Source organism: Caballeronia sordidicola (assembly GCF_001544455.2).
Lineage (GTDB): Bacteria > Pseudomonadota > Gammaproteobacteria > Burkholderiales > Burkholderiaceae > Caballeronia > Caballeronia sordidicola.
The window spans coordinates 1-56021 of the sequence record NZ_FCOC02000018.1 but is presented as its reverse complement, the minus strand read 5'-3'; the positions used below and the strand labels follow the sequence as shown (position 1 = coordinate 56021).

At 62.6% G+C, this 56021-nt stretch carries 55 protein-coding genes and 3 pseudogenes; 21 read left to right on the top strand and 37 right to left on the bottom strand.

Features of this window, described 5'->3' with window-relative positions; translation table 11 throughout:
• Positions 1-94 precede the first annotated feature (94 nt).
• Positions 95-781, bottom strand: a complete 687-nt coding sequence (locus tag AWB64_RS23510) for a 4'-phosphopantetheinyl transferase family protein (RefSeq protein ID WP_157766688.1) — start codon at positions 779-781, stop codon at positions 95-97.
• A gap of 176 nt (positions 782-957) precedes the next feature.
• Between AWB64_RS23510 and AWB64_RS23505 the strand changes: the two genes are divergently transcribed.
• From AWB64_RS23505 to AWB64_RS23490, 4 genes are all read left to right on the top strand, one after another.
• On the top strand, positions 958-1599 hold the full coding sequence (locus tag AWB64_RS23505) for a nitroreductase family protein (RefSeq protein ID WP_060857851.1): 642 nt from the start codon (positions 958-960) through the stop codon (positions 1597-1599).
• An 84-nt stretch (positions 1600-1683) separates the two neighbouring features.
• Positions 1684-2163, top strand: a complete 480-nt coding sequence (locus AWB64_RS23500; RefSeq protein WP_060857850.1) for a hypothetical protein — start codon at positions 1684-1686, stop codon at positions 2161-2163.
• A gap of 169 nt (positions 2164-2332) precedes the next feature.
• The gene (locus tag AWB64_RS23495; RefSeq protein WP_060857849.1) at positions 2333-2986 is read left to right on the top strand and encodes a hypothetical protein; all 654 of its coding nucleotides are present in this window, start codon (positions 2333-2335) and stop codon (positions 2984-2986) included.
• A gap of 132 nt (positions 2987-3118) precedes the next feature.
• Positions 3119-3547, top strand: coding sequence for a hypothetical protein (locus AWB64_RS23490; protein WP_060857848.1), 429 nt, complete (start codon positions 3119-3121; stop codon positions 3545-3547).
• Between the two features lie 1006 nt (positions 3548-4553).
• Here the strand turns inward: AWB64_RS23490 and AWB64_RS23485 are convergent.
• Positions 4554-5171: pseudogene (locus AWB64_RS23485) on the bottom strand (alpha-hydroxy acid oxidase); the annotation flags it as partial.
• 538 nt (positions 5172-5709) lie between these two features.
• Here AWB64_RS23485 and AWB64_RS23480 point away from each other — a divergent pair.
• Positions 5710-6141, top strand: a complete 432-nt coding sequence (locus tag AWB64_RS23480; RefSeq protein WP_341845247.1) for a hypothetical protein — start codon at positions 5710-5712, stop codon at positions 6139-6141.
• 78 nt (positions 6142-6219) lie between these two features.
• On the opposite strand, the pseudogene AWB64_RS23475 reads toward AWB64_RS23480, so the two are convergent.
• The 29 genes and pseudogenes from AWB64_RS23475 to urtB all read right to left on the bottom strand — a co-directional run bounded on the left by AWB64_RS23475 (position 6220) and on the right by urtB (position 35309).
• Positions 6220-7011: pseudogene (locus tag AWB64_RS23475) on the bottom strand (DNA adenine methylase).
• Between the two features lie 15 nt (positions 7012-7026).
• Positions 7027-8076 (bottom strand): relaxase/mobilization nuclease domain-containing protein, encoded by a 1050-nt coding sequence (locus AWB64_RS23470; protein WP_060857845.1) that lies wholly within the window; start codon positions 8074-8076, stop codon positions 7027-7029.
• 1 nt (position 8077) lies between these two features.
• Complete coding sequence (locus tag AWB64_RS23465) at positions 8078-8599, bottom strand: hypothetical protein (protein ID WP_060857844.1); 522 nt, start codon at positions 8597-8599, stop codon at positions 8078-8080.
• 10 nt (positions 8600-8609) lie between these two features.
• Positions 8610-10160: an LPD7 domain-containing protein gene (locus AWB64_RS23460; protein ID WP_060857843.1), complete on the bottom strand. Its 1551-nt coding sequence runs from the start codon at positions 10158-10160 to the stop codon at positions 8610-8612.
• A gap of 45 nt (positions 10161-10205) precedes the next feature.
• The gene (locus AWB64_RS23455) at positions 10206-12125 is read right to left on the bottom strand and encodes a PriCT-2 domain-containing protein (RefSeq protein WP_060857842.1); all 1920 of its coding nucleotides are present in this window, start codon (positions 12123-12125) and stop codon (positions 10206-10208) included.
• 36 nt (positions 12126-12161) lie between these two features.
• Complete coding sequence (locus tag AWB64_RS23450) at positions 12162-13913, bottom strand: type IV secretory system conjugative DNA transfer family protein (protein ID WP_060857841.1); 1752 nt, start codon at positions 13911-13913, stop codon at positions 12162-12164.
• Positions 13910-14311, bottom strand: coding sequence for a hypothetical protein (locus AWB64_RS23445; RefSeq protein ID WP_060857840.1), 402 nt, complete (start codon positions 14309-14311; stop codon positions 13910-13912). Before AWB64_RS23445 ends, AWB64_RS23450 begins: the two co-directional genes overlap by 4 nt.
• 14 nt (positions 14312-14325) lie before the next feature.
• Entirely contained in the window at positions 14326-15465 is a 1140-nt protein-coding gene (gene virB11, locus AWB64_RS23440; RefSeq protein ID WP_060857839.1) for a P-type DNA transfer ATPase VirB11, read from the bottom strand.
• Positions 15462-16664 carry a type IV secretion system protein VirB10 gene (gene virB10, locus AWB64_RS23435; protein ID WP_060857838.1) on the bottom strand — a complete coding sequence of 401 codons (1203 nt, stop codon included), beginning with the start codon at positions 16662-16664 and terminating at the stop codon, positions 15462-15464. Before virB10 ends, virB11 begins: the two co-directional genes overlap by 4 nt.
• The gene (locus tag AWB64_RS23430) at positions 16657-17493 is read right to left on the bottom strand and encodes a TrbG/VirB9 family P-type conjugative transfer protein (RefSeq protein WP_208603304.1); all 837 of its coding nucleotides are present in this window, start codon (positions 17491-17493) and stop codon (positions 16657-16659) included. Before AWB64_RS23430 ends, virB10 begins: the two co-directional genes overlap by 8 nt.
• Positions 17490-18236, bottom strand: a complete 747-nt coding sequence (locus AWB64_RS23425; RefSeq protein ID WP_060857837.1) for a VirB8 family type IV secretion system protein — start codon at positions 18234-18236, stop codon at positions 17490-17492. Before AWB64_RS23425 ends, AWB64_RS23430 begins: the two co-directional genes overlap by 4 nt.
• 203 nt (positions 18237-18439) lie before the next feature.
• Positions 18440-19132 carry a P-type DNA transfer protein VirB5 gene (gene virB5, locus AWB64_RS23420; RefSeq protein ID WP_374728646.1) on the bottom strand — a complete coding sequence of 231 codons (693 nt, stop codon included), beginning with the start codon at positions 19130-19132 and terminating at the stop codon, positions 18440-18442.
• Positions 19133-19143: 11 nt separating this feature from the next.
• Positions 19144-20328: a TrbL/VirB6 family protein gene (locus AWB64_RS23415; RefSeq protein ID WP_060857835.1), complete on the bottom strand. Its 1185-nt coding sequence runs from the start codon at positions 20326-20328 to the stop codon at positions 19144-19146.
• Positions 20325-22796 carry a VirB4 family type IV secretion/conjugal transfer ATPase gene (locus tag AWB64_RS23410; RefSeq protein ID WP_060857834.1) on the bottom strand — a complete coding sequence of 824 codons (2472 nt, stop codon included), beginning with the start codon at positions 22794-22796 and terminating at the stop codon, positions 20325-20327. Before AWB64_RS23410 ends, AWB64_RS23415 begins: the two co-directional genes overlap by 4 nt.
• A 1-nt stretch (position 22797) precedes the next feature.
• Positions 22798-23118, bottom strand: coding sequence for a VirB3 family type IV secretion system protein (locus AWB64_RS23405; RefSeq protein WP_060857874.1), 321 nt, complete (start codon positions 23116-23118; stop codon positions 22798-22800).
• Positions 23119-23143: 25 nt separating this feature from the next.
• Positions 23144-23485, bottom strand: a complete 342-nt coding sequence (locus AWB64_RS23400) for a TrbC/VirB2 family protein (RefSeq protein WP_082850605.1) — start codon at positions 23483-23485, stop codon at positions 23144-23146.
• Positions 23486-23520: 35 nt separating this feature from the next.
• Positions 23521-24264 (bottom strand): lytic transglycosylase domain-containing protein, encoded by a 744-nt coding sequence (locus AWB64_RS23395; protein ID WP_060857833.1) that lies wholly within the window; start codon positions 24262-24264, stop codon positions 23521-23523.
• Positions 24261-24839 carry a hypothetical protein gene (locus AWB64_RS23390; RefSeq protein WP_060857832.1) on the bottom strand — a complete coding sequence of 193 codons (579 nt, stop codon included), beginning with the start codon at positions 24837-24839 and terminating at the stop codon, positions 24261-24263. The genes AWB64_RS23395 and AWB64_RS23390 overlap by 4 nt, the downstream gene beginning before the upstream one ends.
• On the bottom strand, positions 24832-25692 hold the full coding sequence (locus AWB64_RS23385; RefSeq protein ID WP_060857831.1) for a ParA family protein: 861 nt from the start codon (positions 25690-25692) through the stop codon (positions 24832-24834). Before AWB64_RS23385 ends, AWB64_RS23390 begins: the two co-directional genes overlap by 8 nt.
• A 460-nt stretch (positions 25693-26152) precedes the next feature.
• Positions 26153-26479 carry a hypothetical protein gene (locus tag AWB64_RS23380; RefSeq protein ID WP_060857830.1) on the bottom strand — a complete coding sequence of 109 codons (327 nt, stop codon included), beginning with the start codon at positions 26477-26479 and terminating at the stop codon, positions 26153-26155.
• Positions 26476-26715 carry a helix-turn-helix transcriptional regulator gene (locus tag AWB64_RS23375; RefSeq protein WP_060857829.1) on the bottom strand — a complete coding sequence of 80 codons (240 nt, stop codon included), beginning with the start codon at positions 26713-26715 and terminating at the stop codon, positions 26476-26478. Before AWB64_RS23375 ends, AWB64_RS23380 begins: the two co-directional genes overlap by 4 nt.
• 859 nt (positions 26716-27574) lie before the next feature.
• A complete protein-coding gene (locus AWB64_RS23370; RefSeq protein WP_060857828.1) occupies positions 27575-28609 on the bottom strand; it encodes a porin in 1035 nt (344 codons plus the stop codon).
• Positions 28610-28682: 73 nt separating this feature from the next.
• Complete coding sequence (locus AWB64_RS23365; protein WP_060857827.1) at positions 28683-29228, bottom strand: amino acid synthesis family protein; 546 nt, start codon at positions 29226-29228, stop codon at positions 28683-28685.
• On the bottom strand, positions 29225-30640 hold the full coding sequence (locus tag AWB64_RS23360; RefSeq protein WP_060857826.1) for an amidase family protein: 1416 nt from the start codon (positions 30638-30640) through the stop codon (positions 29225-29227). The genes AWB64_RS23365 and AWB64_RS23360 overlap by 4 nt, the downstream gene beginning before the upstream one ends.
• Before the next feature lie 54 nt (positions 30641-30694).
• Entirely contained in the window at positions 30695-31873 is a 1179-nt protein-coding gene (locus AWB64_RS23355; protein ID WP_060857825.1) for an ABC transporter substrate-binding protein, read from the bottom strand.
• A gap of 17 nt (positions 31874-31890) precedes the next feature.
• A complete protein-coding gene (locus AWB64_RS23350; protein ID WP_060857824.1) occupies positions 31891-32634 on the bottom strand; it encodes an ABC transporter ATP-binding protein in 744 nt (247 codons plus the stop codon).
• Positions 32621-33355: an ABC transporter ATP-binding protein gene (locus AWB64_RS23345; RefSeq protein WP_060857823.1), complete on the bottom strand. Its 735-nt coding sequence runs from the start codon at positions 33353-33355 to the stop codon at positions 32621-32623. Before AWB64_RS23345 ends, AWB64_RS23350 begins: the two co-directional genes overlap by 14 nt.
• Positions 33355-34428 (bottom strand): branched-chain amino acid ABC transporter permease, encoded by a 1074-nt coding sequence (locus tag AWB64_RS23340; protein WP_060857822.1) that lies wholly within the window; start codon positions 34426-34428, stop codon positions 33355-33357. The genes AWB64_RS23345 and AWB64_RS23340 overlap by 1 nt, the downstream gene beginning before the upstream one ends.
• Before the next feature lie 5 nt (positions 34429-34433).
• Positions 34434-35309: an urea ABC transporter permease subunit UrtB gene (gene urtB, locus AWB64_RS23335; RefSeq protein ID WP_060857821.1), complete on the bottom strand. Its 876-nt coding sequence runs from the start codon at positions 35307-35309 to the stop codon at positions 34434-34436.
• A 161-nt stretch (positions 35310-35470) separates the two neighbouring features.
• Here urtB and AWB64_RS23330 point away from each other — a divergent pair, with 161 nt between their 5' ends.
• From AWB64_RS23330 to AWB64_RS23320, 3 genes are all read left to right on the top strand, one after another.
• Positions 35471-35830 (top strand): helix-turn-helix transcriptional regulator, encoded by a 360-nt coding sequence (locus AWB64_RS23330; protein ID WP_060857820.1) that lies wholly within the window; start codon positions 35471-35473, stop codon positions 35828-35830.
• A gap of 57 nt (positions 35831-35887) precedes the next feature.
• Positions 35888-36217: a helix-turn-helix domain-containing protein gene (locus tag AWB64_RS23325; protein WP_060857819.1), complete on the top strand. Its 330-nt coding sequence runs from the start codon at positions 35888-35890 to the stop codon at positions 36215-36217.
• A gap of 341 nt (positions 36218-36558) precedes the next feature.
• Positions 36559-37983, top strand: coding sequence for an amidase family protein (locus AWB64_RS23320; protein WP_060857818.1), 1425 nt, complete (start codon positions 36559-36561; stop codon positions 37981-37983).
• Positions 37984-38038: 55 nt separating this feature from the next.
• Here AWB64_RS23320 and AWB64_RS23315 read toward each other — a convergent pair whose 3' ends face one another.
• Positions 38039-38875: a FadR/GntR family transcriptional regulator gene (locus AWB64_RS23315; protein WP_060857817.1), complete on the bottom strand. Its 837-nt coding sequence runs from the start codon at positions 38873-38875 to the stop codon at positions 38039-38041.
• 240 nt (positions 38876-39115) lie between these two features.
• Between AWB64_RS23315 and AWB64_RS23310 the strand changes: the two genes are divergently transcribed.
• The 12 genes from AWB64_RS23310 to AWB64_RS23255 all read left to right on the top strand — a co-directional run bounded on the left by AWB64_RS23310 (position 39116) and on the right by AWB64_RS23255 (position 51111).
• Positions 39116-40426, top strand: coding sequence for an acyl-CoA dehydrogenase family protein (locus tag AWB64_RS23310; protein WP_060857816.1), 1311 nt, complete (start codon positions 39116-39118; stop codon positions 40424-40426).
• Positions 40416-40694, top strand: a complete 279-nt coding sequence (locus tag AWB64_RS23305; protein ID WP_060857815.1) for an acyl carrier protein — start codon at positions 40416-40418, stop codon at positions 40692-40694. The genes AWB64_RS23310 and AWB64_RS23305 overlap by 11 nt, the downstream gene beginning before the upstream one ends.
• Positions 40678-41700, top strand: coding sequence for a beta-ketoacyl-[acyl-carrier-protein] synthase family protein (locus AWB64_RS23300; RefSeq protein ID WP_060857814.1), 1023 nt, complete (start codon positions 40678-40680; stop codon positions 41698-41700). Before AWB64_RS23305 ends, AWB64_RS23300 begins: the two co-directional genes overlap by 17 nt.
• Before the next feature lie 2 nt (positions 41701-41702).
• On the top strand, positions 41703-42650 hold the full coding sequence (locus AWB64_RS23295) for a ketoacyl-ACP synthase III family protein (RefSeq protein ID WP_060857813.1): 948 nt from the start codon (positions 41703-41705) through the stop codon (positions 42648-42650).
• A 25-nt stretch (positions 42651-42675) separates the two neighbouring features.
• Positions 42676-44307, top strand: coding sequence for an acyl-CoA ligase (AMP-forming), exosortase A system-associated (locus AWB64_RS23290; protein ID WP_060857812.1), 1632 nt, complete (start codon positions 42676-42678; stop codon positions 44305-44307).
• Positions 44304-45512, top strand: a complete 1209-nt coding sequence (locus AWB64_RS23285; RefSeq protein ID WP_060857811.1) for a pyridoxal-dependent decarboxylase, exosortase A system-associated — start codon at positions 44304-44306, stop codon at positions 45510-45512. Before AWB64_RS23290 ends, AWB64_RS23285 begins: the two co-directional genes overlap by 4 nt.
• A gap of 24 nt (positions 45513-45536) precedes the next feature.
• Complete coding sequence (locus AWB64_RS23280; RefSeq protein WP_060857810.1) at positions 45537-46637, top strand: acyl-CoA dehydrogenase family protein; 1101 nt, start codon at positions 45537-45539, stop codon at positions 46635-46637.
• 55 nt (positions 46638-46692) lie between these two features.
• Positions 46693-47244 carry a GNAT family N-acetyltransferase gene (locus AWB64_RS32350; RefSeq protein WP_244164172.1) on the top strand — a complete coding sequence of 184 codons (552 nt, stop codon included), beginning with the start codon at positions 46693-46695 and terminating at the stop codon, positions 47242-47244.
• Positions 47241-48302 (top strand): 3-oxoacyl-ACP synthase, encoded by a 1062-nt coding sequence (locus tag AWB64_RS23270; protein WP_060857808.1) that lies wholly within the window; start codon positions 47241-47243, stop codon positions 48300-48302. Before AWB64_RS32350 ends, AWB64_RS23270 begins: the two co-directional genes overlap by 4 nt.
• On the top strand, positions 48299-49225 hold the full coding sequence (locus AWB64_RS23265) for a 3-oxoacyl-[acyl-carrier-protein] synthase III C-terminal domain-containing protein (RefSeq protein WP_060857807.1): 927 nt from the start codon (positions 48299-48301) through the stop codon (positions 49223-49225). The genes AWB64_RS23270 and AWB64_RS23265 overlap by 4 nt, the downstream gene beginning before the upstream one ends.
• A gap of 232 nt (positions 49226-49457) precedes the next feature.
• The gene (locus AWB64_RS23260; RefSeq protein WP_060857806.1) at positions 49458-50246 is read left to right on the top strand and encodes a LuxR family transcriptional regulator; all 789 of its coding nucleotides are present in this window, start codon (positions 49458-49460) and stop codon (positions 50244-50246) included.
• A gap of 169 nt (positions 50247-50415) precedes the next feature.
• Positions 50416-51111, top strand: a complete 696-nt coding sequence (locus tag AWB64_RS23255) for an acyl-homoserine-lactone synthase (protein WP_060857805.1) — start codon at positions 50416-50418, stop codon at positions 51109-51111.
• Positions 51112-51162: 51 nt separating this feature from the next.
• Here the strand turns inward: AWB64_RS23255 and AWB64_RS23250 are convergent, their stop codons facing one another.
• Entirely contained in the window at positions 51163-51750 is a 588-nt protein-coding gene (locus AWB64_RS23250; protein WP_060857872.1) for a hypothetical protein, read from the bottom strand.
• Positions 51751-52496: 746 nt separating this feature from the next.
• Here AWB64_RS23250 and AWB64_RS23245 point away from each other — a divergent pair.
• Positions 52497-53558, top strand: a complete 1062-nt coding sequence (locus AWB64_RS23245; protein ID WP_060857804.1) for a DMT family transporter — start codon at positions 52497-52499, stop codon at positions 53556-53558.
• A gap of 301 nt (positions 53559-53859) precedes the next feature.
• Here the strand turns inward: AWB64_RS23245 and AWB64_RS23240 are convergent, their stop codons facing one another.
• From AWB64_RS23240 to AWB64_RS32625, 4 genes and pseudogenes are all read right to left on the bottom strand, one after another.
• Positions 53860-54087, bottom strand: a complete 228-nt coding sequence (locus AWB64_RS23240) for a helix-turn-helix transcriptional regulator (RefSeq protein WP_060857803.1) — start codon at positions 54085-54087, stop codon at positions 53860-53862.
• A 339-nt stretch (positions 54088-54426) separates the two neighbouring features.
• Positions 54427-55017: a tyrosine-type recombinase/integrase gene (locus AWB64_RS32630; protein WP_374728645.1), complete on the bottom strand. Its 591-nt coding sequence runs from the start codon at positions 55015-55017 to the stop codon at positions 54427-54429.
• Between the two features lie 24 nt (positions 55018-55041).
• Positions 55042-55254: pseudogene (locus AWB64_RS32755) on the bottom strand (phage integrase central domain-containing protein); the annotation flags it as partial.
• A gap of 15 nt (positions 55255-55269) precedes the next feature.
• Entirely contained in the window at positions 55270-55635 is a 366-nt protein-coding gene (locus AWB64_RS32625; protein WP_060857801.1) for an Arm DNA-binding domain-containing protein, read from the bottom strand.
• Positions 55636-56021: the final 386 nt, after the last annotated feature.

Below are 56021 nucleotides of genomic sequence, written 5' to 3'. Positions count from 1 at the left end.
ACACCTGCAATTCGTTCACATTCAGCATCCTGCTGCCCGGTGCCTACAAAAACCCACTGGCGCCCGCGAGAACCCTGCACATGATGTCTGGTGGCTACGGACCGGCTGGACCGTAAGCGAGGCAGCCTGCATACCCTGGCACATCGTCCAGCCAGCAGCACGTCAATCCTTTAGCCTCCGCAAACTGCGACGCTTGCGCAACCACCCCGGGAGACGTCGTCTCCACACCATCCAGCAGATCAACCGTCAATGCCTGCAAGCCTTCCGTGATCCCGAGGCCTAGCGCCCTGAGCAGCGCCTCCTTGGCAGTCCAGCACCGGAAGAACAGCGCATGCTGCTGCCCGCCAGTCACCTCTTCGAGACTACAGCGTTCGTCATCCGTGCAGGCCAGCATTGCCAGCTCGCGCCAGTCAAGCGTTTCATCTACCTGCTCGATATCGACGCCCACGTTGCGTCGCCGCGATACTGCGATCAATGCGTGCGCACCTGCGTGCGACACATTGAATGACAGTCCGGCCGCCGTCGCTGCGTCCAGTTTCGGTTTGCCGCGCGCTGACAGGGCAAACCTCACTGTAACTGGATCGCTTCTCATGTAACCCGCCAGCAGTTCCCTCAACACGGAGCGCGTTTCTGCAAAACGGATCTGATCGGCGCGCAGGCGATAACGCATGGTCCTCGCCTGCTCATCGTCGTCAAGAAACGGAATGTCAGCAGGCGACCGGTCCAGTTCCAGCGCTATATGCCAGACATCGATATCGGCAGGCCAACGACCACGCCTCACAAGCTGCTTCGCCCGGGTGGCTGCCCCTGGTACGCCCCACCCGTTCACGATGCCCCGATATCCCATAAGACACGAGCATAGAGCAGTATCTGGCGAAATGCAAATAAATGAGAATCATTTGCAAATTATCAGATTTTTGATCATCATGTGCCTTCCACTTTCATCGGGACATGCCAATGGAAACCGGGGTGACACAGACCGAGACGACAGGCGCGGATGCCGCCAATACGGTATCGGCTGAACGCAAGGCCTTCTTCGACATCCTGCTCAGTCGCCAGTCGTACTGGCCGCTGACCGATCCGGGCCCCGGCGATGCCGAACTGGATCTCATCTTTGACGCTGCACTCCGCGCACCAGATCACGGCCGGCTGCGGCCCTGGCGCGTCGCGTTCGTGCGGAACGATGCACGCGCAGAACTGGCCGAGATCCTCATCGATATCGCCGCAGCACGCGAACTGGGCACACCGCGCTCGGCGCACGAACATCGACGAGAGAAGGCGTATGCTGCGCCGGTGATCATCGCCCTTGGGGTGTCCGTCGTAACAGGCGGCCCGATCCCGGAAAACGAGCAGTTGCTGTCGGCCGGTGCCGCTACGATGAACATGCTCAACGCCATCCATGCGCTCGGTTACGGCGGGTTCTGGGCCACCGGCATCGATACATACGACGCCGCACTACTGGCCGCTCTCGACTTCGAACCATCGGACAGGCTTATCGGGTTCCTGTTTGTCGGAACCCCAAAGTCACAGGAGCGCTCCGCGCTTCGTCCGCCGCGCGCGAACCATGTCCGCGAGTGGCTCGGTCGCTCATCAGTCTGAAGCGACCTGACTGGCTTGGCGCCGAGCCAACCACACGGGATGTCGGTACGCACCTGCCTTCACGATGTTTTCCGAGGAGACACCATGCATCCGTCCTCCAGGCTCGCCGGTCGAAGCGAGTCATTCGATGAACAGGCCCTCGAGCATCTCGATGGCGCCGAGTTCATGATACTCACCGCCCTGCGCGCCTGGCTGCGCCCGCGCTGCCAGGTACAACTCGCCGTCATGGACTGGAAAGAGATCCTGCACAAAGCAGGGTTGAAGGAAGACGGCATCGAACATTTCGATCTCGTCATGCGTACTCTGACGACTGTCACGACGCGGCCGCTCGACACCCGCTGCCGGTGTGCCACCGAACTCGCCGGGGACGAAGCCGGTCTGCTGCAGGCTATCGCCCTGCTGCAGCAGGGTCAGGGCTCACAGGCCATCAAACTGCTCGGTGAGCAGTTTCCAGCGCCTGCAGTCAGCGGGCTGCTCAAGCTCATCCGCTGGTTTGCCATCGACCTTCTCGACGTCGGACTCCATATTCGGATTCGGGAGCGCGCAATCAATTACATGCACTGAGAGTGCCGGATGGAAAAGAAGAAAATACACCGCGACGGGGCTGCCTCACACGTCTTGAAAGCGGGCGAGGCCACACCCCGCTTACCGTACACCTGGCCTTAATTTCGTCCCGTGGCGCATAGACGAAATGCATCACCAGCATAGCCGGTTACCCGCACCCGATGAACTCATGATTTGGCGCTTCCGCTCGGAATGGGATGCTATCAGTAAGAGCAAGTCCCCTCTGGATATCCGACATAACGAGCAAAAACGTGCAATGCACGGACCAAGTTCTGCGCTGGGAAAACGATACCTCGTCAGCCGCACCTTCCTGCGCAACACCTTGTCCCGCATACTCGACTGCCCGCCTATCGAGATCAAGTTAAGAGACAATGCCGAGGGAGAACTGCAACTGCTCACGCCATCATCTACGCCGGAACTCCCCATCCGGATCGCCTACGCAGGCATCTGGGTTCTGCTGGGAATCAGCCTGAGCAAACTGGGAGTCAGCACAGCCCTGCCGCATTTCCACCCCAGCCACTCCGAACCGACGGATGCCGCGCCATATCAGGCTGACGCAACACAGACCTCTCCCGCATTCGATCATTTAGAAGAAGTTCGCAATCGAACCTTACGGGAAAGCGTCATTCAGCTTATCGGGGACGAATCCGCAAATCGGTACCCAACACTCATTTCGCAGAATGGCGCCGCGTTAACGGCTGAAGCCAACGACGGCAAATATATCCACATCGTGGACCTGCCCATGCCTGGCCAGATCTGTGCCGCCATCGCCACGTATAAGCCGCTGTCGACCATTCAGGCGTTCGGATGGCGTGGGCAATGACAATCATCTACGAAACTGTTGCATTCCCAAGACAACGAATTATAGTGATAAATAGATCGTTGCCCTTACTGGTTTATTTACATGCTGGACAGGGCACTTTATCTTGCGATTCCGCCTGCAGGAGAACGTCCCATGGGTATCCTGAAACTCGCGATCATCATTGCCACCGTGATCGGTGCGGCGAAGGGAATCCAGCTGTTTAATCGCCACTGCCGGCGCCGCTTCGGCCATACCTTTTTCACGATGCGCAGCTTCTGGATCGCCGCCATGGGTATCAACCTCGTCTGGTGGGGTATTTATTTCTGGGCCAATGCCACGCTTCACCACACGCATCTGTCCGACGGGCTGATTCTCATGGGACTGGGTGTGGCTACAGCGGCATGGCTGGTCTACGAAAACGTCCGGGACACGGATCTCGTCCACGGTATCGGCGGCACCTCGCTCCAGCTCGCCCTGTTTTTCCCGCTGGCCCTGTGCAGCTTTCCCCTGCTGATCATCGTGATGGTTTTCATGGTCGTCGCATCGTTCAAGGCCGGCCCGGCCTTATTCGCCGATCGCTGAATGCCACTGGCACATGGACTGGCGCGCATTATCATGCCGGCTCAGGGCAGGGGTCGCAGTTGAATCCCTGCCCCACGCACCAGAATTCATGGTGTATGAGCACCCGGAAGAATGTGCCGTCAAGCATCCAGTGTCCGGGCAGATACCTGAGCCCGCGGTAATTTAAAGGGTTTGACTCAGGAAACCCAAAACAACAGGCCAAGGAACCGACCAGTGTGTCGGTTTTTTGGTCGCGGTAGGGACGATGGTTACCCATCGCCCCTACCGCGACCGGTCAATCCACGATCAAAGCGCAGAAATTGAATGTAGGCTCCCAGTTCGTCGGCAAGAGAATCAACGTTCATTGATATAGGTGACGTCGGGAACTTAGTTCGCGTGCGCAAGATACCTGAACTGACGCGTCAAAGCGTACCGTACGAATGACCGCCTGTACGGCACAGGCATAACGAGAACACCTTGATGTCCTGGTCGTCGAAAACAGTTATCACGAGCTTCTCGGACCGAATCCATCGCGCAAACGCGGCAATCACTCGCCGTTCTTACGAAGCGTGGACGGGAGCGTAGTCAACTGAACGAAGATAATTGAGATAGCGTTCAACAAGTTCGTCAAACGTATAGGCGGCGCGCCGGATTGCTCACGAGGAGAAATGACCACGAGAAAGGAAAACCCCGCCCGATTGAGTGTGGCGGGCACCGCAATACATTCCAATTCAGTGGATTAAATTTGAAGTGCCGATGCCGGCAGAAACTGCAATAAGTCAAAGTGCCGTTGGCGTTGTCGCCGATCCAATTTATGGATGACTGGATCGGCACACAGAAAGGCGGATCAGGCAGCAAGTAACTGAACCCATGGGCACCGAAGGACGAATAGACCCTCACACAAGTGCATGACCGACTTTTGCGGTTGTCTAATGACAAACACTTCTAATTCGATCCAACGCGCATATCAATCGAGACACCGTTTTGCGATTTCAATACTCGCCGCGGCTTCGTTTACGCATAACTTTTAGAACGGAGCTGGCATCAACATGTCGCGACCCACATCAGCCACGGACTTACGTCCGCAAAGCGCTAAAGTCAAATCCATCTCCTTCTGCAAGATCTCTAGCGTGCGCATGACGCCCTGCGCACCCATCGCGCCCAAGCCGTAAAGAAAGGGCCGGCCGATCAGCACGCCGTCGGCACCGACGCACAGCGCCTTCAACACGTCCTGTCCAGAGCGGACACCACCGTCAAGGAATATCTCCGTCCGATCGCCCAGCGCTCGCGCCACCTCTGAGACCACAGAGATGGTAGAGGGCGCGCAATCTAGTTGACGGCCACCATGATTTGACACAATTACAGCATCCACGCCGACCTGCGCAGCGATGTATGCGTCTTCCGGGTCCAGAATACCCTTGATGATCAGCTTGCCGCTCCAACGGTCGCGAAGCCATCGGATCGAATCCCAGCTTAAGGTTGGATCGAGCTGTTGAGCCGTCCAAGCCGAAAGATCAGCCAAATCATTTACGCCGGATACATGCCCCGCGATGTTGCCAAACGTGCGGCGCTTCGTTCGCAACATCCCGAGGCACCAGCGAGGACGTGCTGCCAGTTACATCAAACTATTTAAGGCAGGTCGTGGCTGATCGCGGCGAGCATTTGCGTGCGGCTTTGCATCGAACGTGTGATGCGCTCCTGCATCAGATTGAATGCGGGCGCGGCGCGACGGATCTCGAGCGGGCCCCTGGGTCAGGGTTCAGTGCAAACCAACAAACAAAAATCAGATTTGCAAAAATGGGAGAGACTTTAGATGAGTTGTGTGAGCGTTTGGTCATCTGCAATTTGGACCGCGGACTGGTGGCAAACGCTCGACAAGCGAGTACACGAATCCGCCCGAGGCGGCGTTAATTCGCAGCGCACGGTCTGGGAGCTCTCGCCGCGCCTACCCTCTAATGCGATTGTCACAAAAAATAGAGCCAGGACCGCTATAGGGTGAGAGGCGCCACGAACGGAGTAGGCAGCACGCGACCACCCGGATGGCGGCACACTTCCCGTTCGAGTTCGATACGTTGCATTCGCCAGTCAAACGTCTATATTTGACAGATGAAAGTTCGCTTCTGTCTGAGCCCCGTGTTCCGACTGGAGCGGATCGCGTGGGATTCCGTGCCCCAAAGGAGCCGATGATGGGTTGGTTCAAACTCGCGCTGATCTTAGCTGTCGTCGTCGCTGTTGCGAAGGGGATCCAACTGTTCAACCGCCACTGCCTGCGCCGATTTGGCCACACCTTTTTCACGATGCGTGGCTTCTGGCTCACTGCCATCGCTGTCAACCTCATTTGGTGGGGTCTGTACTTCTGGGCGAAGGCGATCCAGCAACATACTCCCACGTCCGATGGGCTGATTCTCATCGCGCTGGGTCTCGCTCCAACAGCGTGGCTGCTCTATGAAAACATCCGCGACACGGATCTACTGCATGGCATCGGGGGATCATCCCTTCAGCTTGCGCTGTTCTTTCCGTTGGCCGTAGCCAGCTTCCCCCTTCTTCTAGTCGCAATGGTCGTCATCGTCGTTGCCTCGTACAAGGGTGGCCCCGCCCTGTTCATCGATCGTTGAAGCCCAAACATCTGCGCATTGCCGGCCCGAAGCCGAGCCGAGAGACGGGAGACGTTCTAGTGGATACCAGTGCCTGCGTCAGAGCAACCCCACAGGATCCTTCGCTCTTTCCCAGCTATAAATGATCTGTTCGGCGCGCATAACTGTGCTGGTCGGACCGCCAACTGTGTACGGCGGTTCAACTCACTCTCTGTCAAACCCTGAGAACAGATCCTGAAATGCCGCATGATCATTGAGCGTAAGGATCGCGCGCCCCTGTAGCCCCCTCAGCGCCGCTGCCATGCGTTCATACTGTCCGAATTCGAACGGCACGCCGTAGCCCTCTGTCTCGTAGTACGGGGGATCGAGGTAGAAGAACGTGTGAGGCCGGTCATACCGGGCCATGCATGTCTGCCAGTCGAGTTTCTCAATGTACGCGCCCGACAGTCGAAGATGTGCCGCGGACAGCGTCTCCTCGATACGTAAAAGATTGAGCCCAGGCGGCGAGGTCGTCGCCGTGCCGAAGGTGCGCCCTTCCACACGGCCACCGAAGCAGTTCTGCTGCAGGTAATAAAACCGCGCGGCCCGCTGGATGTCAGTGAGCGTGTGTGGAGGCGTCTCGCTCAGCCACCGGAAAACCTCGCGGCTACTCAAAGCCCACTTGAATTGCCTCACGAACTCTTCGAGGTGGTGCTGCACCACGCGATACAAGTTGATGAGCTCGTCGTTCACATCGTTCAACACTTCGACCTCAGCCGGCGGCCGCATGAAGAAGAGTGCCGCTGCACCCGCAAACACCTCAACGTAACAGCTGTGCGAAGGAAAGCGCGGAATGAGCACGTCCGCGAGCCGCCGCTTGCCACCTATCCACGGAATGATCGGCATCGCCATACCTGCCTCCTCTGCTCAACGTTCCACTCCGACGTCTGGATCCTCCGGAAACAGATCCGGTTGCGCTTCACCACGACGTGCGTGACGCAAATCGTGGGCGTGAACGGGTTTGCGATCGCGTTGCCGTACATCCCGATCACTGCGCTCCATCTCTGGCCTGTCGTGCTGAACCGGCATCATCCTCACGAAGTCGGTGATCACCGCCGCCAGTCTGCGATCGTCCGCGGTCTGCGAGCCCTCCATGGCATGCAACACGCCCCGCCATGCTTCAAGCGGCGCGGCATGCGCGGCCCACAAGGTGCGACGAGTCGGCTCGTCCAACTCCGATCGCCAGTAACGCGGCATTTCACCCCGGGTCGTCATATGCACGACGGCCTGTTTCGGATAACGTCGTGTCTCGCCCCTCGCGAGTCGGCGCGTCGCATTGGCGTCAACACCGTGCTCACGCAACTGGGCCGCGAACCGCTCACGCCAGCGCTGCAGGTCCTGTTTGCGCGGATTGAGCCGCTTTCCGTCCGGTCCACGTACCTGAATGCTCAGATGCACATGGGGATGCGCCTCGTCATCGTGCGCGGCAAAGACGTACCGTCTGCCGTCGCCGAATTCCTCCGCCGCGAACGCGCGCGCAGCGTTGCGCACCGCCTGCCGGTCTGTGCCCGGCGGCATCGAGAGCAGCACGTTGAACACTTCCCGCCTTCGGCTTTCTTCCGCGATACCCCAGCCACCGAGGTGCCACGCATTCGTCAGATCGTGCAGTGCCTCGCGGCCGAGCATGGCCATCCCGTCCTGATCCTCGAGTTCGACCCGTCCGTTACGCGAGATGTAGCGCAGATGACGGCGCACCGCGCCCATGCCCTGCGCGCCAGACGCCTTGTTCGTGATCTTGACCATCACCTCGGGGGTGCGCCTGAGCGTGCGGGCAAGCTGCTCGCGCATGCGTCGTACATCGCGTCGGAGCTCGCCGCGTGACATGCGCGGCGCACGCACGTGCCGCAGCGGATCGTGGAAAAGCCGGTCTCCCCAGTTCAGCAGCATCTGGTCGACGTATGTCTTCGGGAACGGCATGCTAGCGGCTCCAGCGATCGAGATTGGCGCGCAGCACCTGCGTCACTGTGCGCAGGTGCGTATCAATCACGGCACGCGTGTCCTCGAGCACACGCGCCGCGTTGCACGCACCACGATGCGCCTTCAACCGACCGAGCAAGGTCACGATCATGGCCAGATGCTGGTTCGAGTCTGCAAGCAGTCGCATCTCGCGCTCGCCCAGTTGCGGCTCATGCACGAGCTGCGCGCGGATCACCGTGACCATCCAGCGATTGACATTCAGCCCACTGGAGAACGCACACCGGCTGGCTGCTTCGAGTTCCTCCTGCGTGAGACGGATTTCGACGCGTTCTCGATGCCCGTCGACCGGAATGCGGTGATATTTACGCCCAGGTAACCCGTCTGACGGCTCGTCCCGACTCAACACACCGTGGACCAGTTGCCGGACCCCATCGGCCGCCGTTACGCCGTGAAGGGCACACCACGCCTCCCAGCGTGACTTCGCCGGCCCGAGATCCACACACAGTCGCGCACGCGAGGCCATGTCTGTGCTCCTACAGGGACGGAGGCGCCGGTTCTGTTGGCCCACGTTCTACCTCACGGGTCGGGGCGCGCTCCGTAGCCGTGCGGGTCCGGCGACTGCGTGCAGAGGGCGCCTCGGGATCAAACACGCGCGGTCGCGGAACCGCAACGCCCTCCGCCACGAACGCGGCAAGCAGCCGTTGCGCGTGCTGCTGCACGCGTGCGATGGATCGCTCGCTGAAACCCTGCTGCCGCATCGCGGCGGTCAGCACCGCCATCTGCACGGCACGCTCCTCGCTCGACACGACGGAAGACTCGCGCCGACGGGCGGCCTGCGCCTGCTCCGGCGCTGCGGTTTCACTTCTTCCGGCGTCGCCCTGTCTCTCTGTCGCGCCGGGGCGCGACTGCGCCCGCTCCCGCCCTATCACATCAGCCTGCCAGGTATTGCGATAGACCTCCTTCTCTTCTTCGCCGATCACATTTCCCGTCGCGTCGAGAACCGGAACCGTCACTGTCACGAGACGGCGGCCAAGGTTTTCGAGCATGACCTGCTGTCCGGCAAGCGCGCCGGACTCCGCCACGGCCCGTTCCAGGTCCACACCCCACACGACATGGTCCGCGCCACCCGTATCGCGATAGACAACGTAATACGAGTCGCTGCGCGCCGGATTGTGCTGAAAGGGCGCGCCGCCGTGCTCGACCAGTTCGCCCATGTAACGCTGTCGCTCCTGCCCCTCGGGCTCGGACACGCGTGGTCCCGTTTCGGAAGCTGGAGCGGTTCGGGGCGGCGCCGCCGGCGCCGGTGGTGGAGTCGATGCACGAGCCTCTGGCGCCCGGGAAGCATCGCGCCTCGCGGGTTGCGCCGTCTGCGAAACGGTCGGGCCAGGCGCCGCCTCGAGCGCCTCTGGTCGATTCGCAGGCACCTGCGCGGCCGCGGTCGTTTCCATCACGTCAATGCGATTGGTCATTCGGTCACGGCGGCCTTCGGCCAGACGCGCGAAGTCGACTGCCTTCGGCGCGTACCCGCTCACCTCGATGCCGAGCAGCGTTGCCTGAACCCACACCTCGCGGCGGAACTGCTCGTGGCCTGACACCCGGATGCGCCCCCACGCCTTCGCACGGGCCATGTCCACCATCGACTCAACGACATCGGGGCGGTTGTGTTCCGTCACGAGGCACGGACCAATATCCTCGAACGCGAGCTGATGCGGCGCGTCTTTCAGAAAATACTGGTTGCCAGCCCGCAGGTAGCGCTTGCGCACCGTCTCCGGCGGACTGCCAAGCGGTGCCCAGCGCGCGGCCGATGCATCTTCGGCGCCACGGGGCGCCGCCGGAGACGCGGGTTGCTGTGCAGCGGCCTGCGGCGGGGCATCCGCCTCGATGGCCTGATCGCGCAGCCGCGCCCGCACTGCGTCGAACTCGCGGCGTCGGCGTGCCACCATTGCGTCGGCCGCGGTCCGATCGAAGCGCTGCGCGCCTGCGGCGCCGCCCTGCGGATCCGGGACGGGCGGCGGGTCCGGCTCGATCACATTGATGACCGGTTCGTCCGCATGCGGGCCGGAAGAAGTTGCGGTTTCATCCATAATGAATCTTCCTCTGATCACTGCACTGGCGGGAGCGTCGCACGCTCAGCGTTGCTGTCCCTGTCCCTGCTCGCGGCCGGCACGCTCCTTCGACTGCGCGAGTGCCGCCGCCCGTGCCTCCCTCACCCGGGTCCACGACGTGGCCTGCAGCTGGTCGAGCGTCGCGTCGAGGTCGTTACCGAAACCCGCCTCGCGGGCTGACTTCTTCAGCGAGGCAACCGTGCGCTCGAGCAGGTCGCGCGCACGGTCCCACGGATACACCTTCCCGTGGGTGCCGTCGTACCCGACCTGCACCTCCGCCCCATTGAGGCGCTGGTTCTCGTCCATCCACCGCAGCCGGTCCGAGACGAACTCCACGTTCGCCTTCGCGTGGAATACAACGCTGCGCGTGGACACCTCCTGGATCATGTAGTGCTCGGTGTTGAACACCTCACCGCGGTACGGACCGCCGTTCTCGCGGGGCGTCGCCATACGGATCTGCGCGCCGAAGCGGTGTTGCGCAAGCGCTTTGATCTCCCCCGGTACCTCCTCGAGTCCGTACAGCGGTTCGCCCACCTGACGCCGTGCCGAAGCACCCACCGCACGCGCGGGTGGTGGTTCAGCCCTCGGCGCATCGGCTTCATGCCGATCCGGGTCCGGAGGTTGGGACAATGCTTGCCCGGCTGCGGGTGCCAGGGTTTCGTGCGGTGTTGGTTCCGACGGTGTTGGTTCCGACGGTGCTGGTTCCGGTGTGTCCTGACTGCTGGCCCCGCGCCGCGACGTACGGCGCCGCCCCGACACCTCTCCATCACCCACGAGTTTCTCTTTCACGTTACCCATTGCATTACCCTCCTTCAGTGCGTCGCCCGATCCGTCTGCAGCTACTGCCTCTCCCGTCTCTTCCCCGCCCATCGCATCCCGCGCCGGCGCGACATAAAGCGACTCCCGTAAAAGCTCACCAACGACACCGAACCCTGACAGCACTGCCATGTCGTCGAAGTCAGTCGGGACTTCGCCGGCAATGCGCGCCTCCGGTGCAAAGTGCGGTTCGGCCAGCAGTGAAGACGTGCCGAGCGTGGCCTGCTTCGCATGTTCATACCCGGCACCGAGATCGGCGAGCACGAGCATCTCCGCGTCCGGATAACGGCCGCGCCACATCGCCGCCACCGGCCGCAGGTTGCCGCTCGACAGTGCGGCGACGCTGAACCAGCCGGTCGCCTGCCACGCTGCCAGGGCTGTTGCCACGCCTTCGGCGATCAGGATGGGCGTCACTACGCCATCACGGAACCGGTCGGGTTCCACCACCCAGTAGCCACCCGACTTCGCGCCACCCGCGAGAGCTGACTTGCGCCCTTCGGCATCGATCAGTTCCAGTGTCGAGAGCGTGTCGCCGATGCGGACCGGCACCACCAGAACGCGGCCCGTGAGTAGCTCTTCGGCACTGCGCGGCGCGTATCCGAGCAGCGCATGCAGCTCCTCTGCCTCCAGTTCGCGTAGTGTGGGAACTGACCGGACCTGCTTGCGTTCGAGATACGGATGCCCGGGGCCCACCGGTCGCGCCCACTTCCAGATTGCCAGCGCCTCCCGCGCGACCGCAGTCTGTCGCGCGCGCACACGAGCCGCGACACCGCCGGCCTGCTGCGCCCGGTCCATGGACGGACGGGCCGACGACATGCGCAACCTCTCCGCAGGGTCCATCGCTGCACGCGAGCCCCTGACGTCGAAACCGTGCTGCTGCGCGAGCCAGAAGAGAGAGGCGAGCGTCTTCCCGCCTGACTCACCGGCCGAGCGCCAGGTTACCCGTGCCGCACGCTCGCTGTAGTTGTGGGCGGTACGGCTCCACTCGTCCCATATGTCGAAGCCGGCCTCGCCGAATCCCTGCTTGAGCGCAAAAGCCATATCGACCCACGTCGTGTAATCTTCGGCAGGGATCATGGCCAGCGCCGCACGCGCACGCTCTTCTTCGCTCAGGTACCGCGTATTCATCGGCGTTCTCCGTGCAGCGGCACGACGTTCCAACCATCAGTTGGGCGAGATGTCGCGCCCATGTTGTTTCCGTGAGGCACCTGTGCTGCGCGCGGACTTGCGTTTCGGCGCGCGATCCGCGGGGCGCAGTTCCGCAACATCAAGATCGGACGGCGACAGCCGGCGCGCTGCCACGGCCACGCGCGCAGCCGGTACACCCAGCAGCATGAAATGTCGCTCGACGTAGGCGGCCGCCTCGTCGTCGCTCACGTCGTTGAGATACCGTGGCAGGTCACGAGGATCCCAGGCCTGCAGTACTTCCAGATACTCCGGGGGAAGGTGGATCACACCAGCCTCATCCAGGTCGTCCAGCCGCACATCCCTCACCCGCCGCTCGACCTGGGCGATGAAGCGCGCGAGATCCATCGCTGGAATCGCTGGCGCAGCCACGAGGCGTGATGTGAAAACAGGATCACGCCAGTAGCAGATCCGCTTGGCCAGGATTGGCTTCGTGTTTTCGAGCAGGATGATTTCGCTGTCCCGCCCAAGCTCCTTGAGTTCCTGCGGCAGCAGGAGCGGGCGGCGCTGCTCGGAGAAACTCTCGCTCGACCCACCGCGGCCGCCGAAGATCGCGTTCAACCGGCTCACACTGCGCGAGCGGTCCGTGAAGGTGCCGAGCATCTCCGAGTATTCGTTCGCATCCTTCTGCTCGCGCGGCGCGTAGATGATCTGCATCGCGTGATTGGTGACGAACGTCCTGGCATCTGCCCGGCCATAGACCGACTCGAGCTGCGACACCGACTGCACGATCGAGAGCAGCCGCAGGTTGTATCCCGCCATATAGGCAACTGCCCGGGCAATGATGTGAATCTTGCCGACCGACGTGAATTCATCCATCAGCAGCAGACACTGGTACTTCAGCGCCGGATTGTCCTGCGGCAATTCCTTCGTGTTCAGGTTCACAACCTGCGAGAACACCAGATTCACCAGCAGCGCAGCCTCCGTCAGATGGTCTGGCGTCACACCGATATAGACCGACATGCGGCGCTTCCGGACGTTACGTGGGTCGAAGTCGCTGGCACTCGTCGCGGCGTCGACAATCGGATTGGCCCAGATCGTGAGCGGCGCATTGAAGGTTGCGAGAATGCTCGCGAGCACCTTGTCGTCGTTCGCGAGAAAGCGGTTGAGCGCATCGACGCACGCGCCACTAAGCAGTCGCCGGTTCTGCAGCAGCGCCTGCTGCAGGTACGCCTTGACGGGCATGCCGTTTCCCGATGATTGCCGCAGTACCTCACCCATCGTCACCGGGAAGTCGGACACATCGGTGTTGCCGGTGCGGCGCGCATCGCGCCACTCGCACAGCAGCAGCACGATACCGAGAAAGAGATTGCGTGCCTGGTCCTTCCAGAAGTCGTCGTGACCGCCGACCGGATACAGCGCGTAGCCGATAGCCAGGATGTCGCCGACGCGGAATATGCCATCCGAGATCGCCGACAGCGGGTTATACCGGTGCGTCCGGCCGTCCTCCGCAAACGGGTTGAACAGGTAGACGTCGTGCCCGTGTGCACGGCGGAAACCCGCGGTAAGGTTGAAGTTTTCCTGCTTGATGTCGAGCACAATCACCGAATCCGGGTAGCTGAGCAGGTTAGGCACCACGATGCCCACGCCCTTTCCGGAACGGGCCGGCGCCGCGAGCAGTACGAACTGCTGGCCAGAGAAGCGCAGATAACGCCCACGCCAGACGCCCACGACCAGCGCTGGTCCACCACGGGCGTTCTCATGAGAACGGGAAGTCGTCGCCGAGCTCATAACAGTCCTGCCCGGCGGATATCCGCCTCGTTTGCGAACCGCGCGCTGCCGTAGAGGCGCCGTCGCCCGGACTGTTCCACAAGTGTGTAGACGCCGAGCGCGGGTGCGCCAAACGCCAGCAGCAAGCCAAACAGCGCAGCACCGGCGAGCCGCCGCCCCTCCTTCGGCAGGCGGCCGTCATGCCAGGCCAGCGCGGCATCTGGCCACGCATGAAATCCGGCATGAAGCGGGTTGACGTGCTGGCTCGCGGCGAAGAAAAGCGAAGCCAGCCAGAGGGCAAGCGTGAGTCCCGCTGCCACTGCGGCCATGACCGCAAGCGTGAGCAGTGCAAGCATCGCGTGGTACCCGATCGCCCTGCTGGCTGACCGTCCCGTTCCGGTTCCCTTTCCGATGTCCATGGCCTGCTCCCCTTTCACCGGAAATCCGCGTGATAGTCCGTCTGCTGGCGGCGCAACGGATCGAACCAGACCTCCGTCATCGACCAGTGCCGGCCGATCTGCGCACCTGTCTCATCGAAGAGTGCGGTGGCCTCCATGTGCGCCACCACGTCGATCGTCATGAAAAGCAGTCGGCGCAGCGCGACGTCGTCCCATGTGGCGGCTTCGGGATGTTCCTTCGCCATCAGCGCGAACCGCTCGATGGCGACCGAAGCGCTAGACGCGTGATAGCTCGTGATCGAACCGGAGTGTCCGGTCGTCAGCAGCTTCAGGAAGTCGTACGCTTCGCTGCCTCGCAGTTCGGCGAACAGCACTCGGTCAGGGCGCATGCGCATTGAGCTTGCGATCAGATCTGCAGGCGTCACCCGTGCCTGGCCGTGGCCACCCTTGCTGTAGAACAGGTGGACACAGTTCTCGATGTGATGGATGAAGAGTTCGCGCACATCCTCAATCGTCACGATGCGTTCGGTAGCCGGGATGGACCGGCACAGCGTCTTCATGAAGCTCGTCTTGCCCGAGCCCGTGCTGCCCACGATCACGAGGTTCAGCCGGCCGCGCACCGCCCGCTCGAAGAACGCCGGGAACTCGCGCGCTTCGAGGCACCTGGCGAGATCACGATCCAGGGGGCGCAGTGCCGACATCGCCTCATCGAGTCCAGCCGGCCGGTGCCACACAGTCTGCGCGAACAGGCCCTCGTTTCCGTAGGCGTCGAGTGTCTTCTCGCGCGACGACGGACGGCGGATCGTCACCGACACGGTACGCGGGGGCACCACCGGCGGGATCACGATCTGGACGCGCGCATCACCGGGCAACAGCGCGGAGAGCACCGGATGCAGCGCCGAGACCTCCTGGTTCGTGAGCGTGGCGATCGCCACCGCGAATGACATCAGGCGCTCGAAGTCGAGCTCCGCACAGTCGTGTGCCTGCCATCCGAGATGGGTTTCGGTCAGCACGCGCTGCGGCCGGTTAATCACCAGCTCCGTGAGCGCCGGGTCTTCGAGCAACCCCGCGAGCGGGCGCATCAGCTCGCGCACCGACGCATCCTCTGCCAGCCTCGGCAGCAGGCCGTCGGCCGTTTCCAGCGCTTCGCTCTGGATAGGGGCCGACGCGTTCATCGCGTACCCCCCGGCTTGAGCGCGTAGACCGGACTGAAGTCCAGATCCCGGGCGACGATAATCGTGAACTCGGTCCCCTGGTTCTGTGTCAGGGTGGGCGGAATGTTGATCGTGCTGTCGAGCACGCGCGAGGCCATGTCATTGCCCTGCTGCTGCGTGTTCTCGAATACGACCGAGCCGTTGCTGTTGCCGCCACGCGTCGCGAGATACCCGATCGCATCCTGCGTCATGCCGAGCAGCACCGCCGCGCCGATACGCTCGCCCCAGTGATTGTTCACGTAGCCGCTCACGCCGATGCGTCCCAGCGCGTCCGCCGCAGGAGAATCAATCTCGACCGTCACACCTTCGGGGGTCTTGATACGTGCCGACAGGATGAACACCCGCTTCTGTCCGGGCGCCAGGTTCGCGCGGTATTCGCTGTTGATCTGCGAACCGCGCTCGATCAGCACGACATGGCCGTCATCCGAATAGACGTTCTTCGTCACCGTGCAGGTAGAAATGCCGGCCTGGGTTGAATCGAAAGCCGTATCGCCGACGCAGTCGATCTTGGCGCCTTTCGCGAGGATCAGGCTGCGATTGCCGAGAAAGCCCGCGCGCACTTTGGGCGTCACCGTCGGCGTCAATGCCTGGGCCAAGGGACTGCTTCCCTGAGACTGGCTGCCCGATACGACAGTCGCTCCCGGCGAAGCGCCAGGCGTTGATGCCGCCGTGTCTGCTCCTCCCTCGGCAGGGCCGTCGCCTGCGCCCGTACTTCCGCTGATGAGTAGCGGTGCGTCGTAATAGCTGCGAGCCGGTGCGGTATGCACGGATGTCTGCCGCGTCGAGACCGCTGCAGGAGCCGACGCAACGGCGGCCGTCCCCGCCGGGCCGCTAGCGGCGGCAGCAGCCGATGCCGGTGAGTTCCCGTCGCCGAACACCCGGCCTTGGGCCGGCTGATCCTGCACGGCGTCGCGTCTCGCCTTCTCGGCCGCATCGTGCCGCGCAAGAAACCCGTGGATCGTCCAGACCGCGCCACCGATCACGACAGCGACGACCAGCAGCGGCGCAAGCCACCAGACACGGGCTCGGCCACCCTGCTGCCCCAGTTCCGGCATGCCGCGATCGATCGACTGGTTCGGAAGGTCACCGTTTATGGTATCGGTGACCTTCGCCGGGTCAGTGTCAGGCGCAATAACATTGCGCGACGTTTCTTCATTCATGGCCGTCGCTCCGCAAGACACGCTTCACACCGCTGACCGTCGTGCCATCCGCCGGTGGCACGCCATCTACATCGAACGCGTCGTTCCACAGACCGACCACCTCGTCGCCCAGCCGCAGGACGAAGCGCCGGGCCACCTCGTGCACGACGATCACGTCGTCTTCCATGTGCCGGTCAACCACGCTTTCGCTGCTGTCATCGGCGACGCGGAAGATCGCCGGGATACGGCGGTTGTTCGGAATGCGGATATAAGTGAAGCGCCCGTCATCCCATGCCGCCGTCGGTGCGATATCCTCCGAATGCGCCATCACCTGCATCGAGTAAGCGGTGTTGCGCACCACCGGCGGCTTGTCGAGACGATCGCGCACAAGAGCGGCATCGTCTGCGGCCTTTGTCTTCGCGGCCTGCGTGTCCGGATAGACGAACGTGATGCGGTACATCTCCTCGTCGTTGCCAAAACGGGCCCTGAGCGGAAGCACGACCAGATCGAAGCTGTAGCTATCCCGGTCGGTACGGATTTCGAGGTTCGTATCGTGCGCAGCGAGCTGCGGCTTGAGGTAGACATCGTGATCGCCGCGGTTTGCGACCACCTGCCATCCGTCCCGGTCGCCCGGGGCCACGACAAGGATGTGCTCGGCCGGATCGAGCGCGATGTGCGTGGCGAAGCCGCGTTGCGCGATGACCCGCACCACCTCGTCCTGCCGGAATACGACCTGCCGCACGCGCGAGTCACCCGACCAGCCAGGCACGTCGTAGGCAAAGGCGCCGGCGCAGCTCCCCGCCAGTCCTGCCACCAGCGCAGCGGCCCTCACCAGGATGTTCAGTCTCATGGCGCACCTCCCGGAACAGGTGACAATGTCGGCGACGATGCCGGCCGTGACGCCGCGGGGGTATATTCGGGATCGCGGCTGTACGCCGTCACCCTGAAACCGAAGGGATTCTCGATGGCCGTGCGCTCACGCGTGAAGATGGATGGCCGGTATGTGAAGGCAAGCGTGATGACGAAGCGCTGCGGTGGCTCCGCGTTGACGATGCCGTTCTTCCATGTCGTCTGCTCGATATGCACGACAGCACGGCCGGGTTCGTCCGGCACTAGCGTCGTCGAGAGGATGCGGATGCGCCGCTGCGTGTTCGCCCCGAGCTGCCGGTCCAGCGAGTCGGGTCCGCTGTAAATTGCCCTGAAGTCCCGTGCAACCCGGTCATCGCTCATGTCGAGCGTGCGGTCGTAATCCATCTGCAGCAGGCCCCAGTCGTAGCGCTCGCGCGAGCGCACATACACTTCCACCCAGTGCTTGTCTTCGATGTCGCGCATGTGCATCTGCTTCGCGTCGAGCACGTCGATCACCTGTGCTTCACCGGTCAGACGGTCGACCTCGATCGGCAGCGGCACCACCCGATAAAACGGCACCATCACGGCCAGTGCGACAGCACACAGGATCGCGACCACCACGGAGCCCACGGCCACGTGCCACGCGCGACGCTCTGAGCGCTCCTGCAGATGCGTGACCGACACCTCGAAATCGAGTGCGCGGCGATAGTCACTTGATTGACGCGAGTCACGCTCACTGCTCATGGCCGCCTCCATCGGACGGGGGAACCGGTGGCACGCGATTCACCGGCACACGGTGCAAGCCATCTGGCAGGACAGGTTTGGGTGGACTGCCCGAGCAACCATTAATAAGTATAACTAATTGAATAGCAATGACGGCCACAACAGAACGGATCATGTCAGCCTCCTCGGTTTCCGAACTCAGTTGCCAAATTCAGTTGCCAAACTCAGTTACCAAAGTTCGCAGGGACCATCTGGTCCTGCAGCCGTGCGGTGTTGCCCGCGCGCTTGAGCACAAGCTCCTGCTGCTGCTCGGCAATCAGCCGGTCTTCGGAATCTGCGAGCACCCTGAAAAGCTGCAGCTTCGTCATTTCATTGCCAACCGCCGTGCTCTCAATCTGGATGCGCGCCTGCAGTTCCCCGATGCCTTTCTGGTCCTGGGTCACATCGATCTGCTGCATCAGCCCCTGGATCTGGTCGAGCTCCTTGAGTTCGGTCTGGTATGCCTGTGTGCCGAAGGCCTTGTCCTGGAACGGCTTATTCAGTGCGCGCTGGCAGACCTGCTGGTCAATACCGCTCTGGTCCTCGCAGTTGTAGATTTCGCTCGCCGAGCGCAGCGTCTGCGCGCTGCCCGTCAGACCCGCATATCCACCGTTCTGGATCGCCGTGTAGACCGACTGCCAGTTCGACGGCAACGAGTTCGACAGGACCGGATTGCTCATCAGTTCGCCGAAGCCGCGCGTGCCACTGAGCGACTGATATAGCTGGAGTTCCTGCTGCACTTCCTGTTTCAGCTGACCGACAGTCGCGATCGCCTGCACGACGTTCTGCGCGTCGTAGACTGGAATGCCCTGTGCACGGGCTGACGGTATCGTTGCGACGATCATCACCACCGCAATGGTGACAAGACCGGTTTGCATGAATGGCCTGATCATGACGATGACCCTCCTGAGTTATCCTGGTCGCCGAGGTGCTCGCGGGCGGCTCGCTGGTAGGCAGGGATCTGGCCGTCACCGCCGCCCGCGTTCGCGCTGCTGCCCTGTCCGCTGCCGCCGGAAATGCGTCCCCCGGGCCGACGCGGCCCGCGTCCGAGACTTACGAGCGAGCCGAGACCTCTCACGGCACCACGCGACGCGAATCCGGCAACGAAGGCACCGAACCCGGACAGCGTGGCGCCGCCAGCGAGTCCCGAGGCAACGGCCGGCAGTTGCCAGCCGATGGTTGCCAGCAGCAAGGACGTGATGAACAGGCCGAATGCCGCACCCCAGGGGGCAATAGCGGTCAGCACAGCCTGGCCCGCTGCCGAGAGCGACGACGCATTTGCGTCGGGCGATGAAGTGGTGACGTTGAACGGCGCGAGGTCGGCTGAGAACGCCGTGAGTGCCATGCCGAGAAAGGCGGCGATGAGGATCTGCAGTAGCGCATAGTTGGCAACCTTCGCGGTCCACGCCTCGAAGAACCGGGCGGTCGGGCCGAATGCGCCACAAGCAATGAACAGAGGTCCAAGACCGAGCACCAGATCCAGCAGCATCCTCGCCATCGTGACCTCGAAGGCCAGGACCATCAGGAAAATAGCTCCCCCCAGCCCCACGATGAATCCGCCGACGAGATCACCGATGCCTGCGACGATGCCGCTGACACTGAATCCTTCGTGCGCCGCCTTGTCGAAGTAGGCATCCATCACGATGTCAATCTGACGGTCGTAGCAGTCGAGGGTCTGGTAAATAGCCGACGCGCTCATGCCTGTCACGCTGCTGCCGCTCACCGTTCCGCAGCCGGGGTTGCCAGCACCGGCATTGGCGGCCGCGGTCTGGATCGTCTGGGCGAGGCCCGTCGTCGCCCCTTCGACTGCAGTGACGACCTGAGACTGATAGATGCCCGCGCCGAGCGCAAAGGCGAGCATGACGGCCACCTTCAGGCCACGCCACGCGAATGCAGGTACCGACTCATGAGCCTCGCCCCGCACGACGGCGAACCCGTACGTGATGATCCAGATCGTCAGGGCGGTCGTGACAACAGGTACCAGCGCACTGGAGAGAGCGGAGGACACGCTCGTGACATACGCCGACATGCCGTTCTCGAGCGTGCCGCCGACTGCAGTGAAAAGGCCGCTCATCGTGCACCTCTTCCCAACAGACGCCGGGTCGGCGCGTTCAGGGCGCCGCCGGTCGCACGACGCTTTGCCAGCCGCTCATGAAACACAGGAAGCCATGCCACAGGATCGTCGCCGACCTCGGCACGGATCCCGTCGAGCAGTTCGACGTTATCCGTCGTCCCCGACAGGACGTCGAGCACATCACCGAGTCCGGCGAGATCCAGCCTGCCGATGGCCGAGCGGTGGCCCTGCTTCATGAGAAACAGGCGGCTGTTCTCGCCGAGTGACCGCACGATATTGAATTCGGCCTCGGTCAGCTTGAAGCCCTGCACATAGTCGTCGTAATCGGCCCGCGGATTCGGCAGGAAGAAGAACGTGGCGGTCTGCTCGACCAGCGCCCGCGCGATGTCGCTACGCAGCACATCGGCCGGGGACTGCGTATCAAAGATGCCCAGGCCGTTCTGCTTGCGGATCGTCTTCTGCTTGTCCTTTGCGAAATCCGTGAAGACCGGATCGCCTAAGCGCTTCCAGAATTCGGTCATCACGTAGACAAAGCGCCGCCCGTCAATCAGGCTATCGGTTAGCTGCAGCAGGTACATCGTGACCGCCGTCGACACCTCCGGATCGTCGAGCAGTTCAGTATCATCGAATCCGAAGAGATGGTTCTGGGTGAAATCCAGCAGGTCCGACGGGTTGTCCAGCACCCAGCCGAGCCGGCCGCCGGCGCACCACTTCGTGAGCCGCGCATGCAGGCTGTTTTCGCCCACGGCGGGCAGCAGTTGCCGGACCATCGACAGGCGCCGGAGCCGCCGCTCCATGCGGGCGACCTCCCGCACGGCGCGCGAAATGTCGAGTTCGTCCTTCGCCGACAGCATCGTACCGGTGTCGACCAGACGGCGCACCAGCCGCTCCCAGAAGTCCAGTACCGCCTCATCTGGATCGAGCTGGAAGGGATTGAGTCCCGTCGGGACTCCCCGTCGAAAGACCGTATAGCGGCCGCCCATCGCCCGGATCGCGATCTCGGTGCCCCGATCCTTGTCGTAGACGACGCCGGTGAGACCATACTTCATCGCCATCGCCAGCAGGAACAGCTCCAGCACCGTCTTTCCGGCACCCGCCTGCCCGATGATCTGCGTGTTGGCGAGTGCCTTCTCGTCAGCGGACTCTTTCTTCTCCGGCGTGGCATGGAAGTTCAGGTACAACGGCTGGCCGCTCGGCGTCTTGACGATCGTGATCGCCTCGCCCCACGGATTGCCATCGCGCTTGCCGGTCGCGAAGTTGTGCAGGCTCGCGAGTCCGCAGAAGTTGCGCGAGGTGAGCTTCGCCTCCCGGGGCCGATAGCGCCAGTTGCCAGGCAGCTGCGCGAACCAGGCTGCGTCCGCGACCAGATCGACCAACGCCGTCTGGAAGCCGACATCGGCGAGCTGCGTACGCGCCTTCGCCACGTGCCGTGCGACCTCATCCGGCCGGTCACCGAGCACGGCGAGCGAATAGTGATACTCACCGAGTACGAAATCACCATTGATCAGATCGTCCAGCGCCTGGTCCATTGCCTGAACCTGCGACACCGCCACGTCCTCGCCTGCAATCATCTGGTTGCGCTGACGCTCGAGTGCCTCTTTCGCCGTGGGACGGTCGAGGATCGTGAAGCTCTGGGTCTCGATGTATTCGAAGTCGCCATAGAGCAGGCCGTCGAGCATCCCCGGCTCGGTTTCCTCGGGGTAGTCTTTCAGGTCGAGCAGCGCCGCATAACGCGTCGCCCCCGGCATGCGGATCTCGACCTTCTCGGTGCGGAAGAAAAGCCGCGACGTCGACAGTGCGTCGGCGATGCGGCCAGACGGCACCGGCACCGGCTCCCATGCGGCGTTGACGAGATAACCCAGGAACTCCAGTGCCGCGGAGAAACGAACGGGCCGCTGCGTGTAACGGATGTGCTTACTGTAGACACCAAGCGCCACCGGATCCCACGGCTTAAGGCCCGATTCGACCTGCGCGGCAAGCTCCGCCATCACTTTCAGGGCCTCATGCTGGTCCCGCCGGATATCATCCGAAGTGCGCCGCACCGCCTGGCTGAAAAGACGCCCCAGGCGCGTGCGACGCGGACGGTATACGAGCGTCAGATACAGTTCGTTGGCCATCATCCGGTAGCCGGCAAAGCTCGCGTAGTAGCGCGTCGCGAGCTCCTGGCAGAACGGGTTGCCGTATGGTGTCGCGAAGTGGTCGGTCACCCGCCGGCGGATGCGGTGCGACCATAGGCCGACGTGACCGCCCGGCAGGCTGCGCACGAGCTGGTTGAATCCTTCGTGACGCACAAGGATGTCGCCCGGATCGGCCGCCTCGAAAGCGATACCGGCGATCTTCCAGACACGCAGGTAGTCCCCTTCGCGCGTGCGGATCACGTGGTCATCCACATGCGACGAAAACGGCACGAAATCCGAGAGCGCCACCTCGCGTTCGGCCACGTCGATAAGTTGCGGCTGTGCGCTCATCTCAGCCTCTCCTCTTGACGCGGACCGGCACGTAGGCGTGCGCGCCCCAGAAGCGGCGGTTGCGCTGGCGAGACACCATGCGAATGCGCAATGCGAACTGCGCGAGGCGTTGGTCGTCGTGGCGCGTAACCGAGCGCATCGTGACGAAGACGGGGATGAGGATCAGCACGATGCCGACACCCACCGGGGGACTCGCGAGCAGCACCCAGATCGCAGGGATCAGGATGCTGCCGCCCACCATGAGGAACGGCACGAGCGGCACACCCCAGAGCATCGCGGGTCGCGTGCAGCCCTTGAAGACGGGATCCCTCAGTGGATTCATGTGCGGATTCATGTGCGCCTCCGCATCAGCTTGTCGGGATCAGCATCGCCGCGATCACCGTGGCGCAGCCCACGAACAGGCCGCCGATGAACACGTTCGCAATGTCGCCAAAGCGTGCGTGCTGGAACATCATCTTGAAGCCCGCCCAGATGATCGAGATCGAGCACACCACCGCACCCACGCTGAGCAGCGTGGTCTGGATCGTCGTGAGCAGCGTGTTGACCTGCGAGAGCTGCGCGTATGCCGGTGTCGCCGTCAGCATCACCATAGGCACAATCGCGAGGCTGCGCCAAGCGTATCGCACCGATCCAGGGGTCCGCAGCTGCCAAGAAACCCGCCTGCATTTGATATGTAGTCCTGATTTCATGAATCACTCCTGTCACACGCGTTGTCCCTGCTTTCTCAGAACACCACAGCGCTTTTCTGTGTCATGTCGTCTGCCTGACCAGCCTTCTGATCCGTCCTGCCGTCCGTGAGGGATCCGAAGCCAGCGCGACCACGGGACGGGTCAGATCGCGACGCCTCCGGTCGGGAGGGAATGACGGGAATAGGCGAAACATCGGTGGCAATGGCCGGGACCACCGGATCGGGCCGTGCTGCCTGGGCGACGACCCGCTGCACATAGCCCGTACGGAAGCCGCTGGAAAAGTCGCCGCTCGCGTAGCATGAGAGCCCTGCGCGCAATGCGTCCTGCACGTGACCGTGTGTGCCCGCATTTGCTCGCGTTTGTGCCTGCGTTTGTGCCTGCGTTTGTGCCTGCGTTTGTGCCTGCGTTTGTGCTTGCGTTTGTGCTTGCGTTTGTGCCTGTTTCGCGCGCTCGAAGCAGCGCTGGAGGATCGCTGCGCCGGCGGCAAGATTGCGGCACGGATCGAAAACGGTTTGCGGCGTCAACCCGAGCCGGACCCAGTTCGCGCGGTTCACCTGCGCGAGGCCCACGCTGTAATTCCACCCGGCGGCATCCAGCGCGCGTGCTGTCGCTACGGCTTCACCAAGGTTCAGTGGTTGCCGCTCGAGACGGCCATGCACCACCCCGATCGCGTACGGGTTGAAACCCGACTCGACGTGCACGATGGCCGCCATCGTGGCCGGCGCCACGGCAGGCGCGCACTGCTGTGCCAGGGTCAGGAATGCGGCGAGCGGTATCATTGCCCACCTCCCTGACCGCCCGAGTTTTCGTACTCGTGCTCCAGAAAGAGGCGCGCCGACTGTGTCGGGTCGTAGGACACCTGTGTGGTGCCGCCCCCGTAGAACTCCGTGATCGTGCGGTCGGCGCCTCTCGCGTCCCACCAGACCCGCGTGTACAGTGCCCCGTCGATCTCGACGTTGATCGCGCCACGCGCGTTGCACAGCAGCTCGCTCTGCTCGGGGCCACCCCAATACAGCAGATCCTCGCGGCAGTAACCGGCACCCGCAAAGATGTTCACCGCCGACGTTCCCTGTGAGCCGCCTGCGCCGAAGTCGCAGGTCGGAAAAGGGTAGCCGTGGCGCAAGGCCGCCCACAGTTTCTCGACTGGCGGAACGCACTCACCGTACTGTTCAGGGCCACCCGGATTGGACAGGCACAGGATCACCTGGCAGCCCCAGTCATCGGCGCGGGCAGTGCCCGGCACCAGGATTGATACGCCGATGAATGCAGCGATGACGCTCGACCAGCGACGCAACGCCCGCAGCAGCGCGCGACCGGGGCCCGCAAAATCGAATGAGATGGCAGCGTCATGCATCGCACACCTCCGCATCGCCAAGGCCGTGCACCGCATCGTTCCCGATTGCATCAAGCCACCGTGTGAGCACATTCAGACAGGCGGTCACCGTCCGCGACGCTTCGGCTACCCCGACGTCCAGCGCGATAGGGTCGCCGTGCGGCTCCAGGCGTTGTTCAATGCGTCCGACGGAGCTCATAACGGACTGCATGCGAGGCAGCCACGCGTATCCGTGGGGAAAGGCCGGGTCCACAATCAGCCATTCATGCAGCGTCGTTTTCATCACCTTCGCCCACGCCTCTTCCATTGGCGACGGGACGTCGACAACCGGCAAAAGCCCGGCAAAGCGCAATGCCGGATTCAGTCGCGCGCGGACATTGCGGATTCCGTATGTGCCGTTGATGACGGCGGACGCGCATTCGATACATTCCGGCGACATCGAGAGAGGGCTCAGCACCGCATCCGCCAGCGCCTCCGCACAGACAGCGCGCAGGTCCGGGAGGACGGGCGCATCGATCAGGCACACGTCGAACCACGGCGCCACGGCAGACAGCAGGTGACGAAGGTTCGCGTAATAGCGGGTGCGTGCGGGATCATCGCGCGAGTGCAGACCGTCGATGGCCTTGGCGCTGAGGACGCGAAGGCACCCACCCCTTATCGGGTTGGAGCACTCAGGCAGGTCCGGCACACGGTTGCCGGAGCCTGTCGTGCCATGTCCGCGGCCGGCGAGCATCTGTGCGCAGCGCGGCGGCTCAGCCAGGTCCAGCACGAGCACGCGCCAGTGGCAGGTGCATTGCAGGTGGCGGGCGAGCAGACAGGTCAGTGTCGTCCTGCCTGAACTGCCTTTCGCCGAAATGATAAGAAGCGATTTCATGGCTCATCGTCCTCAGCCGCACCCCGCGGTCGATGAATCTGCGAAAAAAAGAACCCGCGGCGTCAGGGAGGCTGACCGCGGGCTCGACGGGGGATCATTGCATCAGCGCCAGAAAGCAGAAAAGCCTGCAGATGCAGGCTTTTTGCGAAAGCGTCACGGCAAACCACGTCGTCGCACAGACATCGAACTGCGGGGCCGCTAACGCGTACTCGGTCGTGCGTGGCACGTTGACCGGATCAGATTGTTGGTTTCAATGTAGGCGAGCGCGCGACGCAATGCAAGTACCCTCAGGCGCTCTGCCATCCCTGCCTTTACCCACTTGTTCCCAGGTGTTCCCACGGCGTCCCCAAAAAATTTCACATCCGGACCTTCACCCTGACGTTCCCTGCTGCAGCGGCGTCGATCACCGGCACCACGTGCCGGCTGCGCACCCACACGAACCGGATCGGCGAGACGCCCACTACTTGCCCCCGTCCTTGGGAGAATAACTGCCTTCACGATCCTGGTTCCCGCCATCCAGGACCCGTGCGAGCGCGGCCCGTGCTGCGGCGAGTTCCAGCTCAAAGCATTGGACGGGGCGCCGCGGAATACGCAGTCGCCGGCAGACCACCTCCCGACGCGCATGCCAGAGATAGACCATGCGCAGCATATCGCGATGACGGACATGGAGTGTCTGCCAGGCTTTCGTGATCCGCGCCGCATCGACCGGATCGTGGGCGCCGCGCGATGCGTTGCCCCAGTTCTCCAGCCGCCGGCGCAGGGGTGCCGAAGCGAGATCGCGACTCATGGCGTGCCCCCCATGTCGTCGCGCGCTGGCACAGGCGCCCGGTAACGCACGGGATTCTCCAGAAACTGTTCAATGTCCGCCGCGCGCCATCCCACCAGGCGGCCGCCCAGCGGCACGGCCTGTGGAAACGTTCCCGCCCGCATACGACGGTAAATCGTAGAGCGCGACAGCCCCGTTCTCTCTTCGACCTGCTTGCGGCGCAGCATCCTGAGCGCCTCACTGTTCGCAGTTGACATGGCCTTCCCCCAGGAAAGATGCCGGTCTGGTGTTGCCGGTACATGGGGGCATTCAAGCAGCAGTCGGGTCCCTCCTCCAAACCCGTCTTATCGACGGGAAGCGCCCGTCGGGCATCGCGAACGACGCGGGGCAACGTGTAACGTATCAGGGATCGCCGGCGATGATTTTCGCGGCGAGTCCCACGAACGCAGAGCGTAGAATGGCCCGCACCAGACGTATGGCGGTAGTCCGGCAACGGTCGTGCCCTCGCACGAACCAGGAGAGACATTCGTGCTGTCTTCCGATGAATGGCAAAAGCGTACCGTTGACGATGGCGCCGTGCGCTGCCCGGCATGCGACACGCTGAACGTCACAATGGGGCATGTGCTGTGGGTGCGTACACGGTCTACCAGGAGTATGTGTGCGAAGACTGCGGGTACGAATTCCAGGCCATGTTTGGTCTGATCGGGTGCGTGCCCGGAAGCAATAACGAGGACGGCAACGCCCGAGGCATTGTTTCGCCAGAAGGCGAGTGAGCACCCCGGCATGGAACCCCGGATATGAGCTACAGGCACGCACGCGTCGCGAGCCTGCAAATCACCGGAGCGCGCGTCCGGAGCAATTTAACTGCGCCTCAGAGGAAATCGCCAGCGACGTCGCGCGACCGGGCGCCCTGGCTTCCCAAGCGTGAGCACACGACATGCGCCCCAGAGATTTTTCGTCATGCGCCGACTGCCCTCGCGACGCGAGTGCGACACGTTGCAACGCGCCGCTGGGATCTGAGGCGTCGTCCGCCGCTTTATGGAAGGATTCCGATGCGCCGATCTGCCAGTTTGGTCACCGGTCTTCCGGGCATGCCAACATGCTGGGGAGGGCCAGCTAGAACTTCATCCTGATGCCCGCACCTAGGCTGTTGCCTGACGACACACTGGTCATCATGTCATACCGCCACGCGGCGTAGACATCCGTGCGTTTCGAGAGCGGGTAGTCGTAACCGAGCACCACTGTCGACCAGCGGATATCGGCGCCCTGTGCAGGCCGTCGGAGCGTTCCCGCCCAGGACGCCAGTATGCTGCCCGTGCCGACCTGCGCGCTCGCCCCCACCTGGACGGTATCGTCGGTAAGGTCATTGTTGTTGGTCACCCGTTCGTACTGCAGATAGAGCTTCACTGCCTGCACGCGATACGCCGCTCCGGCCAACCACGCGGTCTGCTCCGTGGCGCCGTTCGGGAAAAGCGACGCAGTATGAAGACTCTGTACTGCGGCGGTCGCCGAGAACGGCCCCGCGAAGTACAGCACGTTCGCACTGTAGTTCGCCTGTCCGGCGTGGCCCGCGATGCCCGCATTGCTGTACAGCACACTTCCTGTCAGACCGCCAACCTCCGGCGTCTGGTAGACGATCGAATCATCAATCGCCGTATCGCTTTGCACGGACGCCGCGCCCATCGCGGAATCGAGGAACGTGTGGACCACCATGGGCGAGAAGACGAACGAGTTGCCAAACGGGTTGAACAGCAATGTGGAGACGAACAGCAGCGAATCATTACGCCCCAGTGTCACCTGGCCAAATTGCCCACTCAGGCCGACGTATGCCCTGCGCCCAAAGAACGACTGCCCGTCGTACGCGCCTGACTGTCCGCTGTTGATCCGGTAAAAGCTTTCGAGCGTGAAAATCGCCTTCATGCCGCCGCCCAAATCCTCGGCGCCCGACATGCCCCAATACGATGTCGAGAGCCCGCCCGAGCCCACTTGCCAGACGTTGCCCGCCGAGCCGGGCGTACGCACCACCCCGGCAAATGCATCAGCTAGCCCATAGAGAGAGACCGACGACTGCGCGTGTACTGGGCCCACTGTGACGCATAACGACAGCGCTGTCAGCCCCTTGCTCCATCTTCCCCGCACGTCCCTGCCCATGTTTTTCTCCTTCATCGGTTGTGAGTGTTCGTTTGATGTGCGCCTGCCCGACGGCACGGCTTATCGCCGCGCGTCACCCCGGCGTGACACGCGCGAGCGGCCTGCCGCGCTCGGCGAGCGCAATGGCAATCAGCAGCTCGTCCGGTGCTGGGGAGTCAGGTATGCAGAGCGACACCGTGTCGAAGTGGTCGAAGCTCCACATGTCCGTGACGCTGTGCAGGGGAATGTCGACGCACGCACCCGCAGGCCCGCGCTTCGTGACAGACGGCATGATCGAAGACGCGCCCGGCAGGCAGTCTCGCACCGCCTTGCCGAGCTGCGGATGGAGCAGCGCCGCGCCCCATTCGAGCGGTATCGCTGTGCCCAGGAGCGCGGCCTTCCCGTAACCCTGGATGGTTTCCCCTGCACAACCGAGCGCAAGCAGCGCCCGTGCGGTGAGCATCCGGCCGAGGTCAGCGCCCATCGCATAGAGCGCCTCAAGCTCGCAGGCAACGTCAACGTGGGTCGGCTTCAGCACCGCAGCGGCTACTGCCTGGCGGTGCGGCGGGGTTACCGGCGTGCCGATCTCCACGCACCGTTCAACGAAATGGAGCACGATCTGTGTAATCTGGACGTTCATGGCGCGATCTCCGTCTCGTCCGGAAGCTGCAAATCCGGTCCCGGTGCCGGAAAATCCCCTCTCGCCAGTTCGTACGCTCGCGCTGCCCGCAGCACCAGGGCATCATTGCCCCGACGCCCGATGATTTGCAGACCGGTCGGCAGATCTCCTGCGAATCCGCACGGCACGGATATCGCAGGCACGCCAGCCTGGTTGCACCATGCTGTCAGCAGCGGTGCTTCGCGCAGATGGCCGGGCAAGCCGGGCACCGGAGGTGGCCCGCAATGAAACGTCGGCGTGATCAGCAGGTCGTAACGCTCGAAGAACGTTTCCATCGATGCGGCGAGTGCGTGACGGGCAAGCAGCGCATCGACGAATGTCGCGGTGTCGATCCGGGCTCCTGCATCCGACAGTGCCATCAGCTCAGGATCAAGCAGCGTCCTGTCGGCTGCCTCCATATGCCTCACACGCTGAGCGAAGAACACCGACCACTGGACCGAATGCATGCGGCCATTACCGTAGTAGTCCGCGATCGGCGCGACGTCAGTCTCGATGACCGTCGCGCCGAGTGCCCTAAATGTATCGACTGCCCTCTTGACACATTCCGCGATGTCCGACGCTACCGGCACACCATCCGGGGCGGGGCACCAGGCGATCCGCAAAGCCTCTACGCCGTCGTCCAGCGCCGCGGAGTAGCCGGACGGACTCCCTGCTCCCGAAAGCCCGTCGTTGCTCGCGGCGGTCATCGCATCAAGCATCAACGCTGCGTCGCGCACCGTTCGCGCGATAGGGCCAAGCGTGGACAGTGCAGTCCACGACGACGCATTGCCCGCCGGCACCAGCGCGAACGTAGGCTTGAACCCGATCACACCACTCCAGCAGGCCGGAATCCGGATGGACCCGCCCCCATCAGTGGCAAGCGACAGTGGTCCCATCCCCAGCGCAACCGCGACCGCCGATCCGCCGCTGCTGCCCCCAGGCGAGAGCCGCGTGTCCAACGGATTGCGCGTCGCACCTGTCAACGGACAGTCGGTGACGATCTTGTTGCCGAACTCGGACGTCGTTGTCTTGCCAAACGGTATGGCGCCCGCACGCCGCAGCCGCGCAACGGCCGGCGCATCTACGCTCTCGCGGTCCGGCGAAGCGGTCCATGAACCATGTCGTGTCGGAAAACCGGCCACGGTGACGAGATCCTTGACCGATACCGGGACGCCATCAAGCGGACCGCACGGCTCGCCCCGCATCCATCGGCGCTCGGCCTCGCCGGCGGCCGACATTGCCCCTTCCTCGTCGAGAGCACAGAAGGCGTTGACCACCGGATCGAGTTTCGTGACCCTGTCCAGTACCGCGCACATGACCTCCACAGGCGAGAGGCTGCGCTGCCGAAAGCCGGCAACCAGCTGAGTCACATTCAACATGACAATTTCGCTCATTTTGTAATCCTTATTTCTTGGCAAGAACAATTCCGAAGCGTGGCGAGAAGACGTCTATCCTTCACAGACCGGCATAACCGGGCCCGTGGATTCCAGGATCAAAAAGCTGTTATCGGGAAGGGCCTGGCCGATCCGTGTCTGGCAAAGCACATGACCACCATCGCGACTCACGCCAGTCTTGCCACGTGGAAGTGCTACTGACACGCCCGGCAACGCGGCCTTGACACGAGCAGCATCAACACTTCCCGCCGCCCGGACGGCTTCGGCGAAAAGACGAACACCCGCATAGGTGTTCTCACCATGCGGCAGCACCACGGCATAGCGCCCGAGCCTCGGATCGCGTGCATCGGCGTAATGCGCCGTATAGCGTGCGAGGAATGACGGGTTTTCCGGGTTGTCGATGCTGATGAAGTACGACGACACTCCGATCGTTCCGGTCGATGCACCTGTGGTTGCGATCGAGAGGGATTCGTGTGCGATATCCGTCACCAGTTGCGGTTTCATCGCGAACGACCGGTACTGCTTCACGAACGTCACCGGGTCGTCCCCGATGCTGTGCCACACGATCTGCGGATTAGCGCTGGCGACCTGTTGCAGGACGGCCCCGTAGTCGCGCGTGCCGAAGGGCAGCCAGAAGACATCGAGGAACTTCCCGCCGTGGCGCGCCACCGCCGCCTGCAGCTGCGGGATCAGCACCTTCCGGTTGCTGCCGATGTCCGAGACGACTGCGCAGGCGGACTGTCCACCGCCGCGCATGAGCCACGCAATGAGTGGCTCGATGCGCTGGCTCGCGGCGAGGCCCGTCGTAAGCAGTTGCGGGTCGCACCGCCCCTCGTCGAAGTTCGGATAGACGATAAGTTTTCGCGCTGCCCTCGCCGCCTGAAGGGCCGCCTCGCGCTCCGACGGCAGCACCATGCCCGTGATCATCGCGACGTCGTCGCGCATAAAAAGCTGCCGCGCCTTCTCCAGCGTCACGGCTGTCGACATCTGCGTGTCCTCGACGCTTAGCTGCAGCGGTCGGCCAAGCAGTCCACCTGCCGCGTTGATCTCGTCCACCGCAAGTGCGGCGCAGTTACGGTTGGTCTGTCCCACGCGTGTCAGGGGACCGCTGAGTGGCGCGAGCAGGCCGATCTTCAACGGCTCGGCGCCACGCGCGAACGGAAAGACAGCCGATGTGGCGAGGGATGCCGCTGCGCCAAGTAGCACGGTTCGGGAAAATTCACGTCGGTTCATGCGTCTTCTCACTCGATTCACTGAATGTTTTGTTGATGGAATTCCGGCGCGTTGTCCGTCGCCGGAGACAGATAGCGCGCAAGCGGGTGTTCGCCCCCCCCGCTGTGTCGCGGCTCAACGGCGCCGGCATGCACGAGCCGCCCGTTGCTGAGCACGATGCAACGGCGTGCGCTTTGAACGACCAGGTCGAGGTTCTGTTCGACAAGGAGCACCGCCAGCTTCGAACGGCGGCAGAGCTCGGGAATCACCTCGCCGATACGCTCGACCAGATTGGGCTGCACGCCATCGGAGGGCTCATCCAGCAGGAGCAGTTTTGGACGGCCGCACAGGGCGCGTGAGATAGCGAGGACCTGCTGCTCGCCACCCGAGAGCGTGCCGCCCTGCTGCGACAGGCGCGTCTTGAGCACCGGGAAGTAATCGAATACCTCATCGAGGATGTCCGCCCCACCGGCGGCCTGCGTACCCATCAGTAGGTTCTCCCGCACGGTCAGTTTCGGGAAGATCCATCGCCCCTGCGGGATCAGACCGATACCCCGGCGTGCAATCTCATGTGTACGCAGGCCGGTCACCGACTGCCCCAGGAAAGCGACCTGTCCGCTCACACGAGGCAGCAGCCCCATGACAGCCTTCACCAGGGTGGTCTTGCCCGCGCCATTGCACCCGAGCACAGCGACCACCTCGTTCGGCAACACGTCCAGCGAGAGGTTATGGATCACATCCACATCGCCATATCCGGCGCACAGGTTTTCAATGCGCAGCATGTGTCGCTCCCCTGCCCAGATAGATGCGGCGGATCTCCTCGTCACCAGCGATCTCCGCATACGATCCGCGCCGGACCACCTCCCCCCGGTGCATCACCCAGGTCTCACATGCGAGGGACTGCACGAAGCCGAGGTCGTGTTCGATGGCGAGCACCGCGCATCGCTCACGCAACCGATGAATGAGGCACACCAGCCGCTGCGCGTCCTTCGCGGACAGTCCGGCTGCGGGTTCATCGAGCAGCAGCAATGCGGGCTGGCACATGATCGCCATGCCGATTTCGAGCCACTGCCGCTCACCATGCGGCAGATGCGATGCGAGCTCGCACGCCTGCCCGGCCAGACCCACCTCCTCCAGCACCGCGTCGGGATCGGGCATTGGCGTCGCCCGGTAAGCCGCGACGCCAAGACCCGCCACCACCAGGTTGTCGCGCACCGTCATCGTGAGGAAGGTGTTCGTCCCCTGAAACTTGCGCACCACGCCGCGCCGGCAGAACGCGTGCATCGGGCGACCGGTCATCCGCTCACCATCGAGAGTCAGTTCGCCGGAACCAGGGACAATCGCGCCTGAGAGCAGGCCGACAAGCGTGCTCTTGCCCGCGCCGTTCGGGCCAATCACGCATAGCAGGTCGCGTGGCGCGATGTTGATGTCGACGCCCGCCACGGCGGTGATTCCACCGAACGCGCGCGACAGGTTGGTGCCCTGCAGAAACTGGCCGTCCATTACCGCTCCTCCCGTGCGTGTTCCGCCCGGTGAACCGGTGGCCTGCTCCGTACCGCTCGAGCAGCCCAACGCGCAGCCTCCAACAGTTCGTGGAGCTGCAGTCCGTTGGGCAAGAACAGCACACAGGCGAGAAACAGACCGCCGAGGATCAGGGGCCAGCCGTCCGCGCTGTAGCTGGAGACGGTCTGCCTGAGCAGCGTCAGCACGACCGCGGCGACGACGGGTCCACCAGTTCTTCCCCTGCCACCAATGGCCACCCAGAGGATCACTTCGGTCGCAAGGATCGGCGAGAACACGTCCGGTGCCACCACCCCCGAGCAGGCCGCCATCAGTACGCCAGCGATTGCGGCAAGCGCGGCCGAGGCGACGAAGACGAGCAGCAGGTGAAACGACGTGTGATAGCCGCACGCCTTCGCGCGCCACTCGTTAGCCGCGATCGCATCAAGCACCTTGCCGTAGCGGCTGCGGCATACGAGCCAGATCAGGCCGGTCGCGGCAAGCAGTACAATGGCCACCGTGTACCAGGAGGCGCGAGGACCGCTCATGTCGAGCGTGTGACCGCCCACGCTGAATGACAGTCCCGGGATGCCCAGGATGCCCGTGTCGCCCCCGGTCACCGACTGCCAGCTGACGGCGAGCTGCTGGGCGACGATCAGCACGGCCAGGCTGATGATGGCGAAGAAGTGAAGCCTCACCCCTGCAAAGAGCAAGAAATAGCCAATCACAGCAGCAACAGCCGCGGCGCAGAGCACACCGGCCACCAGCCCCGTCACAGGCGCCTGCCCGAACTGGACAGTCGCGACGGCGAATCCATAGGCACCGAGGCCCAGGAACGCCGTGTGGCCGAGCGTGAGGACCCCGGCCCGCCCCCAGAGCAGGTCATAGCTCAATGCGAGGATCCCCATGACCAGTGCATCGCGCACCGTCGACAGCAGCCAGGGACCGGCAAAGAAAGGCACGAGCGCCGCGGCGGCCATCGCCACGCTCCACATCAGCAGCGGTGAAACATCCCTTGGGCCGAGGGCGGGCTGCGAGAGCCAGAGCCGCAGACAGCCTGCATGTTTTCCAGACATACGCTTTATCCTTTACCGAGAAGCTGATGCGCGGCGCTGAATCCTGGAATCAGCCCTTGCGGTCTGAACCGGATCACCACAATGGAGAGGACCAGCACCATCGCCGAGGCAAGAGAGGGATCGACGCGATAGCTCAGTAACGTCTCGGCAGTACCGATGACTGCGCTGCCCAGGATGCTGCCCGCGATCGATCCGATACCGCCCAGCACGATCACGAAGAACGCCTTGGCGAGATAGGACACGCCCAGATGCGACTCCACCGAAACCATGGGCGCAACGAGTACGCCGGCGAGCGAGGCGAGCGCCGCACCGCCGCAGAAGGCAATGCGATTCAGGCGCCGGGTGTCGATGCCAGTAGCCTCGGCCATTGCCGGGTTCTGGATCACGGCGCGCAGTTGGGTACCAAAGCGCGTACGGGCGAACAGCAGCCAGCACCCGGCCGTCACGGTCAGCGCGACGCCGATCACGAAGATCCGGTAGGCCGGATAGCTTCCGCCCGGGACCGGGACGGCCCCGCTGAACGGGGCGTACACGAGCATCGGCTGGGTGCCAAAGACGAGTTCCAGCGCCTTCTGCAGGATCAGGCTCACCGCATAAGTCGCGAGGAGCGTGTCCAGTGGCCGGTCATAGAGCAGCCGGATGATGAAACGTTCGAGGCACCATCCAAGGGCTGCCCCGACAGCGGGCGCGACGAGCAAGGCGGCCCAGAAAGCCTCCTTCCCGCCGACTGCCTGCGCGATGGCTAACGCGTATGCGCCGATCGTGACCCACTCGGCATGTGCAAGGTTCACGATGTCCATCATGCCGAAGACGACCGCAAGCCCAAGCGCCACCAGCATCAGAATGCTCATGTACCCCAAAATGTTAAGAATCGTCGTCATATGAATAAGTCCCGGTCTTCATATCTGCGGAGCTGTTACCCCGCGCGTGTAATTGGCAAACGGGCCGTATTGCGGCACCTCCCTCACAGCCGAGAATTTCTTAGGTATGAGACTAAGTAACTCTTAGTAAAAATGGCAAGCAATTCCCAGAGACTCGCAGGATGCCGGTTAAGCACACGACATCCTCCGTTTTTGCCAAACGCCTGAAAGAGGCACGGGTACGCGCGGGCCTGACCCAGGAGCAACTCGGTATCAATGCGGGAATCGACGAATTCTCCGCCAGTGCCCGCATCAATCAATACGAAAGAGGCAAGCACCTGCCCCACCTTTTGATGGGGCAACGTCTGGCCAGGGCGCTGCACGTCCCAACGTCTTTCCTCTACGAGGAGGACGATCTGCTCGCCGATCTGCTCGTAACTGCGGCCCGGCTCACGCGGGGAAAAAAGAAGATCCTCCTCGCGAATGCCGAGACGCTGAGACAATCAGCGTCCTCCAGGGCGACAAAACCAAGTAATGTTTAGCCTTTCAACTAAGAATTACTTAGTAAAATCCCTGAGCAAATCCGGGACACTCGCCGGATGTCGCGCGATACACCCACTTCTGATGCCGTCTTCCCTCGACGCCTGAAACAGGCGCGACTGCGCTCGGGCTTGACCCAGGAGCAGCTTGGCATCCACGCCGGTATCGACGAATTCTCAGCCAGCACCCGCGTCAACCAGTACGAAAAGGGCAAACACACCCCTGCCATACAGACCAGCCAGCGTCTGGCGCGAGCACTCCTTGTCCCCACGGGCTTCCTCTACGAGGACGACGATCTGCTGGCGAACCTGCTGACGATCGCCGGCAGGCTCAGCAAAGAAAAGAAGAGAGCCCTCCTCGCCAGCGCCGAGAAACTGGCCCAGGAATAAACTAAGATTTCCTGAGTCTCCGGACCAAACTCAGACGGCGCCATAACTGACGCCCTCGTCGGATCGCAGCATTAGCCTCGATTGATCAACAACCCGTGTGAACCGCTAGTGCCGCCAAACCACGACGCCCTTCAAACTTGCGTCACGTATCAAGCCGAGACTACCGGTCACCAGCAGCGGGCTCGCGTGACGATTTGTGATCATAAAATTACTTCCACAGAATGTGGATGTCAACGCCAAATAATCGCTCGTTTACCCTGATTTTTCACCACTTCGAGATCACTTGACATGAACGAGCCTCACATCTATGGTCTATTTATGATGATTAATTCGGAGGCAACATGGGCGATGACATCTGCGATCTGACAGCGCAGGAGCTTCATGCGCTTTATAAAACAGGCGGCACCTCCCCCGTGGAGGTCATGCAGGCCGTACTCCTGCGCGTAGAACAGCTCGATCCCGCCGTGAATGCCTTCTGCCAGATAGCAGCGGATGCACTCGACATGGCCCGTGCGTCCGAAACACGGTGGTATCGCAAGCGCCCGCTTGGGCCGCTGGATGGCGTGCCGGTCAACATCAAGGACAACGTTGCTGTCGCCGGACTAGCTACCCGATACGGTTCACGCGTCACCGACGAAACGCCAGCGCTTGATGACAGCCCGTGCGTAGCCCGGCTCCGCGAGTCCGGTGCGATCTGCTTCGCCAAGACCACCCTGCCCGATTTCGCCCACAAGATCGTCACCGATAGTCCGCTTACCGGAGTCACGCGCAATCCCTGGGATACCGACCGTACTCCCGGCGGAAGTAGTGGCGGAGCCGCCGCGGCGGTCGCGCTTGGCATGGCGCCCGCAGCAATCGGTACCGACGGCGGGGGATCGATCCGGATTCCAGCCGCGTTCACTGGCACATTTGGTTTCAAGCCAAGCTTCGGACGCGTTCCGCATGCGCCACGCGGGCCGTTCGGGCTGTTGAGCCACGTTGGCCCCATGACCCGCTGCGTGTCTGATGCCGCACGCATCCTGACCGTCATCAGCCGCCCTGACAGCCGCGACTGGTACGCCTTGCCGTTCGACGCCAGCGACTATGAACTTGGCCTCAAGTGCAAGCCAACACCAGGCGGTGTCCGCATAGCGTACAGTCCGTCCCTGGGCCTCGCTGTCACGCCCGAAACCGCCGTCCACGACGGGCTCATGCGTACGGTCGACACGTTCCGTGAGCTTGGCGCCAAGGTCCAGCAGGAAGATCCGCCGGGTATCGCACGGTGTAACTCGATCCACGCGACCATCTGGCCGGCCTGCTGTCGCCAGCTCACCGAAGGCCTCGCTGACGGCGGCGCGGCGCTCGATCCGTCGTTACAGGCCTACTCTGAATCAGGCGCGACGATATCGCGCGAGACGTTGCTTGGCGCCCTCATAGAAAGAGGGGAGATCGGCGGCGCTGTCAACGCGTTCTTCGAGCGGTACGATCTTGTCATCTGCCCGGTGTATCCTCGAGTGGCCATGCCGCTTGCGGAACTCCCAGCCAGCGACGGGCTGTTTCCCCATTTCACTGCCTGGTGCAACCAGCTCGGTCTTCCTGCAGCAAGCGTCTACACGGGCACCACTTCAGAAGGGCTACCGGTCGGGATACAGATCGTCGGCGGCCGTCATGCCGACGCGCTTGTGCTCTGGGCAAGCCACATCCTCGAACTCGCGCTCGGACGCGCTCCGCTAGCTGAGCTGGCGCGCACGCTTTCCTCACCCATGAGTGGCCGCAAAACGCACTGACACCACACGCCGACCCGGATATCCGGGCCGGCTGTCCGCCGTGCCAAACGCGGTATCACGAAGCGCCCTTCCTGCCCGCGTGCAGACCAAGGTCTGAATCCAGTACCAGCTTTTGCCGCAAGGCTGCATGCACTTTGCGAAGCTGCGCCTCCGCTTCTTCCATGTGAGTCGCCATAAGCTTCTCGACGGCCCTTGCGTCCCGGCGCCTCGCCGCATCAAGGATCGCACGATGAGCAGCGACCGTCTGCCGACCAAACGCCTGATAATCATCTTGCGTCACATTTCCCGCCACGATCACCAGGCTATGCAGCATCTGGTTGATGATCTGGCAGGCGCACCGAAGGAACGCGTTCGGATTGGCCCCAGCCAGCACGTCATGAAAACGGATGTCCTCCTGGCGCTGATCGAGGGCACGTTCATGACTCGCGGCGAATGGCTCGCACACCTCCACGCTGCGTTCGAGCGACTCCAGATCCGCGTCCGTCAGGTGCTCCACCGCGCCCGCCGCAAGTAGCGGCTCCAGCACCCGTCGCACGGCGTAAATGTCCTCAAGGCTGATGCTCTCGAAAAACAGGTAGTTCTGCAGCGACTGGAATGCGCGGGCGAGCGGTACGCGTGTAATCGTCGCTCCGCCGTCCGGGCCGGTACTCAGACGCACAAGTCCCTGTACCTCCAGGGACTTGAGAGCTTCCCGCATCGAGCCGCGGCTGACGTTGAACATTTCCTGAAGCTCTGCCTCCTTGTTCAGTCGCATGCCGGGACGCAGCTTTCCATCGGTAATCCAGCTCTTGATGAGCTCGGCCACCTGATCTCCCCGCTTGGTCGTACGCGGCCCCTTGTTGCCTGGCTGAAGCAACGGTTTTTTCTCTGTCGTCTGTTTTCGCGCTGCCATACGTCACACCCGTAGTTGGCCATCATCGTTTGGTCTGAACGTCATTATCGGTCATCCGATGCGGGGTGACCGCCACAACGTCCCCACGAACGCCTCCGATACAACACCCTCCTAATGTTCGGAGGTGACACCCCCCACCCTCATACCTACGCTCATTGCCATACGAAACGCAAACCTCATCCGTGGGTTCGCGCGATTATCGGTCCGGGGCGCAGATTTGCCCACCAGGGAGAAGACGTCATGACGCGACATGACCAGACGTCGCAGCAGGCTCGCACGATCGACGACATCGCTATGGCGCTCGCCGATCGCGGGCTCGATCTCGACCTGCTTGCCAAGCGTATGCGCGCCGTCAGTCCCGAATCGGACGCAACCAGTGAGATCGCCGGTCCTCCCTGGCGTAACGGCGACGTAAGCGCCCTGAACATGAATCTTGTGCCTACCCGGTACGGTGGCTGCCCAGCGTTGCAGTCCCTCGTGGCGCAGGCAACGTTGATGGCGTGCCTCGGGGAGGCCGACGCAAGCCTCGCGCTGGCGTTGCCGGGCCCGGGGCTTGCCATGCCGCCTGTCGTTGCCCTCGCTTCGACCCAACAGCAGGCCCGGTTCTTCCAGCGGTTCCAGTCCGGCACGCCACGGTGGGGCGCTTTCGCCATCACCGAGCCAGACTGCGGTTCGGACGCGACTGCCATGCGCACCCATGCACGAAAGACCGGTCGCGGCTGGGTCCTGAATGGCACCAAGTGCTTCATCACGAACGGTGCGCGTGCCGACTGCGTGATCACGTTTGCAACGATCAACCGGCAGATGGGTCGCTACGGTGTCCGCGCATTCCTGGTGGATTGCAATACACCGGGATTCACGCTGTCACGCATCGAACGGATGGCAGGGCTGCGTGCAACCCAGCTTGCCGTGCTGTCCTACGCCGACTGCGAGGTCACCGATGATGCGCTGCTTGCCCGCGGCAACGAAAAGCCGCTCGATGACGCTTTCTCGGGTGCACAGCGATCCTGGGACTATTTCAGGCCACTGCTTTCCGCCGTCATGGTGGGTGCCTGCCGGCGGGTGCGCGCGGACCTTGTGGCCTGGCTTGATGCGGGCGGCACACCCGCGGACAGGCATCAAGGCGTGGCGAACGTGGAAGCGTCCCTGCTCGACATTGACCGCCAGATTGCGGCGGCATGGCTGCTCTGTCACTGCACGGCCTGGAAGACGGATCGCGGCATCGCGACATCCATGGATTCATCCATGACCAAGGCGTTTGCCTCGCGTGTCGCCGCACGGATCACACGTGCGGCACTGGACCTCGCCGGTATCGACGGCATCATTGCCTGTCCGTCACTTGAGCAGGCTTACCGGGATGCCAGGGCATTCGACATCATGGAAGGTACCGGCGAGCTGCAGCGACTCATGATTGCGCGGGCAGCCCAGCGATCGACGTCGCGTCCGTGGGACATCGCGGCACCGCCCGGCAGCTACCCCACCACACCTGACTCATCGCCTGACAACACCAACGCTCATCAATCCGGGCAGGAGACATCTCATGACGCATGACACGCACAGCCCCGGGCGCGAAGAAATCGCAGCCACCATCCGGTCATGCCTGGTATCGGCCATTGGCAGCACCATGGCTGCGGACCTGATCGCCGACGACACGAACCTGTTCGACGTCGGCATCGACTCCATGAACATGACGGACCTGCTCCTGCAGCTCGAGCAGCGTTTCGGCTTCACGCTCGCACCGGAGGATCTTTCGGCCGATCTGTTCATGCGTTTCGCCAACCTCGTCGCCTTCGTGGAATCCCATGTCCGCCGCAACTGACGCCGTTCGCCAGCGGCCATGCATCATGGCCACGGCCCGGTATGTACCGGCGGTGCGCGCGCGGCCCGACGTTGCGTCGCAGTACCCGGCGATCCCTTCATCCGCACGTGAGGCCGTCATGCGCTCAGTCTATGCCGATACGCTGCGCTGGCGCCCTAAGGTGGATGCAGCGCCCGTCCATGATTCAGCGAGCCCGCTGAGCACCGCGATGCCGGAGTACGTCGCCTGCGAGCAACGCCTCCTGCTCTCCGAGATGGCATCGATGGTCGCAAGGGAAGCCATCCGGCGGTGCCCCGCGAAGGAGAGCCCGCCACCGGATCAGGTCATCGTCTGCGCGACAAGCTTCGAGGACGACCTCGCGCTCTCGTGCGCGGGTCGGCTGCACAGCGAGCTGGGATCCACAGGGGTGCCGTTCGCGATTGGACAGTTGCAGGGCGTCTCTTTCTTTCTTGCGCTTCAAGTCGCGTCCGACATGATGGCCAGCGACGAGCGCATGCGCAGTGCACTGATCGTCGGCGCTGAACGCTGGCTGCCGCCGTTCTCGCGGCAGGTCGGGACGCTCACCGCATTGGGTGACGGTGCCGCCGCTGCGCTGGTCAGGCAGCAGGCGGGACCCGGATGGCGTGTGCTCAATGTCAACGTCCACACGCCTGACCTCCCATTCCGGTCCCTCGATCTGTATGTCGACGAAACGGTCCTGGTCGAAGTCATCGGGCAAACGTGCATGCAGGCGGGCCTGAACCCTACGGCAATCAACTGGGTCGTGCCCCCGCGCATCAATACCACCCTGGCATGCGATGTCAGCGCAGATGCCCGACTTCCTGTGTCGCGGATGTGGTACCCCGAACCGGGCGACATCGGCTATCTGTGTGCCGCAGATGCGCTGGCGCAGCTCCACGTCTTGCTGCAGTCGGCGGTCCCGACGGACGGGCAACGTATCCTGCTGTGGGCGACCGGCTTCCAGGGACAGGCCGCGTGCGCCATCCTCCAATACTGCGGGAGCTAGCGATGCCTGCGCGCCCAACCCCTTCCCTGCTGTCGCTGTCCGGCATCGCACTCAGCCTTCCGGCCCGGACGGTCGATGCGAACACATGGGTCCGTCGCTGCGGACTTCCCGAGGCCCGCGCGAGCGCACTGCTGAGGAATGGGGTGCAGCAGTTCCACGACGCCGCAGCGGCATCACCCGTCACACTGGCATGCGCAGCGGTTTCCGCCCTGCTTGAAGATACCGGCACGACGCCGGCAAGCATCGATGCCCTGATCTACACGCACACCATCCAGAGCAGTGTCATGGCGCCGCCTGCCGGTACTGCCGCGTTCATCCAGTCCCGTATGGGCCTGGAGCGCGCACTCGCGTTCTCGGTGATGCAGCAGAACTGCGTCTCACCGATGGCCGCCATCCGCGTGCTGCGCGTGCTCACTCTCGCAGGTCGCCCCATCCAGCGGGCAATTGTCGTGTGTGCAGATGTGATGGGCTCGGGCTGTGATCATCTGCGCGCCATCGAGGACCTCGCGCTACACAGCGACGGGGCGTGCGCAATCCTGCTGGAGCGCGGCACCGACCGCAACTGCATCGTGGGGCTGCACCTTTATACCGACGGTCGCTACTTCCGCGGCACCGACAATGACCTTCGGCCCGTACCGGATGACCGTTACTACTGGTCAGCATTTACGACGATGCGTGCGGCACTGGAACAGGCAGGCGTCACGGGGAATGAGCTTGTTCATATTCTGCCTCACCATGTGAACCTCCCCGGCTGGCGACGCCTCACGGCCATGCTGTCCGTACCACGGGAGCGTCTTTACACAGCGAATATCGGTCGCCTCGGCCACGTGTTTGGTGCCGATCCGTTCATCAACTTCCACTCCGCGCCACGCGGGCAACCGGGCTCCTGTTCTCTGCTGTTCTCCAGCGGACTTGCCGGCTGCTTTGGCGCCATGGTGATCCGCCACTGATCCCGAACCTGATCGCTACCCGGCCATGAGAAACCTCCTCGATCTTGTCCAGTCGGCTGCGCGCCGCACACCCGATGCGCCATCGCTCGTGTGCGGTGATGTCCGCCTCACCTACTGCCAGCTACTGCAGCGCAGTCATGCTTTCGGACAGGCCCTGTCTTCCCACGGGGTGATCCCAGGCGAACGCGTTGCCATCTTTCTCGACAAGCGAATCGAGACCGTGGTGTCCATACTCGGCGCCTGTGCCGCCGGGTGCGTGTTCGTTCCGGTGAATCCGCTCCTGAAACCGGACCAGGTGGCCCATGTGCTTCGTGACAGCGGCGCCCGGTGCCTCGTGACCACCGCGTTGCGAGCCCGCTCCCTGGTCGCTGCGGGCACTGCGCCGGTTTCCGATGTCATCCTAGTAGACGAACCAGAGCAGGCTCCTTCAGATCAGCCGACCGGGCTCAGGGTTCACCGCTGGCCAGACGCCATCACCAGCCCCGACGACGCACTGGTGCCGGCCCTGGCTGCAACCTGTATCGACACCGACCTCGCAGCCCTCCTCTATACGTCCGGCTCGACGGGATTGCCCAAGGGGGTGATGCTCAGCCACCGGAACCTGCTCGAAGGCGCCTGGAGCGTCGCTGAGTATCTGCGGCACGATCCATCGGACCGCATTCTTGCCGTCCTGCCCCTGAGCTTCGATGCGGGCCTCAGCCAGTTGACCTCGGCCTGGTCGGCAGGCGCGACAGCGGTGATGTTGAACTACCTCACGGCGCACAATGCTGTCCTCGCGTGCGAGCGCGAACACATTACTGCGATCACCGGTGTGCCGCCATTGTGGATGCAGCTCACGGGCACAAGCTGGCCAGACGGGGTGCGCAATACTCTGCGTTACTTCGCGAACACCGGGGGTCGCCTTCCACTGCCTGTCCTGCAGAAACTGCGCGCGCTGTTTCCGCGGGCGACGCCGTTCCTGATGTACGGGCTGACGGAGGCCTTCCGCTCCACATTCCTCGACCCTGCCGAGGTTGACCGTCGGCCCGACTCGATCGGCAAGGCGGTGCCCAATGCGCGGATTCTCGTGGTACGTGAGGACGGTACCTCGTGCGCCCCGGACGAAGCAGGCGAGCTCGTGCATGTCGGCGCATGCGTCACGCTCGGCTACTGGAACGATGCAGTACGCACCGGGCAACGCTACCGCCCTTCTCCTGAAGCAAAGCCGGGTGGCGCGGCACGTGATATGGCAGTGTGGTCGGGGGACCTTGTACGGTTCGACATCGACGGCTTTCTCTATTTCATTGCCCGCAACGACGCCCAGATCAAGAGTTCGGGCTACCGGATCAGCCCGGAGGAGATCGAAGAAACGGTCCACGCAAGTGGACTTGTTGTGGAAGCCGTCGCGCTGGGCATCCCGGATGACACGCTGGGCGAAGCCGTAGTGCTACTCGTCGTCCTGACCGGTGATTCAGACGTCGAAGCGCTAGGCAACTGGTGCACGCAGCACCTGCCGCGTTACATGGTTCCGCGACACATCGTTAGTTATCCACATATTCCACGCAATCCCAACGGGAAATTCGACCGGACAGCACTACGTATGGAGATTGCATCATCCGGCGTTGCGTCGTCCGGGCTTGCCTCGCTGGCGCGCGATCCAGGGGAGAAACCATCATGAGCCTCACCTTCATCAGGCGGTCCCCCGGGCTGCAGTTCGGCGGCATCGACTTGCGCCAGTTGGCCGACCGCGCCGGGCGTACGCCGTTCTTCGCCTACGACCGCTCTGCAATCGACATCCGCGTGCGAGAACTGCGCAGCCTGCTGCCGTCCGTCATGCAGCTGCACTACTCGATCAAGGCGAATCCGATGCCCGCCGTGATCCACTACCTGGCCCAACGGGTCGACGGGTTCGATGTTGCCTCTGCGCAGGAGATGGCGCTGGCGCTCGATGCCGGCGCCGCTGCGGACACAATCGGCTTTGCCGGACCAGGGAAGTCTCACGACGACCTGCGCCGCGCAGTTGCCAGCGGTGTCAATGTTCACGTCGAGTCGGAAACCCAGTTGCGGCTTGTTACCGCGCTCGGATGGGAGCTGGGCGTGCAGCCCAACGTGGCGATCCGCGTCAATCCGGATTTTCAGGTCGGACACAGCGGCATGCGCATGGGCGGCGGTGCGACGCCCTTCGGCGTCGATGTCGATCAAGTGCCGGCATTGCTGCGCGAGCTCGAAACGCGGGAAGTCGCGCTCGCGGGATTCCACGTCTTCTGGGGCTCGCAATGCCTGCATGCCCCAACCATCATCGAAGCCCAGCGCCAGAGCGCAGCCCTCATCCTGCGCCTCGCCAGCGCTCTGCCGCAGCCACTGCAGTTCGTCAATATCGGCGGCGGCTTTGGCATCCCCTACTTTCCGGGCGAAACAGCGCTCGATGTAAAGGCGGTGTGCGAAGCCATGCACGACTGGCTGCCACCACTTTGCCAACGTCTGCCCGGAACGACGCCGATCCTGGAGCTCGGGCGTTACCTCGTGGGGGAGGCAGGCATCTATGTGTGCCGTGTCATCGACCGGAAAGTGTCGCGCGGCAGAACATTCGTCATCACGGACGGCGGACTGCATCACCACCTGGCGGCCTCCGGCAACTTCGGCCAGGTCCTGCGCCGAAACTTCCCGATCGTGATCGGGAACCGTACCGACGGCGAACCACGCGAGCGGTGTCACGTGGTCGGGTGCCTCTGCACGCCGCTCGACCGTCTTGCGGACGACGTTGAACTTCCTGACGCGCACATCGGGGATTTCGTGGTGGTGAAGCAGTCGGGTGCCTATGGCCGTTCGGCGAGTCCGGTGCATTTCCTCAGCCACCCCGAACCCGCGGAAATGCTCGTGTGATACCACAACATCCGGAGAAACGTCATGCTATTCCGTGAATCCGTCGTCGCGGACCTCGCACCGGGATACTGGGCACTCAACGACGACCAGCAGGGCCTGGTTGTGGCCGCAGGACAGTTTGCGCGTGAGCGCCTCGAGCCACTGCTGGGTAGTCAGCCAGATTCCGCCCGGTGGGGCGAAACGGTCCGGCTCGCCGCGACGCTAGACCTCGCGACCATGATCCTGCCGCAACAGACCGGCGGCATGGGTATCAGCCGGCACGACCTTGCACTTGTCGTTGAACAGTTCGCGGCGGGCCCGCTCGAGCGGGCCGCCGAGCTGACACTCAGCAGCGCCGCGCTGATGACGCTGCGCGAATGCGATGCGCTTGACCTGCTACCTGACCGGGATATCCAGCATTACTTCGACGGCACAACATCGCTCGCACCGGGTATCCCCGACGTTGATACATCGGGTTTCTGGGTGTTGCGCCAGCATGCATGCTCGCAGGCAATGATGGTCCGGATGGACGGTGAACGTCCACAGCTCGTGCTCGTGACGCTGCCTGCAGCACGGGGCACTCAGGGCTTCGCCGCCGTTGCGCTGCCCGGCGCACTTTCCATCGAACGATACACCACAGCGTCAACAGCCCATGTGCAGCGTCTGGTCGTGCCCGAAGGCGCAATCCCGGAAGGCAATCCGGTGCGCCAGTGGTTTCTCGACGCTGCAACCTACCTCGCTGCACTGCTTTCGGGAGCCGTCCGGCAGGGCGTGAACTTCGCCCTCGCATACAGCGCCTCCCGGCAGACGTTTCACAAGCCGCTCGCCGCACATCAGCTCGTCGCCGTACGGCTCGCCGACATGCTCATCTCGGCCTACACCATCCACCTCTTTCTCCGGTCCGTCGCAGCACAGGACACGCGCGCGCAGATCGAAATGGTACGGTCAATGGCGCGCCACGTTGCCACCGAGGCATTGGATATTGTGCGCGAGCTTGTGCAGCTTTGCGGCGGCCATGGCTACGTGCAGGGGCTGCCGCCAGCCGCGCGCTTCCAGACGGTGCACTGGTTTGCGATGCTGCTGTTGGAGCTCGAAGCCGGGCTACGCGTGCTCACTGCGCCCGACACTCGCCAGCAGGGGATTTAACGTGAGCAGCCAGGGGCCGTCAGAACCCGCACACCAGACTGACGGATCTCGCCAGATGGGCGGAGAATCCGGTTCATGCTGGCTTCGTGAACCCGACGGTAATGATGTCAGTGACATTGCTGCCTGGCTCGCCGATCCGGGCATCATCCGTTGGTTCGACTTCGGGCAGGGTCGTCAGGCGCTTCCCGTACTCGCTCTGCGACTCATGATGCAAAGCGGTCGACACCGTCTCCGCGTCTTCGGATCCAAAGGCCACAACGTCCCCAGCGGACTGGTGGCCGTCAGTGATCTCACGCATGCTTTTGGCACCGGCTCATTTTGGGTACTGCGCGACAGCCGGCGCCCGGCATGCACGGACATGACGCGTCTAGCCTCCACGGAAATACTGCGCGACGTATTCGAAACCCACCGGTTGCACAGCATCACTGCATGGGCTGTGGACTCCAACGTACGCTCCCGGCGTCTGCTCGAGCGTATCGGCTTTCGCCTCATCGGGCTGCAGCGTGATTGCCACGTCATGCATGGATCTCGGTTTGGACGCGTCCTCTACGATCTGCTGCCATCCGATCTCTCCAGTGGCTCCAGGTCAGCCGGGGATCGCGCATGAACCAGCCAGTCATCACCGCAGTGACGGCCTGGGTGCCGGACGCCATACCGCTGTCCCAATGGGCCGCGATTGAGTCAGCATTGCGCGCGACCGGGCATTCCGGCTGGGATGCGTGGGCGAAGTCATGGCATCCCGACCACGGGCACTGGCTCGAAGCGTGGCCAGGTGGGAAAACCGGTGGTTCGCCGCGGGTACATTTCGATTTTCCACTACCCGACCGGGCCTGTTCGATACCAGTCGAAACCGGTATGGATCTGTCAGGACTCGCCGCAAAGGTGGTACACGCGATCTGCGCCACGCGCCTGCCGGATGCCCGCCCGATCGATGTCATCGCCTTCTGTCACAGCAGCCTCGACGAACACGTTTCGACGACGGTTGCCGGGCGGCTTTGTGCGGAGGTCGGCACACCATGCTTTGCTTTCTCGGTCTCCCAGCAGCATGGTGCGTCGCCATTCACTGCATTGCGGCTTGCTTCCGATCTGTTTATCGCTGAACCGGACGTCCACACGATACTGATCGTCGCGGCAGAGAAGTGGAGTCCACCGTTTTCCAGACTATACGGACCGGATATGGTCCACGGTGACGCCGCTGGCGCGGTGCTTGTTGAAAGAACCGGCGGCGCAACAGGTGGCCTGCAACTGCTGGATGTCGCAGTCCGGCACGTTCCGGTTGACGTCAGGCGTCGCGCCACCGGAGTCCCCGATGCCCGGACATTCACCCTGCTGTCGATGATCGACTTCCTCCTCGCACGACACGGCCTTCGTCACCGTGAAATTGATGAGATTGTCGGACAACCGTGCGTACCGTCGCTCGCGGATGCAGTACGTGGGCATTTCGGCCGTCCGGATGCCACGGTACTGCACCAGGTCAGCATTCATCTCGGCGCAGCCGACTCCATCGTGCGGCTGGCACAGGCACTCCGGCGCGCCGCCTGTCTTCGGCCCCCCCGCATGCTGCTCTGGGGCTATGGCATCGGCGGCTTTGTCGGCACTGCGTTGCTGGAGGCGGGCGGCGCACCCTTCCTCTCTTGGCAGGACGATGTCCGGTCCGCCCCATGATCCCCGATCTCGGCATACCGCACGTCGCCTTTCATCTTCCCCAGCGTGTCGACGACGTCCGGGACTGGGGAAAGCGAACCCGGCAAAGGACCGCCACCGTGCAGAACCTGGAGCGGGCCGGGATGCGTTACTACCGCAATGCGAACGGACAGACCGCAATTGGACTTGCGGCCAGCGCTATCCAGCGTCTTCTGCTCGCCTCCGGTATCGCGCCTCGTGAAGTCGACTGCATCGTCTACGTGCACACGCTCCAGGGCAGCGTCGCGCCACCACCGCAGTCGCTGCCCGGCCTGCTCTGTGAGCAGTTCGGCTTCACCAACGCGGAGGCTTTCTCGTTCGCGCAGCAGCATTGTGCATCCGCTCTTGGCGCACTGCGCGTAATACGCGCGATGTTCATCGCCCGGCCCCACATAAACCGGGTGCTGCTTGTTGGCGCTGACGTGATGCCGCTCGAATCGGAAAGATTAATGAAAGCAGAGGGGATTCTGGGTGATGGTGCGTTCGCTGCATTCATCGAGCGCGACGCCACTATCAACCGCCTGCTCGCGATCGCGACGCATGCCAGCGGCCAGGGCTGGCGTGGGGTCCTGGCAAATGACGAACAGCGCCTTGCAACGCGATATTTCCTCGCGGCGCGCGGCCTCATCAGGCAGACAGTCCAGCAGGCACACTGCACACTGAACGATATCCAGCGCATCTTGCCTCACCACCTGGATCTACCCACGTGGCACCGCCTGGTCGCCTCCCTTCAACTCCCCCATGAGCGGCTGTTCACAAAAAATTTTGCCCGGATCGGCCACGTCACCGTCAGCGATGCGTTCGTCAATCTGGCCGACTGCGACGAACTGATTCCCGGCAGGCCGTTCCTGCTTTTTGCACGCGGCGTGGGTGGGTTTTCAGCAGCGGCGTTACTAGTCCGTTAGCGTGGTGACGCGGTCGCCTCTCGTCCATCTGCAACTAATTCGCAGTGGGTATATCTGTTATCCGTTACATGAATCTCCGACCCCCTATCTCCAGACTATAATAAATGCCAAATGTACCCGGGCGGGTGCATAGTACGCGTCCAGTTGGCCATTCACCGTCGTTGCGCGCGGGCCTCGTTCTCTTGCGGCACCTGGCGTTCCAGACCCTGGGGGCTGCGTCGGGATAGCAAATATGAAACATGTCTCTCGCCGCCGTTCGAACGAAGGCCAGCATGGGCCGTCACTTCGATCTGATCGTCTGCAAGCTGACGCGGCAGCACCGGTCATGCGTCTTGCATTTGCCGCGAATATTCCCTCCCTCGTCGAGTCCTTCGGCCATGCGGCTGGGAAACTCGGCTTCCCACATTACGTTATCAGCCGCGTTACCCGGAGCCGTTCGACCTGCACCCGGCGAACGGCGCTCGAGATGATCGGCTCACATTACCCGCAGGACTGGGTGCGGCACTATCAGCGTAGTGATTACGCGTCCATCGACCCCGTACATAGGGCCGCGTTCCTCCAGTCGGCACCCTACCGGTGGCACGACATCATCGGTTTGAGCAAAGCCGAGCGGCGTCTGCTCGACGAAGCAAGAGAGGCCGGCCTAGGCGCTGGGCTCAGCATCCCGGTCCACCAGTCCGATGGCAGTATCCTGCTGTTCAACCTGTCCGGCCCTCTGCACTCCGTCAACAACACAATCAATTCCCGGCTGGTATATCTGATCAGCGCGCAGTTTCACTTCGAACTACATCGCCTCGCGCTGATACGTTCGAGAAAAGCGGCCCACCTGCTTACACCGCGTCAGCTCGAATGCCTCACCTGGGTCGCCAGGGGGAAAACCTCAGCCGAGATTGGCGAGATCCTCGGACGCTCCCGCTATACCGTTGACTACCACATCGACCTGGCGATGGAGGCTCTCAACATCCGCAGCAGGACGGCCGCCGCTGTCCACGCGACGGTACAAGGCATCATAAAACCCTGAGTCTGTTTGGCCTCCAGTTCCACCGCATGGCCTGCCCGTCGTCATACCAGCGACATGCGGCAGTGCGCGCTTGCGCGTACTAACCGACACCCTCCGAAAGCTCTGAGTTTCTGGGCCGCAGACGCGCTGATAGCGTTGCGTCAACGGCTAACACCAGGAGGAGGAGCCCATGTCATCCATCGTTGCCGGCAGGCTTGAAGACCTGCCATCAGATATCCGTCGCCATCTTGGAGCCTTCCGTCACAGGGTATTTGTCCAGCGCCTGCACTGGGAAATACCCGGCGTGTCCGCCCATGCCACGAGCGAGTGGGATGAATTCGACGGAGGTAGCACCGTTCATCTGGTCGCACTGTCCGCAGACGAAAAGGTTTGTGGATGCGCTCGGCTGATGCCCACCACAGGACCCTATTTGCTGCGTGAGATTTTTCCGGAACTTGCGGGGCAAGACGGTGCGCCGCCATCATCACCTACGATATGGGAGATGTCGCGATTCGCAGGATCAGGAATACCGAACCATCGAACCGGTTCGACCTCGGGCATGCCGTTGTTCCCTTACGCAATGGTGCTCGCCCTCTCGTTCGGCGCGACACGCGTGATCGGCGTGGTCTCGCGTCCTGTTGCACGTCTGTACCGACGCTTCGGGCTCGATCTGCGCGTTACCGGTGTTAAATCAGCGCCAGGTTGCGCCGATATCGTTGCGTGCTCAATCAACCTGGATCCCGCCACGTTCGACAGACTCCATTGCGATCCTGTCACGCTACTGAATTCGATCACCCGCTTCGAGCCGCTCCGGCTCCCTGAACCTGACATGCTACCGGGTCATTCCCACCATAGCGGGTACGCCTTCTCCGCGCACTTCTGGTGACATGCCCCTCGCAGTTTGCGACAACAGAACGGTACACATGCAATCGACAGTCTAGCCGACCAGCCCCTTGCATCGGCGCATCTCCGCGGGCCGGCAATGGTGCCGGTTGTCGGCCTCCTTCACCCAGTCCGGTCTGATCGCTGATGCGTAAGCCTGCCCGCTGCGCGAAGCCTCTCCATTCTGCTGTGAACTCAAGCCCAGGCGCTCGTCGATCGCGTGCGCGACAGTAGCAGACTTCGGAGGATGATCATGATCGCAGTTGGCCCAGAACGTACACATCGCATCGAACAGAACGGACAGTATCAACGTCACGTAGGGCAGTTTCACGACGAGGCTCTCGTCTAGCCGGTCGCTAGCGGACTTGCCCACGTGCACTTGTAACTCGTTCACGGGCATCATGATCCGCAGGGAATCGAGTTCACACTGCAAGCGATTTTCCAACGAGTAGTGAACAGTCGCCGAATGCGCAAGCGCCTTGCGTAGCTCGCAGATCTGCTGGTCCTTCATCTCCATGCATTTGGTTAGGCGACGGACTTCGGTTTCGGCCCACTGCAAACGCTGATCAGGAGCAGCGTTTGCCGACAGCATCAGCGGGGCGCGCTCCGTGCCAGTGACTGCCCATGCATTGAGTTCTTTCATGATTTTCCCTGCCTCAAATGCGCATGCCTGTACCTTTCCGGCCGCACCCCTCCCCGCTGTCAAACACGCATGGGAAGGCTCCTGAAGTCTTGACCACCGGTCAATCGTGACCGTAACTCATCTGGGGAATCGTCGTGCTTCGGCCATGTATCCTTTTTCGGTTTTCTCAGACAAAATATCAACTGCGAAAAAAGGCAGGGTGTGCCGTACTGAAACAGCATGAATACGCAGAGTGCGGACAGTTCTGGCCACCGGTCACCAGATCGCCGGAGCCCCCTCATGCAGCATGCTGCGCTGCCTTCGAGGCCGTAGACACGCAGGACCCGCTGTCATAGGCCCACGGTGGCCGGCGCGAGATTGTTGCGGAGAAAACTTCCCTATGCCTCGCATGCCACAGCGTTTTTTCAAGATCGCCGGTGCGCGGCACCACACGGATAGTGTCGCGACTTTGTTGGCCCAACCGGAGGGCACTTGTCAAACGGAGCGCCGTCCAGCGAACCGGCACGCTGGCCAGCGGCCAGAAAGCGAGTACTTCCCGACAACCACCGAAGGGAGATGCGATCTGTATTTCGCGCACGAGCGCTAAAGCGGCCAGACAGGGGCAGGGTACCCGGAATGGCGGCTCGGTTTTTGTTGCTCGCGACGCTGCTAGGATAGGTACGTTGCTAGTTCTCATTCCTCGGGCGAGCCGAATAGCCCGCGCCCGTTGCAGCGCACTGCAACACCAACCTCCAAATACCCTTTTTATGCATGCTCGCCACAACGCCGCCTTTACTGCGCTTCTCGCCGCCGCGCTTTTCGGTGCAACGACGCCGCTCGCGAAGACACTCCTTGGAAGTGTTTCTCCGTTCATGGTTGCAGGCCTGTTTTACCTTGGAAGCGGTGTCGGGCTCGCCATTGCGATCCTCGTCCGACGCCTGCTACAGACGGCCGGTAAACGCAAAAATGAAAGTCGGATTCAAAAGGAGGAGATTCCATGGCTTCTCGGCGCGATCATAGCGGGCGGCATTGCAGGTCCTGCGCTTTTAATGCTCGGCGTTAGCCTAATCGCCGCTGCCACAAGCTCGCTTTTGCTGAACCTTGAAGGTGCACTCACCGCAGTACTCGCATGGGTAGTATTTCGCGAAAACGTCGATGTTCAAACATTTCTCGGGATGGTCTCGATTGTTGCAGGCGGGGTTCTACTATCGTGGCAATCCGATAACGGAAGCGTTGCACCTGGCGCACTCCTTGTTGCGGCGGCCTGTGCTGCATGGGCAATCGATAACAATCTGACACGCAAAGTTTCGACGAATGACGCGATGGTTATTGCCTGCCTGAAAGGTCTGATCGCGGGGTCGGTCAATCTCGCCATCGCTTTGCTGCTCGGTGCACATCTGCCAAGGTTCAGCATGACGGCGACGGCGATGTTCACCGGGTTCGCGGGCTACGGCGTGAGCCTCGTCCTATTTATCGTTGCACTGCGAAATCTTGGCTCCGCGCGAACCGGTGCGTATTTCTCTGTTGCTCCGATATTCGGGATCGTACTGTCGCTGTTCATCTGGCCCGAACCGCCGTCGATGAACTTCTGGATTGCTGCAGCGCTCATGGCCGTAGGGATCTGGCTTCACGTTCGAGAGCGGCACCAGCATACGCACACCCACGAGTCTCTTGCTCACAACCATCCACACAAACACGACGAACACCATCAACACGCGCACGATTTTGAGTGGGGCGGCATCGAGCCTCACACGCATCCCCATCGACATACAGCAATCACTCATTCGCACGCGCACTTTCCCGACATACATCACCGCCATAACCACTAATGGAGTTGGACCAACGCTAATTGAATCGAGTCGACTGGTCCAAGTGCGTCGGAGGATGGGCGTGTAAGTCTGCTGTTCAACCGAATGCAAACTTTCGATCCCTTTTGCCGTGGGCGGTTCATGGCCGAGATGGAATGGACACCGCCCTTCCTTCGGGAAATGTGCATGATGGAGAGCCTCCAGAACCGGACGCATCATGTACCAAAGTGTAGCCGCGACAGATTCGCGGCACGCATCGTCCGTCGGGCCGCCTTGATGGCACGCGTGAATCTTGCAAACCCTCCCAGTAGCAGACGGGCAGCTATCCTAGACCACCATGAGCTTCTTTTGCGCGGCTCGCGATCCATGCATCGATTTCGCTTTCCAGCCACGCCACCCGTCCGCCGCCAATCTCGACAGGTCTAGGAAACTTTCCCGCCGCCAGGTACCGGTAAACCGTGCTCGCGCCAAGACCCACGCGCGCACGCACCTCCCGGAGGCGAATAAGACGAGCTTTCGCGCCTTCGTATCCACCACTGTGCTCGTTCATAATGCAAGCCCTCCTGATGACGTCGTCCGAACACCACGGACGTTGCCAGACTAGCGTGCTCGCGCTGGCACATCAAACGTCCGGCCAGGAGAATCGTTGCCCGGATCGGAAGTGGCGCTCCCGCGGCGCATTCCCATGGTTTTCCTGCAGTACCCACTCCCTCGCGCCGACGAGCCGGTTCTTCCCCCGAAATCGCATGACGGAGAAAATCCTCGCTATTTCCTGCATGGCTGGCTGGCGACCGAAGCATGCGCTACCGTGAATCACGGACGCGCAAAAATGCTGACGCGAGAGTTCACATTCATCACTCGCGGCCTGGCATTCCTGAGCAGTCCCAGGTCAGCGATACTTCTCAGCACAGTAAGCCGCCCAATCGTCCATCATCTGTTTGCGACGCTGGAACATATCGCCACGACGGTATGCGGCCTCGACCTTATCATCTACGGTGTGCGCCAATGCCATCTCCGCCATCTCATTGGGATAGGTCGTACACTCCGCCGCCCAATCACGAAATGTCGAGCGAAAACCGTGTACTGTCAGGCCCGTGCGTTTCATCCTGCGCAGAACCGTGAGCATGGCCATGTTGGACAGCGGCCTGCCCTTCTTTGCGCCCGGAAACATCAAGTCCCCGTCCGTCTCTTCAAGCAGCCGGCGCGCCAGTGCAAGCGCAGGGTCAGACAGCGGAATCCGGTGTGCCCGTTCGGCCTTCATCCGCTCCGCCGGCACCGTCCACGTGGCCGCGTCCAGATCGAACTCGTTGCGCACAGCACCGATAACTTCGTTGGTCCTGGCCGCGGTCAGGATGAGCAGTTCGAGCGCCCGGGCCGCGAGGCCGTCCTGCGCCCGCAATGCCTTCATGAACACGGACGAGTCCTGATATGGCAAAGCGGCATGGTGCTGCACCTTCCGCACCTTCGTGCGGGCGGGCAGGATCTTGTCGAGATGGCCCTTCCATCGCGCCGGGTTCTCGCCTTCCCGGTACCGGTGAACCGTAGCCCAGTCGAGCACTGACTCAATGCGTCCGCGAACGCGACTGGCCGTCTCGGGCTTTGTCTGCCAGATCGGCTCGAGCACACGCACGACGAGCGCCGTATCGATATCGCGTGCGGCAAGCGCTCCGATGATGGGTGAAGCATACGAGGCCAGCGTGTTCTCCCACTGAGCGACGTGTTTTTCGTTTTTTCAGCCTGCGCGGTTGGCCTTGATGAATGCCTTGGTGCACTCATCAAAGGTCCGGCTACGTGCGGCCATCGCAAGCTGCTGTGCGCGCTCGGCGCGGCGTGCCTCGATCGGATCAACACCTTCGAAAAGCATCCTGCGGCAGCGCGCCGCAAGTTCGCGTGCGTCGGCAAGCGAGACAACATGCAATGGCCCCAGTCCCATTTCACGCAACCGGCCTTTGCGCCGGAAGCGGTAGACCCATGAGTGTGTACGCCCCGGCGACACTTGGAGGTACAGACCACCGCCGTCGCAATAATGGCCAGGCTTCTTCATGCGCACGACGCCGAGCGCGGAAAGACGGTGGATGGAACGCGGATTGGTGCTCATGTCGACCTCCTTTCTACCCATACTACTACCCATACTTCTGGTTGCAATTGGGGGGTATGAAGCGGGAAGGTCCGGCAAAAGAAAAAACCCCGGAAGGCCCATGTGGCGGCCTTCCGGGGTTCGTTCTGGGACGATACGGCATGTCCCGGGAAGATCTCCTGGCGGAGACATAGTCGGCAAGTACCCCGCCGATCAGGCCGCCGATTCCCCATCCGAGCAGCGTGATGCCGATCACCAGTCCGGCGTATAGCGGCAATGAAGTCATCTGCCCGGCCGTCAGCACTGAATGCATCAACGCCGGTAAAACCAGGCGTTTTCAAGGTACAAGTGCAACACCTTTGAAATAGGATATGTTGCATGGGACAAAGCTATGAACAACTCAGTGC

Coding starts and splice junctions, on each gene's coding strand:
- AWB64_RS23505 (WP_060857851.1), top strand. CDS start 958: ATGGAAACCGGGGTGACACAGACCGAGACGACAGGCGCGGATGCCGCC.
- AWB64_RS23500 (WP_060857850.1), top strand. CDS start 1,684: ATGCATCCGTCCTCCAGGCTCGCCGGTCGAAGCGAGTCATTCGATGAA.
- AWB64_RS23495 (WP_060857849.1), top strand. CDS start 2,333: ATGATTTGGCGCTTCCGCTCGGAATGGGATGCTATCAGTAAGAGCAAG.
- AWB64_RS23490 (WP_060857848.1), top strand. CDS start 3,119: ATGGGTATCCTGAAACTCGCGATCATCATTGCCACCGTGATCGGTGCG.
- AWB64_RS23480 (WP_341845247.1), top strand. CDS start 5,710: ATGATGGGTTGGTTCAAACTCGCGCTGATCTTAGCTGTCGTCGTCGCT.
- AWB64_RS23470 (WP_060857845.1), bottom strand. CDS start 8,076: ATGCCGTTCCCGAAGACATACGTCGACCAGATGCTGCTGAACTGGGGA.
- AWB64_RS23465 (WP_060857844.1), bottom strand. CDS start 8,599: ATGGCCTCGCGTGCGCGACTGTGTGTGGATCTCGGGCCGGCGAAGTCA.
- AWB64_RS23460 (WP_060857843.1), bottom strand. CDS start 10,160: ATGGATGAAACCGCAACTTCTTCCGGCCCGCATGCGGACGAACCGGTC.
- AWB64_RS23455 (WP_060857842.1), bottom strand. CDS start 12,125: ATGAATACGCGGTACCTGAGCGAAGAAGAGCGTGCGCGTGCGGCGCTG.
- AWB64_RS23450 (WP_060857841.1), bottom strand. CDS start 13,913: ATGAGCTCGGCGACGACTTCCCGTTCTCATGAGAACGCCCGTGGTGGA.
- AWB64_RS23445 (WP_060857840.1), bottom strand. CDS start 14,311: ATGGACATCGGAAAGGGAACCGGAACGGGACGGTCAGCCAGCAGGGCG.
- virB11 (WP_060857839.1), bottom strand. CDS start 15,465: ATGAACGCGTCGGCCCCTATCCAGAGCGAAGCGCTGGAAACGGCCGAC.
- virB10 (WP_060857838.1), bottom strand. CDS start 16,664: ATGAATGAAGAAACGTCGCGCAATGTTATTGCGCCTGACACTGACCCG.
- AWB64_RS23430 (WP_208603304.1), bottom strand. CDS start 17,493: ATGAGACTGAACATCCTGGTGAGGGCCGCTGCGCTGGTGGCAGGACTG.
- AWB64_RS23425 (WP_060857837.1), bottom strand. CDS start 18,236: ATGAGCAGTGAGCGTGACTCGCGTCAATCAAGTGACTATCGCCGCGCA.
- virB5 (WP_374728646.1), bottom strand. CDS start 19,132: ATGCAAACCGGTCTTGTCACCATTGCGGTGGTGATGATCGTCGCAACG.
- AWB64_RS23415 (WP_060857835.1), bottom strand. CDS start 20,328: ATGAGCGGCCTTTTCACTGCAGTCGGCGGCACGCTCGAGAACGGCATG.
- AWB64_RS23410 (WP_060857834.1), bottom strand. CDS start 22,796: ATGAGCGCACAGCCGCAACTTATCGACGTGGCCGAACGCGAGGTGGCG.
- AWB64_RS23405 (WP_060857874.1), bottom strand. CDS start 23,118: ATGAATCCACTGAGGGATCCCGTCTTCAAGGGCTGCACGCGACCCGCG.
- AWB64_RS23400 (WP_082850605.1), bottom strand. CDS start 23,485: ATGAAATCAGGACTACATATCAAATGCAGGCGGGTTTCTTGGCAGCTG.
- AWB64_RS23395 (WP_060857833.1), bottom strand. CDS start 24,264: ATGATACCGCTCGCCGCATTCCTGACCCTGGCACAGCAGTGCGCGCCT.
- AWB64_RS23390 (WP_060857832.1), bottom strand. CDS start 24,839: ATGCATGACGCTGCCATCTCATTCGATTTTGCGGGCCCCGGTCGCGCG.
- AWB64_RS23385 (WP_060857831.1), bottom strand. CDS start 25,692: ATGAAATCGCTTCTTATCATTTCGGCGAAAGGCAGTTCAGGCAGGACG.
- AWB64_RS23380 (WP_060857830.1), bottom strand. CDS start 26,479: ATGAGTCGCGATCTCGCTTCGGCACCCCTGCGCCGGCGGCTGGAGAAC.
- AWB64_RS23375 (WP_060857829.1), bottom strand. CDS start 26,715: ATGTCAACTGCGAACAGTGAGGCGCTCAGGATGCTGCGCCGCAAGCAG.
- AWB64_RS23370 (WP_060857828.1), bottom strand. CDS start 28,609: ATGGGCAGGGACGTGCGGGGAAGATGGAGCAAGGGGCTGACAGCGCTG.
- AWB64_RS23365 (WP_060857827.1), bottom strand. CDS start 29,228: ATGAACGTCCAGATTACACAGATCGTGCTCCATTTCGTTGAACGGTGC.
- AWB64_RS23360 (WP_060857826.1), bottom strand. CDS start 30,640: ATGAGCGAAATTGTCATGTTGAATGTGACTCAGCTGGTTGCCGGCTTT.
- AWB64_RS23355 (WP_060857825.1), bottom strand. CDS start 31,873: ATGAACCGACGTGAATTTTCCCGAACCGTGCTACTTGGCGCAGCGGCA.
- AWB64_RS23350 (WP_060857824.1), bottom strand. CDS start 32,634: ATGCTGCGCATTGAAAACCTGTGCGCCGGATATGGCGATGTGGATGTG.
- AWB64_RS23345 (WP_060857823.1), bottom strand. CDS start 33,355: ATGGACGGCCAGTTTCTGCAGGGCACCAACCTGTCGCGCGCGTTCGGT.
- AWB64_RS23340 (WP_060857822.1), bottom strand. CDS start 34,428: ATGTCTGGAAAACATGCAGGCTGTCTGCGGCTCTGGCTCTCGCAGCCC.
- urtB (WP_060857821.1), bottom strand. CDS start 35,309: ATGACGACGATTCTTAACATTTTGGGGTACATGAGCATTCTGATGCTG.
- AWB64_RS23330 (WP_060857820.1), top strand. CDS start 35,471: ATGCCGGTTAAGCACACGACATCCTCCGTTTTTGCCAAACGCCTGAAA.
- AWB64_RS23325 (WP_060857819.1), top strand. CDS start 35,888: ATGTCGCGCGATACACCCACTTCTGATGCCGTCTTCCCTCGACGCCTG.
- AWB64_RS23320 (WP_060857818.1), top strand. CDS start 36,559: ATGGGCGATGACATCTGCGATCTGACAGCGCAGGAGCTTCATGCGCTT.
- AWB64_RS23315 (WP_060857817.1), bottom strand. CDS start 38,875: ATGGCAGCGCGAAAACAGACGACAGAGAAAAAACCGTTGCTTCAGCCA.
- AWB64_RS23310 (WP_060857816.1), top strand. CDS start 39,116: ATGACGCGACATGACCAGACGTCGCAGCAGGCTCGCACGATCGACGAC.
- AWB64_RS23305 (WP_060857815.1), top strand. CDS start 40,416: ATGACGCATGACACGCACAGCCCCGGGCGCGAAGAAATCGCAGCCACC.
- AWB64_RS23300 (WP_060857814.1), top strand. CDS start 40,678: ATGTCCGCCGCAACTGACGCCGTTCGCCAGCGGCCATGCATCATGGCC.
- AWB64_RS23295 (WP_060857813.1), top strand. CDS start 41,703: ATGCCTGCGCGCCCAACCCCTTCCCTGCTGTCGCTGTCCGGCATCGCA.
- AWB64_RS23290 (WP_060857812.1), top strand. CDS start 42,676: ATGAGAAACCTCCTCGATCTTGTCCAGTCGGCTGCGCGCCGCACACCC.
- AWB64_RS23285 (WP_060857811.1), top strand. CDS start 44,304: ATGAGCCTCACCTTCATCAGGCGGTCCCCCGGGCTGCAGTTCGGCGGC.
- AWB64_RS23280 (WP_060857810.1), top strand. CDS start 45,537: ATGCTATTCCGTGAATCCGTCGTCGCGGACCTCGCACCGGGATACTGG.
- AWB64_RS32350 (WP_244164172.1), top strand. CDS start 46,693: ATGGGCGGAGAATCCGGTTCATGCTGGCTTCGTGAACCCGACGGTAAT.
- AWB64_RS23270 (WP_060857808.1), top strand. CDS start 47,241: ATGAACCAGCCAGTCATCACCGCAGTGACGGCCTGGGTGCCGGACGCC.
- AWB64_RS23265 (WP_060857807.1), top strand. CDS start 48,299: ATGATCCCCGATCTCGGCATACCGCACGTCGCCTTTCATCTTCCCCAG.
- AWB64_RS23260 (WP_060857806.1), top strand. CDS start 49,458: ATGAAACATGTCTCTCGCCGCCGTTCGAACGAAGGCCAGCATGGGCCG.
- AWB64_RS23255 (WP_060857805.1), top strand. CDS start 50,416: ATGTCATCCATCGTTGCCGGCAGGCTTGAAGACCTGCCATCAGATATC.
- AWB64_RS23250 (WP_060857872.1), bottom strand. CDS start 51,750: ATGAAAGAACTCAATGCATGGGCAGTCACTGGCACGGAGCGCGCCCCG.
- AWB64_RS23245 (WP_060857804.1), top strand. CDS start 52,497: ATGCATGCTCGCCACAACGCCGCCTTTACTGCGCTTCTCGCCGCCGCG.
- AWB64_RS23240 (WP_060857803.1), bottom strand. CDS start 54,087: ATGAACGAGCACAGTGGTGGATACGAAGGCGCGAAAGCTCGTCTTATT.
- AWB64_RS32625 (WP_060857801.1), bottom strand. CDS start 55,635: ATGAGCACCAATCCGCGTTCCATCCACCGTCTTTCCGCGCTCGGCGTC.